The organism is Arthrobacter sp. ISL-5 (assembly GCF_018613835.1).
GTDB lineage: Bacteria > Actinomycetota > Actinomycetes > Actinomycetales > Micrococcaceae > Arthrobacter.
The window spans coordinates 1-55,609 of the sequence record NZ_JAGGPM010000027.1; the positions used below are offsets into that span (position 1 = coordinate 1).

The 55,609-nt window shown below is 67.1% G+C and carries 57 protein-coding genes; 46 read left to right on the forward strand and 11 right to left on the reverse strand.

Features of this window, described 5'->3' with window-relative positions; translation table 11 throughout:
* On the forward strand, positions 1-1,486 hold a 1,486-nt coding region (locus J7I89_RS25250; RefSeq protein ID WP_251045349.1), incomplete at its 5' end, for an HNH endonuclease signature motif containing protein.
* A 63-nt stretch (positions 1,487-1,549) separates the two neighbouring features.
* On the opposite strand, the gene J7I89_RS14460 is transcribed toward J7I89_RS25250, so the two are convergent.
* Positions 1,550-2,398, reverse strand: coding sequence for a DUF937 domain-containing protein (locus J7I89_RS14460; RefSeq protein WP_214971610.1), 849 nt, complete (start codon positions 2,396-2,398; stop codon positions 1,550-1,552).
* A 236-nt stretch (positions 2,399-2,634) separates the two neighbouring features.
* Between J7I89_RS14460 and J7I89_RS14465 the strand changes: the two genes are divergently transcribed.
* The 7 genes from J7I89_RS14465 to J7I89_RS14495 all read left to right on the forward strand — a co-directional run bounded on the left by J7I89_RS14465 (position 2,635) and on the right by J7I89_RS14495 (position 10,822).
* Positions 2,635-3,618 carry a bifunctional riboflavin kinase/FAD synthetase gene (locus J7I89_RS14465; protein ID WP_214971611.1) on the forward strand — a complete coding sequence of 328 codons (984 nt, stop codon included), beginning with the start codon at positions 2,635-2,637 and terminating at the stop codon, positions 3,616-3,618.
* A gap of 41 nt (positions 3,619-3,659) precedes the next feature.
* Positions 3,660-4,514, forward strand: a complete 855-nt coding sequence (gene kynA / locus J7I89_RS14470) for a tryptophan 2,3-dioxygenase (protein WP_214971612.1) — start codon at positions 3,660-3,662, stop codon at positions 4,512-4,514.
* The gene (locus tag J7I89_RS14475; RefSeq protein ID WP_214971613.1) at positions 4,511-5,782 is read left to right on the forward strand and encodes an aminotransferase class V-fold PLP-dependent enzyme; all 1,272 of its coding nucleotides are present in this window, start codon (positions 4,511-4,513) and stop codon (positions 5,780-5,782) included. The genes kynA and J7I89_RS14475 overlap by 4 nt, the downstream gene beginning before the upstream one ends.
* A gap of 199 nt (positions 5,783-5,981) precedes the next feature.
* Positions 5,982-6,251 (forward strand): 30S ribosomal protein S15, encoded by a 270-nt coding sequence (gene rpsO, locus J7I89_RS14480; protein WP_104137311.1) that lies wholly within the window; start codon positions 5,982-5,984, stop codon positions 6,249-6,251.
* Positions 6,252-6,497: 246 nt separating this feature from the next.
* Positions 6,498-8,762, forward strand: a complete 2,265-nt coding sequence (locus tag J7I89_RS14485; RefSeq protein ID WP_214971794.1) for a polyribonucleotide nucleotidyltransferase — start codon at positions 6,498-6,500, stop codon at positions 8,760-8,762.
* Positions 8,763-8,932: 170 nt separating this feature from the next.
* Positions 8,933-10,276, forward strand: coding sequence for a pitrilysin family protein (locus tag J7I89_RS14490; protein WP_214971614.1), 1,344 nt, complete (start codon positions 8,933-8,935; stop codon positions 10,274-10,276).
* A gap of 84 nt (positions 10,277-10,360) precedes the next feature.
* Entirely contained in the window at positions 10,361-10,822 is a 462-nt protein-coding gene (locus J7I89_RS14495; protein WP_214971617.1) for a DUF1579 family protein, read from the forward strand.
* A 38-nt stretch (positions 10,823-10,860) separates the two neighbouring features.
* Here J7I89_RS14495 and J7I89_RS14500 read toward each other — a convergent pair whose 3' ends face one another.
* Positions 10,861-11,142: a hypothetical protein gene (locus J7I89_RS14500; RefSeq protein ID WP_214971618.1), complete on the reverse strand. Its 282-nt coding sequence runs from the start codon at positions 11,140-11,142 to the stop codon at positions 10,861-10,863.
* Between the two features lie 121 nt (positions 11,143-11,263).
* Here J7I89_RS14500 and J7I89_RS14505 point away from each other — a divergent pair, with 121 nt between their 5' ends.
* Positions 11,264-12,394 (forward strand): helix-turn-helix transcriptional regulator, encoded by a 1,131-nt coding sequence (locus J7I89_RS14505; protein WP_214971621.1) that lies wholly within the window; start codon positions 11,264-11,266, stop codon positions 12,392-12,394.
* 38 nt (positions 12,395-12,432) lie between these two features.
* Here the strand turns inward: J7I89_RS14505 and J7I89_RS14510 are convergent, their stop codons facing one another.
* Positions 12,433-12,699: a MoaD/ThiS family protein gene (locus J7I89_RS14510; RefSeq protein WP_214971623.1), complete on the reverse strand. Its 267-nt coding sequence runs from the start codon at positions 12,697-12,699 to the stop codon at positions 12,433-12,435.
* A gap of 4 nt (positions 12,700-12,703) precedes the next feature.
* Positions 12,704-13,837 carry a GTP 3',8-cyclase MoaA gene (gene moaA, locus J7I89_RS14515; RefSeq protein WP_214971626.1) on the reverse strand — a complete coding sequence of 378 codons (1,134 nt, stop codon included), beginning with the start codon at positions 13,835-13,837 and terminating at the stop codon, positions 12,704-12,706.
* Between the two features lie 370 nt (positions 13,838-14,207).
* Here moaA and J7I89_RS14520 point away from each other — a divergent pair, with 370 nt between their 5' ends.
* The 7 genes from J7I89_RS14520 to J7I89_RS14550 all read left to right on the forward strand — a co-directional run bounded on the left by J7I89_RS14520 (position 14,208) and on the right by J7I89_RS14550 (position 19,787).
* A complete protein-coding gene (locus tag J7I89_RS14520) occupies positions 14,208-15,635 on the forward strand; it encodes a molybdopterin-dependent oxidoreductase (protein ID WP_251045356.1) in 1,428 nt (475 codons plus the stop codon).
* A 22-nt stretch (positions 15,636-15,657) separates the two neighbouring features.
* On the forward strand, positions 15,658-16,932 hold the full coding sequence (gene glp, locus J7I89_RS14525) for a gephyrin-like molybdotransferase Glp (protein WP_214971633.1): 1,275 nt from the start codon (positions 15,658-15,660) through the stop codon (positions 16,930-16,932).
* Positions 16,920-17,414 carry a cyclic pyranopterin monophosphate synthase MoaC gene (gene moaC, locus J7I89_RS14530; RefSeq protein ID WP_214971635.1) on the forward strand — a complete coding sequence of 165 codons (495 nt, stop codon included), beginning with the start codon at positions 16,920-16,922 and terminating at the stop codon, positions 17,412-17,414. The genes glp and moaC overlap by 13 nt, the downstream gene beginning before the upstream one ends.
* Positions 17,411-17,935 (forward strand): MogA/MoaB family molybdenum cofactor biosynthesis protein, encoded by a 525-nt coding sequence (locus tag J7I89_RS14535; RefSeq protein ID WP_214971637.1) that lies wholly within the window; start codon positions 17,411-17,413, stop codon positions 17,933-17,935. The genes moaC and J7I89_RS14535 overlap by 4 nt, the downstream gene beginning before the upstream one ends.
* Positions 17,925-18,413: a molybdenum cofactor biosynthesis protein MoaE gene (locus tag J7I89_RS14540; RefSeq protein ID WP_214971639.1), complete on the forward strand. Its 489-nt coding sequence runs from the start codon at positions 17,925-17,927 to the stop codon at positions 18,411-18,413. The genes J7I89_RS14535 and J7I89_RS14540 overlap by 11 nt, the downstream gene beginning before the upstream one ends.
* A gap of 121 nt (positions 18,414-18,534) precedes the next feature.
* Positions 18,535-19,293 carry a 4-hydroxy-tetrahydrodipicolinate reductase gene (gene dapB, locus J7I89_RS14545; RefSeq protein ID WP_214971641.1) on the forward strand — a complete coding sequence of 253 codons (759 nt, stop codon included), beginning with the start codon at positions 18,535-18,537 and terminating at the stop codon, positions 19,291-19,293.
* Positions 19,294-19,298: 5 nt separating this feature from the next.
* A complete protein-coding gene (locus tag J7I89_RS14550) occupies positions 19,299-19,787 on the forward strand; it encodes a hypothetical protein (protein WP_214971643.1) in 489 nt (162 codons plus the stop codon).
* 23 nt (positions 19,788-19,810) lie between these two features.
* Here J7I89_RS14550 and J7I89_RS14555 read toward each other — a convergent pair whose 3' ends face one another.
* Positions 19,811-21,046 (reverse strand): heparan-alpha-glucosaminide N-acetyltransferase domain-containing protein, encoded by a 1,236-nt coding sequence (locus tag J7I89_RS14555; protein WP_214971645.1) that lies wholly within the window; start codon positions 21,044-21,046, stop codon positions 19,811-19,813.
* 124 nt (positions 21,047-21,170) lie between these two features.
* Between J7I89_RS14555 and J7I89_RS14560 the strand changes: the two genes are divergently transcribed.
* From J7I89_RS14560 to J7I89_RS14595, 8 genes are all read left to right on the forward strand, one after another.
* The gene (locus J7I89_RS14560; protein WP_251045350.1) at positions 21,171-21,566 is read left to right on the forward strand and encodes a hypothetical protein; all 396 of its coding nucleotides are present in this window, start codon (positions 21,171-21,173) and stop codon (positions 21,564-21,566) included.
* A 9-nt stretch (positions 21,567-21,575) separates the two neighbouring features.
* A complete protein-coding gene (locus tag J7I89_RS14565) occupies positions 21,576-22,334 on the forward strand; it encodes a carbon-nitrogen hydrolase family protein (RefSeq protein WP_214971648.1) in 759 nt (252 codons plus the stop codon).
* Between the two features lie 95 nt (positions 22,335-22,429).
* Complete coding sequence (dapA, locus tag J7I89_RS14570; protein ID WP_214971651.1) at positions 22,430-23,338, forward strand: 4-hydroxy-tetrahydrodipicolinate synthase; 909 nt, start codon at positions 22,430-22,432, stop codon at positions 23,336-23,338.
* Between the two features lie 42 nt (positions 23,339-23,380).
* Positions 23,381-25,072: a ribonuclease J gene (locus J7I89_RS14575; RefSeq protein ID WP_214971654.1), complete on the forward strand. Its 1,692-nt coding sequence runs from the start codon at positions 23,381-23,383 to the stop codon at positions 25,070-25,072.
* 96 nt (positions 25,073-25,168) lie between these two features.
* A complete protein-coding gene (locus tag J7I89_RS14580) occupies positions 25,169-28,081 on the forward strand; it encodes a DNA translocase FtsK (protein ID WP_214971657.1) in 2,913 nt (970 codons plus the stop codon).
* Positions 28,082-28,120: 39 nt separating this feature from the next.
* Positions 28,121-28,804, forward strand: coding sequence for a CDP-diacylglycerol--glycerol-3-phosphate 3-phosphatidyltransferase (pgsA, locus tag J7I89_RS14585; RefSeq protein ID WP_308159919.1), 684 nt, complete (start codon positions 28,121-28,123; stop codon positions 28,802-28,804).
* Between the two features lie 2 nt (positions 28,805-28,806).
* Positions 28,807-29,301 carry a CinA family protein gene (locus J7I89_RS14590; RefSeq protein WP_214971659.1) on the forward strand — a complete coding sequence of 165 codons (495 nt, stop codon included), beginning with the start codon at positions 28,807-28,809 and terminating at the stop codon, positions 29,299-29,301.
* 137 nt (positions 29,302-29,438) lie between these two features.
* Positions 29,439-29,891 (forward strand): helix-turn-helix domain-containing protein, encoded by a 453-nt coding sequence (locus J7I89_RS14595; protein WP_055798349.1) that lies wholly within the window; start codon positions 29,439-29,441, stop codon positions 29,889-29,891.
* Positions 29,892-29,967: 76 nt separating this feature from the next.
* Here the strand turns inward: J7I89_RS14595 and J7I89_RS14600 are convergent, their stop codons facing one another.
* Positions 29,968-30,477 (reverse strand): MarR family winged helix-turn-helix transcriptional regulator, encoded by a 510-nt coding sequence (locus J7I89_RS14600; protein ID WP_214971661.1) that lies wholly within the window; start codon positions 30,475-30,477, stop codon positions 29,968-29,970.
* 42 nt (positions 30,478-30,519) lie between these two features.
* Here J7I89_RS14600 and J7I89_RS14605 point away from each other — a divergent pair, with 42 nt between their 5' ends.
* The 6 genes from J7I89_RS14605 to dapF all read left to right on the forward strand — a co-directional run bounded on the left by J7I89_RS14605 (position 30,520) and on the right by dapF (position 36,208).
* Positions 30,520-30,744 carry a DUF3046 domain-containing protein gene (locus tag J7I89_RS14605; protein ID WP_214971664.1) on the forward strand — a complete coding sequence of 75 codons (225 nt, stop codon included), beginning with the start codon at positions 30,520-30,522 and terminating at the stop codon, positions 30,742-30,744.
* A 209-nt stretch (positions 30,745-30,953) separates the two neighbouring features.
* A complete protein-coding gene (gene recA, locus J7I89_RS14610; RefSeq protein ID WP_214971667.1) occupies positions 30,954-32,009 on the forward strand; it encodes a recombinase RecA in 1,056 nt (351 codons plus the stop codon).
* A gap of 115 nt (positions 32,010-32,124) precedes the next feature.
* Positions 32,125-32,625 carry a regulatory protein RecX gene (locus J7I89_RS14615; RefSeq protein ID WP_214971796.1) on the forward strand — a complete coding sequence of 167 codons (501 nt, stop codon included), beginning with the start codon at positions 32,125-32,127 and terminating at the stop codon, positions 32,623-32,625.
* 101 nt (positions 32,626-32,726) lie between these two features.
* Complete coding sequence (gene miaB, locus J7I89_RS14620) at positions 32,727-34,274, forward strand: tRNA (N6-isopentenyl adenosine(37)-C2)-methylthiotransferase MiaB (RefSeq protein ID WP_214971670.1); 1,548 nt, start codon at positions 32,727-32,729, stop codon at positions 34,272-34,274.
* Positions 34,275-34,279: 5 nt separating this feature from the next.
* Positions 34,280-35,218, forward strand: coding sequence for a tRNA (adenosine(37)-N6)-dimethylallyltransferase MiaA (gene miaA / locus J7I89_RS14625; protein WP_308159920.1), 939 nt, complete (start codon positions 34,280-34,282; stop codon positions 35,216-35,218).
* Positions 35,219-35,263: 45 nt separating this feature from the next.
* Entirely contained in the window at positions 35,264-36,208 is a 945-nt protein-coding gene (gene dapF, locus J7I89_RS14630; RefSeq protein ID WP_214971673.1) for a diaminopimelate epimerase, read from the forward strand.
* Here dapF and J7I89_RS14635 read toward each other — a convergent pair.
* Positions 36,189-36,803 carry a class I SAM-dependent methyltransferase gene (locus tag J7I89_RS14635; protein WP_214971675.1) on the reverse strand — a complete coding sequence of 205 codons (615 nt, stop codon included), beginning with the start codon at positions 36,801-36,803 and terminating at the stop codon, positions 36,189-36,191. The two genes, dapF and J7I89_RS14635, sit on opposite strands and share 20 nt — an antisense overlap.
* A gap of 354 nt (positions 36,804-37,157) precedes the next feature.
* Between J7I89_RS14635 and hflX the strand changes: the two genes are divergently transcribed.
* Positions 37,158-38,729 (forward strand): GTPase HflX, encoded by a 1,572-nt coding sequence (gene hflX / locus J7I89_RS14640; protein ID WP_214971678.1) that lies wholly within the window; start codon positions 37,158-37,160, stop codon positions 38,727-38,729.
* Positions 38,722-40,779, forward strand: coding sequence for an ATP-dependent DNA helicase (locus J7I89_RS14645; protein WP_214971681.1), 2,058 nt, complete (start codon positions 38,722-38,724; stop codon positions 40,777-40,779). The genes hflX and J7I89_RS14645 overlap by 8 nt, the downstream gene beginning before the upstream one ends.
* Before the next feature lie 6 nt (positions 40,780-40,785).
* On the opposite strand, the gene lexA is transcribed toward J7I89_RS14645, so the two are convergent.
* The gene (gene lexA / locus J7I89_RS14650) at positions 40,786-41,535 is read right to left on the reverse strand and encodes a transcriptional repressor LexA (RefSeq protein ID WP_214971683.1); all 750 of its coding nucleotides are present in this window, start codon (positions 41,533-41,535) and stop codon (positions 40,786-40,788) included.
* A gap of 326 nt (positions 41,536-41,861) precedes the next feature.
* Between lexA and J7I89_RS14655 the strand changes: the two genes are divergently transcribed.
* The 8 genes from J7I89_RS14655 to J7I89_RS14690 all read left to right on the forward strand — a co-directional run bounded on the left by J7I89_RS14655 (position 41,862) and on the right by J7I89_RS14690 (position 48,293).
* Entirely contained in the window at positions 41,862-42,311 is a 450-nt protein-coding gene (locus J7I89_RS14655) for a LysM peptidoglycan-binding domain-containing protein (RefSeq protein ID WP_214971687.1), read from the forward strand.
* Positions 42,312-42,390: 79 nt separating this feature from the next.
* The gene (locus tag J7I89_RS14660; protein ID WP_214971690.1) at positions 42,391-43,509 is read left to right on the forward strand and encodes a histidinol-phosphate transaminase; all 1,119 of its coding nucleotides are present in this window, start codon (positions 42,391-42,393) and stop codon (positions 43,507-43,509) included.
* Positions 43,510-43,568: 59 nt separating this feature from the next.
* Positions 43,569-44,195 (forward strand): imidazoleglycerol-phosphate dehydratase HisB, encoded by a 627-nt coding sequence (hisB, locus tag J7I89_RS14665; RefSeq protein ID WP_214971693.1) that lies wholly within the window; start codon positions 43,569-43,571, stop codon positions 44,193-44,195.
* Complete coding sequence (gene hisH, locus J7I89_RS14670; protein ID WP_251045351.1) at positions 44,192-44,989, forward strand: imidazole glycerol phosphate synthase subunit HisH; 798 nt, start codon at positions 44,192-44,194, stop codon at positions 44,987-44,989. Before hisB ends, hisH begins: the two co-directional genes overlap by 4 nt.
* The gene (locus J7I89_RS14675; RefSeq protein ID WP_214971807.1) at positions 44,990-45,250 is read left to right on the forward strand and encodes a hypothetical protein; all 261 of its coding nucleotides are present in this window, start codon (positions 44,990-44,992) and stop codon (positions 45,248-45,250) included. It begins immediately after the preceding gene.
* A gap of 9 nt (positions 45,251-45,259) precedes the next feature.
* Positions 45,260-46,006: a bifunctional 1-(5-phosphoribosyl)-5-((5-phosphoribosylamino)methylideneamino)imidazole-4-carboxamide isomerase/phosphoribosylanthranilate isomerase PriA gene (gene priA, locus J7I89_RS14680; RefSeq protein WP_214971695.1), complete on the forward strand. Its 747-nt coding sequence runs from the start codon at positions 45,260-45,262 to the stop codon at positions 46,004-46,006.
* 13 nt (positions 46,007-46,019) lie between these two features.
* Positions 46,020-46,931 carry an SseB family protein gene (locus tag J7I89_RS14685; RefSeq protein ID WP_214971697.1) on the forward strand — a complete coding sequence of 304 codons (912 nt, stop codon included), beginning with the start codon at positions 46,020-46,022 and terminating at the stop codon, positions 46,929-46,931.
* 60 nt (positions 46,932-46,991) lie between these two features.
* A complete protein-coding gene (locus J7I89_RS14690; RefSeq protein WP_214971700.1) occupies positions 46,992-48,293 on the forward strand; it encodes an MFS transporter in 1,302 nt (433 codons plus the stop codon).
* Between the two features lie 67 nt (positions 48,294-48,360).
* Here J7I89_RS14690 and J7I89_RS14695 read toward each other — a convergent pair whose 3' ends face one another.
* A complete protein-coding gene (locus tag J7I89_RS14695; protein WP_214971703.1) occupies positions 48,361-48,747 on the reverse strand; it encodes a DUF1844 domain-containing protein in 387 nt (128 codons plus the stop codon).
* Between the two features lie 380 nt (positions 48,748-49,127).
* Here J7I89_RS14695 and infC point away from each other — a divergent pair, with 380 nt between their 5' ends.
* The 4 genes from infC to J7I89_RS14715 all read left to right on the forward strand — a co-directional run bounded on the left by infC (position 49,128) and on the right by J7I89_RS14715 (position 52,094).
* The gene (gene infC, locus J7I89_RS14700; protein WP_308159921.1) at positions 49,128-50,219 is read left to right on the forward strand and encodes a translation initiation factor IF-3; all 1,092 of its coding nucleotides are present in this window, start codon (positions 49,128-49,130) and stop codon (positions 50,217-50,219) included.
* Between the two features lie 118 nt (positions 50,220-50,337).
* Entirely contained in the window at positions 50,338-50,532 is a 195-nt protein-coding gene (rpmI, locus tag J7I89_RS14705) for a 50S ribosomal protein L35 (protein ID WP_009358635.1), read from the forward strand.
* Positions 50,533-50,650: 118 nt separating this feature from the next.
* Positions 50,651-51,127, forward strand: a complete 477-nt coding sequence (gene rplT / locus J7I89_RS14710; RefSeq protein WP_214971706.1) for a 50S ribosomal protein L20 — start codon at positions 50,651-50,653, stop codon at positions 51,125-51,127.
* Positions 51,128-51,179: 52 nt separating this feature from the next.
* Positions 51,180-52,094 (forward strand): RNA methyltransferase, encoded by a 915-nt coding sequence (locus J7I89_RS14715; RefSeq protein ID WP_214971709.1) that lies wholly within the window; start codon positions 51,180-51,182, stop codon positions 52,092-52,094.
* A 124-nt stretch (positions 52,095-52,218) separates the two neighbouring features.
* On the opposite strand, the gene J7I89_RS14720 is transcribed toward J7I89_RS14715, so the two are convergent.
* On the reverse strand, positions 52,219-52,485 hold the full coding sequence (locus J7I89_RS14720) for a GlsB/YeaQ/YmgE family stress response membrane protein (RefSeq protein WP_214971712.1): 267 nt from the start codon (positions 52,483-52,485) through the stop codon (positions 52,219-52,221).
* Positions 52,486-52,716: 231 nt separating this feature from the next.
* Between J7I89_RS14720 and J7I89_RS14725 the strand changes: the two genes are divergently transcribed.
* Complete coding sequence (locus J7I89_RS14725) at positions 52,717-53,670, forward strand: cation diffusion facilitator family transporter (protein ID WP_214971715.1); 954 nt, start codon at positions 52,717-52,719, stop codon at positions 53,668-53,670.
* Between the two features lie 51 nt (positions 53,671-53,721).
* On the opposite strand, the gene J7I89_RS14730 is transcribed toward J7I89_RS14725, so the two are convergent.
* The gene (locus tag J7I89_RS14730; RefSeq protein ID WP_214971717.1) at positions 53,722-54,930 is read right to left on the reverse strand and encodes an MFS transporter; all 1,209 of its coding nucleotides are present in this window, start codon (positions 54,928-54,930) and stop codon (positions 53,722-53,724) included.
* A gap of 189 nt (positions 54,931-55,119) precedes the next feature.
* Here J7I89_RS14730 and J7I89_RS14735 point away from each other — a divergent pair, with 189 nt between their 5' ends.
* Positions 55,120-55,578 (forward strand): (deoxy)nucleoside triphosphate pyrophosphohydrolase, encoded by a 459-nt coding sequence (locus J7I89_RS14735; protein ID WP_214971719.1) that lies wholly within the window; start codon positions 55,120-55,122, stop codon positions 55,576-55,578.
* Positions 55,579-55,609 lie beyond the last annotated feature (31 nt).

Sequence of the window (55,609 nt, forward strand, 5' to 3'; positions counted from 1 at the left end):
CGCGCCCGCCGTCAGTGCTGTCGCCGGCACAGCCGCGGCTGGTGCCTCCAGCTCCGCTGCCACTTCCACGTCCGCCGCGGTCCCGGCGGTGTCGCCGGCCGATGACGGGTCCCGCAACACCGCCGAGTTCCTCAGGACCCGGCTAAGGATCGGCGCCGGAGAAGCCCGCCGCCGCCTCGCCCTCGCCTCCGCCATACTCCCCCGCACCGGCATCACCGGCCAGCCCATGCCCCCGGCCTACGAAGAAACCGCCGCCGCACTCGCTACCGGGACCATCGCCTCCCGCGCCGGAACCATCATCACCACCGCCCTGGACCGCGTCCGCCACCTCGCCGCCCCCGCCGACCTCGCCCGGATGGAACACACCCTCACCCGCACCGCGATCGAGAACGACCACGACTTCCTCACCCGCATCGCCCACCGCTGGGCCGACGCCATCGACCAGGACGGCACCGAACCCACCGAAGAAGACCTCCGCCACCGCCAAGGCGCCTTCCTCCGCCGCCCCCGCCGCGGACTCCACCACCTCGAAATCTTCGCCACCCCCGACCAATACGAACACCTCCTCACCGTCATGAACACCGCCACCAACCCCCGCACCCAACCCACACCCAGCCCCGATGCAGGCACAGGCGGAGACAGCGGAGACGGCGGAGACAGCGGAACCGACAACGCGGACGGCGCACTACCGGGGCCCGGGTTCGGCGCCGCCGCCGAAACCGCCGCCGCAGACGCGCCGCTGGAACGCCGCACCCGGCCCCAGCAACTCCTCGACGGCCTCATCGGCGCCTGCAAGGCTGCCCTCGCCACCGGAACCCTGCCCGCCACCGGCGGACTCCGACCCCAAGTCATGGTCACCATCAGCTACCAGGACCTGCTCAACCGCCTCGAGACCACCGCCGCCAACGGACCCCGCTACACGGCCGGAAACCCCAGCCCCACCCGCGGCAGCCACCCGTCCCTGGCAGGCAGCGTTCCAGAGTCCCCGGCCGGCCACCTCCCCGCGTCCCCGGCAGGCCACCTCCCCGCGTCCACCGCGGACGGGCCTCCCGGCACCGCGACCGGCACCGGAACGTTCACCTTCACCGGACCCGTCGCCCCCGCCACCATCCGCAAAATCGCCTGCGACGCCGACATCATCCCCGTCCTGCTCGGCAGCGAAGGCCGCATCCTCGACATCGGCCGCACCACCAGAATCTTCCCGCCCCACATCCGCAAAGCCATCACCGCCCGCGACCAAGGCTGCACCTTCCCCAACTGCACCATCCCCGCCCCCTGGTGCGAAGCCCACCACACCACCTACTGGTCACACGGCGGACCCACCAACACCGACAACGGCACCCTCCTCTGCTCCCATCACCACCACCTCATCCATAAAGAACAGTGGACCATCCACATGCAAAGCGGCGTCCCGTGGTTCATCCCGCCACCGCACATCGACCCGCGCCAGGTCCCGCGGAGAAACAACTACTTCAGGCTCGAATGACGGCCAGCGAATGCTGCGTTCGTGGAGAAGCGAATGCGGTGAGCCCGGCGGTGCGGCATATGGTTATTTCTTCCCGAAGAGCCCGCCCAGCAGCCCGCCAAGGCCAGCATCGCCGCCGTCGTCGTTCTTCCTGCCCTCCGGCTTCTCGTCAGGGCCGTCGGGAAGGTCGACCTCGATTAGCTCGCCCGGGACGGGCGCGCCGGACTGCCGTGTGGGTTGCCCGAGAGGTTCTGCCGGCTGCTGTGATGTGGAGTCGTTCATAGGCTCGGGAGCCAGCGCATCCAGCGGCTGCCCATCCAGCGGCTGCCCACCCTGCGGCTGGCCGCCGCCCAGGATGCCGCCAAGAATGTCCCCCAAGCCTCCCTGGCCCTGCCCTCCGGCACCGGCAGCGCCGCCGAGGATGCCGCCCAGGATGCTGCCAATATCGATGCCGCCTGCCCTGCCGGCGGCCCCACCGGCGCCGATTCCGCCTGGCAGCGGCGAGGCCTGTCCGCCACCCTGCGGCCCGCCGAGGATCTTTTTGGCCAGGTAGGACATGATGATCGGGGCGAGAATCGGAAGCAGCTTGCGGACCAGGTCCCCGCCAGCGCCGCCCAGGTTGGCCGTGCCCGCCAACTGGCTTGCCACCTGGTCCTGCTGGCCGCCGAAGACGTGGCTCACGATCTTCTCGCCGTCGGCGGTGTCAACCTGCGTGGCGTCCACGCCGCCGTCAGTCAGGCCGTCCTGATGCTGGGCCAGCGCGGATTCGAGGGACGCTGCGCCGTCCGGGGCCTGGGCGTTGTTCTGCATGCCGGCCAAGAGTGTGGGCACCGCGGTTTCCACCGCTGCCCGTGCGGACGCCGTGTCGGTGCCGAGCAGGGCTGCGATCTGGTCAACCGGGATCTGGTCCAGGAGGTCATGGATGTCGGTCAAGGTGTACTCCTTCTGGTCCGCAGGGGGCGCGGATTTTCGGGGGAGCGGCGCAGGCTCGCGTCGCCGGACAGCTGCCCCTGCATCGTAGTCCGGGACTCCAGCAGGGGGTAGATCACCACAGGCGCAGGCTCCGCCGCGGTCCGTGGCGCCGGCCGAATGCGGGTAATCTTAGAGAGTTCCGGAGCCTGGATGGGCACCCGGACGTGTTTCCTGTCAGGCAGTAAAAGGCGAGGTTGATGGTCCACATCTGGAACGATCCGACCGAGGTCCCCGACGACTTTGGTCCTTCCGTTGTCACTATCGGCAATTTCGACGGCGTCCACCGCGGCCACCAGCAGGTGCTGTCCCAGCTCATCCGGACCGCACGGATGAACCGCGCCCGGTCGGTCGCCGTGACATTCGACCCCCACCCGGCGCAGGTCCACCGGCCGGAGAGCGCGCCCGAGCTGATCATGGGGCTCGAGGACAAACTCCAGGCCCTCGGCGAGCTTGGCCTGGACGCGGTTCTTGTCATGAAGTATTCGCTCGAGCTTGCGAGCCTCACCCCCGAGGAGTTCGTGGGTTCGGTCCTGGTCGACAGCCTGCACGCCAGCCACGTGGTCATCGGCCATGACGCCCGTTTCGGCCGGGGCAACTCCGGTGACCTGAATACCATGAAGCGGCTCGGCGAGCAGTTCGGCTTTGAGGTGCTGGTCATCAGCGAATTCGGTTCCGAGGGTTTCCCGCTGCACGACGACGGCGGGACGGACCGCCGCTGTTCGTCCACGTGGGTGCGTGAAGCGCTGAACGACGGCGACGTCGCCACGGCCGCAGCCGTCCTCGGCCGTCCGCACCGGATGCGGGGGGAAGTGGTCCACGGGGCCGCCCGGGGCCGTGCCTTGGGATTCCCCACCGCCAACCTCGCCCATGAAGCGAGCGGCTTCATCCCGGCAGACGGCATCTATGCGGGCTGGCTCGTGGACCAGGATGGCACGCGGTGGCCGGCCGCCATCTCCGTCGGATCAAATCCGACGTTCGATGGCGTCAGCCGCCAGGTGGAGGCCCATGTCATTGACCGTCCGGAAGAGACCATTGAGGACTTCAATCTGTACGGCCAGACAGTAGTAGTGGAATTTGTCGCCAGGCTCCGTGGCATGGTGGCATACCGTGGGCCTGAAGCCCTCGTGGAGCAGATGCGCGAGGATGTGGTGCAAACGCACGGCATCCTCCTCAAGCGCTGAACCGCCCGCCCCACACAGTTATTGGCAAGGAAGGCAACGCTGTGACCGTGGAGAAAAACACCAGAAAACTGGACAAGGGGATCGTCCGCGATTTCAGTTCCCGGATGAGCTACGCGTCCTACCTCCAGCTGCCCACGCTGCTCAGCGCCCAGCAGCCGGTCAGCGAGCCGGAACATCACGACGAACTGCTGTTCATCATCCAGCACCAGACCACGGAGCTGTGGCTCAAGCTGGTGCTCCATGAGCTCCGGAGCGCCGCGGAACGGCTGCGGGCGGACGACCTCGGAACCGCGCTCAAAGGCATCGCCCGGGTCAAGCACATCCAGAAGACCCTGACCGAACAGTGGTCGGTGCTCGCCACGCTGACGCCCACAGAGTACTCGGAATTCCGCGGCTTCCTGGGCAACTCGTCGGGATTCCAGTCCAGCCAGTACCGGGCCGTGGAATTCGTGCTCGGCAACAAGAACAAGAAGATGCTGCCCGTGTTCGAGTCCGATCCGGAGGCCCACGCACTGCTGCAGGAAGTCCTCGAGGCCCCGAGCATCTACGACGAATTCCTGGCGTACCTCAAGCGGCAGGGCTTCGACGTTCCCGATTCCGTGCTCAACCGGGATGTGACGAAGGCCCATGAGTTCGCGCCCGAGCTGGTGCCGCTGTTCAAGCACATCTACGAAAACGCCTCCGCTAACTGGGGCGCCTATGAGGCGTGCGAGGAACTCGTGGACCTGGAGGACAACTTCCAGCTGTGGAGGTTCCGGCACCTGCGCACCGTCCAGCGGACCATCGGCATGAAGTCCGGCACCGGCGGCTCCAGCGGTGCGGCGTTCCTGCAGAAGGCCCTCGAACTGACGTTCTTCCCGGAACTGTTCGCCGTCCGGACGGAGATCGGCCAGTGAGCGCCACTAACCCCCAGGCGGCCAACCCGCAGGAGACGGACACCACAGACGCTCTCCGGCAGCGCGCCGTTGAACTGGACGCCGCAGGCCCGCTGGCAGGCTACCGCGACCACTTCGTCGGCACGGAAACCGACCTGTCCTACCTGGACGGCAACTCCCTGGGCCGCCCGCTCAAGCGCACCGCCGGCGACATCAGCACATTTATCCAGGAGGGCTGGGGCGGCCGCCTGATCCGCGGCTGGGACGAGGAATGGCTGGACCTGCCCCAGGCCATCGGCGACCAGCTGGGCCGTGCGGTCATCGGTGCGGCCCCGGGGCAGACCATTATCGCCGACTCCACCACGGTGGTCCTGTACAAGCTGATTCGCGCGGCGCTGGCCGCCGTCACCGACCCCGCCCGAACCGAAATCGTGCTGGACACGGACAATTTCCCCACCGACCGCTACCTCGTCGAGGGCATCGCCCGCGAAGAGGGCCTTACGCTGCGCTGGATCGACGCCGATCCCGCCTCCGGGGTGACCCTTGACCAGGTGAGGGAGGCAGTGGGACCGGCCACCGCCGTCGTGCTTCTCAGCCATGTGGCGTACCGCTCGGGGTTCCTGGCCGACATGCCCGGAATAACGGCGGCGGTGCACGACGCCGGCGGGCTGGTGGTGTGGGATCTGTGCCATTCCGCGGGGTCGGTGGAGGTGGAGCTGGACGCCTGCGGCGTCGATTTTGCCGCCGGCTGCACCTACAAGTACCTGAACGGCGGCCCCGGCTCGCCGGCCTTCGCCTACGTCAACGCCCGGCACCTTGGCAGCCTGTCGCAGCCCATCTGGGGATGGATGGGCAGGAAAGACGCCTTCGAAATGGGGCCCGGCTACGAGGCGGCTCCGGGAATCCGCGGCTTCCTCAGCGGCACGCCCGCCATCTTCGGGATGATCGCGATGCGCGGCACCCTGGACCTGATCGAGGAAGCTGGCATGCCTGCCATCCGGGAGAAATCGCGCCGGCTCACCGCGTATGCGCTGGATCTGCATGACGCGTGGCTGGCACCGGCCGGGGTGAAGCTTGCAACGCCTCGGGATCCGGAACTGCGGGGCAGCCACATCACCATCGACCATCCTGCCTTCCGCGAGGTGACGGCGGCGCTGTGGGAGAAGGACGTCATCCCGGATTTCCGCGCACCGCAGGGCATCAGGATCGGCCTCTCCCCGCTGAGCACGGGCTTCGCGGAGCTGCAGCGCGGCATGGACGCCATCCGGGCGCTGCTTCCGGCGGACTGACGGGATCCTGCCGGCTCCCTGCCGCGTTTCGACAAGATTGCAACAAGGCCGGTAAACTAAGCGGTGGATCCGGCTGCAGTCCGTGGTGGCTGGTTCCTGCTGTGTGCGGAACTCTCCCTCGTTGAGGGGGAAGATCCGCCGGGCACACCCGGCAGTGAAGTACTGACTCGGGCCTCACGGCACATCTCTAGGAGTTATTGTGGCACTTGACGCCGCTGTAAAGCAGTCCATCATCAAGGAATACGCAACGTCCGAGGGCGACACCGGTTCGCCGGAGGTCCAGGTTGCGGTCCTGACTCAGCGGATCAAGGATCTCACTGAGCACATGAAGGAGCACAAGCACGACTTCCACACCCAGCGCGGTCTGCTGGCCATGGTTGGTCGTCGCAAGCGCATGCTCACCTACCTCAAGAACACGGACATCGCCCGCTACCGTGCGCTCATCGAGCGTCTCGGCCTGCGCCGCTAGTCTGAACCAGGGGGCGGCCCTTTCCTCTGATGGAACGGGCCGCCTTCTTCAGTAGAAAACTAAACAGGAGGATCAACCGCATCACGCATTCGCGGTCCTCGGTAGTGATCCCCGGGAAGCTTCGTTGACTGAAGCCCGGCCCGTGGGTCTCGATCGATGACCGGGTGCAGTGCAGGCCAGTAGACAGATGCTGGACTGGGTTGATGCGGCTGGACTTCCGTCAAACAAGAAACGGAGGTGACTCTCTTGGAGGGTCCCGAAATCCAGTTCTCAGAAGCAGTCATTGACAATGGCCGCTTTGGCAAGCGTGTAATCCGCTTCGAAACCGGCCGTCTTGCCAAGCAGGCAGCCGGCGCAGCCATGGTGTACATCGACGAAGACACCGCGCTTCTGTCCGCCACCACGGCCGGCAAGCACCCGCGCGAAGGCTTCGACTTCTTCCCGCTGACGGTCGACGTCGAAGAGCGCATGTACGCCGCGGGCCGCATCCCGGGCTCGTTCTTCCGCCGTGAAGGCCGCCCGTCCACCGAGGCCATCCTGGCTTGCCGCCTGATGGACCGTCCGCTGCGTCCGGCCTTCGTCAAGGGCCTTCGCAACGAGGTCCAGATCGTCGTCACCGTCCTGGCCATCAACCCGGATGAGCTCTACGACGTCGTGGCCATCAACGCCTCCTCGATGTCCACCCAGCTGTCCGGACTTCCGTTCTCCGGCCCGATCGGCGGCGTCCGCGTTGCCCTCGTGGCGGACGAGCAGGGTTCGCAGTGGGTTGCCTTCCCGAAGCACTCGCAGCTGGAGAACTCCGTCTTCAACATGGTGGTTGCCGGCCGCGTAGCCGGTGACGACGTCGCGATCATGATGGTCGAGGCCGAAGCCACGGACAACTCCTGGAACCTCATCAAGGAACAGGGCGCCACTGCCCCCACCGAAGAGGTTGTATCCGAAGGCCTCGAGGCCGCCAAGCCGTTCATCAAGGCCCTCTGCGACGCCCAGCAGGACCTGGCAGCCCGCGCCGCCAAGCCCACCGTTGAGTTCCCGGTCTTCCTGGACTACCAGGACGACGTGTACGCCGCTGTCGAGGCCGCTGCAGCCGAGAAGCTGACCGCCGTGTTCCAGATCGCCGACAAGCAGGAACGCGACAACGCCGCAGACGAGCTGAAGGAAGAAGTCGTTGCTTCGCTGTCCGGCCAGTTCGAAGGCCGCGAGAAGGAACTGTCCGCAGCCTTCCGCTCCGTCACCAAGCACGTGGTGCGCCAGCGCATCCTGAAGGACCAGGTCCGCATCGACGGCCGCGGCCTGACGGACATCCGCCAGCTGACCGCCGAGGTCGAGGTTCTTCCCCGCGTCCACGGCTCGGCAATCTTCGAGCGCGGCGAAACCCAGATCATGGGTGTCACCACGCTGAACATGCTGAAGATGGAACAGCAGATCGACTCGCTGTCGCCGGTGACGCGCAAGCGCTACATGCACAACTACAACTTCCCGCCGTACTCCACCGGTGAGACCGGCCGCGTCGGTTCGCCGAAGCGCCGCGAAATCGGCCACGGCGCCCTGGCCGAGCGCGCGCTCGTGCCGGTGCTCCCGTCCCGCGAGGAGTTCCCGTACGCCATCCGCCAGGTGTCTGAGGCCCTCAGCTCCAACGGTTCGACGTCGATGGGCTCGGTCTGCGCCTCCACGCTGTCCATGCTCAACGCCGGTGTGCCGCTGAAGGCCGCCGTCGCCGGCATCGCCATGGGCCTGGTCTCCGACCAGGTTGACGGCCAGACCCGCTATGCGGCCCTGACCGACATCCTTGGCGCCGAAGACGCCTTCGGCGACATGGACTTCAAGGTCGCCGGTACGTCCGAGTTCGTCACGGCCATCCAGCTGGACACCAAGCTCGACGGTATCCCCGCCTCCGTGCTGGCAGCAGCCCTGAAGCAGGCCCGCGAAGCACGCCTGCACATCCTCGAGGTCATCAACGCCGCGATCGACACCCCGGACGAGCTCTCCGAGTTCGCACCGCGCGTCATCGCCGTCAAGATCCCCGTGGACAAGATCGGCGAGGTCATTGGCCCCAAGGGCAAGATGATCAACCAGATCCAGGAAGACACCGGCGCGGACATCTCCATCGAGGATGACGGCACGGTCTACATCGGCGCCACCAACGGTCCGTCTGCCGACGCAGCACGGTCCGCGATCAACGCCATCGCCAACCCGCAGGTTCCGGAAATCGGCGAGCGCTACCTGGGCACGGTCGTCAAGACCACCACGTTCGGCGCCTTCATTTCCCTGACCCCGGGCAAGGATGGCCTGCTGCACATCTCCGAGCTGCGCAAGATCGCCGGCGGCAAGCGCGTGGACAACGTCGAAGACGTGGTCTCCGTGGGCCAGAAGATCCAGGTCGAGATCACCAAGATCGACGACCGCGGAAAGCTGTCCCTGTCTCCCGTGGTAGCCGAAGAAGAAGGCGCCGGCGAAGCCGAGCGCGTTCACGCCTCGGCAAACACGGAGGGCTCCGACTCCGCCGAGTAGTTCCATGGCTCGGGCAGCGACACGCAGTCGTTGCTGAGCCGAAGACGGCGGGGCCGGTGGTTGATCCACCGGCCCCGCCGCCGTTAACCCGGGCTCCCGGGGAGACGCCGACCGCGGGGCCCGCTGGTACGATTGCAGGCAGATTTGGCTCCGCTTCCTGAAAGGCCTTGATGACTGTCGTACCCCTGCCCCTGGCGCAGAACCACCCCGGCGACACCCTGATCCACGGAGCCGACGGCGGCTCCGAAGTGCGCCGTTCCGTTCTCCCCGGCGGCGTGCGGGTGCTGACCGAGGCGATGCCGGGCCAGCGGTCCGCGACCATCGGTTTCTGGGTCGGCGTGGGCTCCCGCGATGAGGCCCCGGGCCAGCACGGATCCACGCATTTCCTGGAGCACCTGCTGTTCAAGGGCACCAAGCGGCGCACCGCGCTCGAAATCGCGTCGGCGTTCGACGAAGTTGGCGGGGAATCGAATGCCGCCACCGCCAAGGAGAGCACCTGCTACTTCGCCCGCGTGCTGGACACCGACCTGCCCATGGCCATTGACGTGATCGCTGACATGATCACCGGCGCCGTGCTGGATCCTGCAGAGATGGAGCAGGAAAGGGACGTCATCCTGGAGGAAATCGCCATGGACAGCGATGACCCCACGGACGTTGCGCATGAGCATTTCGTCGCCGCGGTGCTCGGAACGCACCCGCTCGGACGGCCCATCGGCGGCACGCCGGAGGCCATCCGCGCCGTGGCCCGTGATTCAGTATGGGACCACTACCGGCGGTACTACCGACCCGACGAGCTCGTGATCACCGCCGCCGGCGGGCTGGAGCACGACGTCGTCTGCCGCCTCGTGGTGGATGCCCTCCATGCTGCCGGCTGGCCGCTTGAGCCCGGCGCGGCGCCGGTGGACCGCCGGTCCACGGAACGCGCGGACATCACCGGGACGGCGGGCCTCCACGTGGTCAAGCGCCCGGTGGAGCAGGCCAACATCATCATGGGCTGCCCCACGATCGTGGCCACGGATGACCGCCGGTATGTCATGAGCGTGCTGAACGCCGTGCTGGGCGGCGGAATGTCCTCCCGGCTGTTCCAGGAGATCCGCGAGAAGCGCGGATTGGTCTACTCCACCTATTCCTTCGCCTCCTCCTACGCCGACGCCGGCTATTTCGGGATGTACGCCGGCTGCACGCCCACCAAGGTCCGCCAGGTGGTGGAACTCCTCGGGGCGGAACTCGACAAGCTCGCAGGCGGCGGCATTTCCGACGACGAACTCCGCAAAGCGGTCGGCCAGCTGTGCGGCGGAATCGTGCTGGCGCTGGAAGACACAGGGTCGCGCATGTCGCGGCTGGGCCGCGCAGAACTGGTGTCCGGCGAGTACCAGGACATCGACGAGACGCTCCGGCTCATCAAGGCCGTAACGGCCGGGCAGGTCCAGGAACTGGCCCGCGAACTTGCCGCCGCGCCCCGCACGGTGACGGTGGTCGGACCCTTCGAGGAGAGCGAAACCTTCGGCCTCTGACTTCATGCCCCTGCCGGCGGGCGCGTCTCTGGACACGTCCCGTGGTCGGGGCGATGATGGAGCCAACCCCACTCGGGAGGAAGAATGGACCGTCCGCAACCGGGGTCAGCACACGAGGCGCTCGAGATTTTCGTCGGGCGCTGGCTAGGAACCACCGAGCTGGCCGCCTCCCACTGGGTGCCCGCCCGGACCGCCAACGCAGAGGTGACGTTTACCCGGGCCGCGGGCGGCTTTGCCGTCGTCCAGACCTACCGCCACACCGAGGCCGACGGCACCCACTTCGAGGGCCACGGTGTCTTCACCGTGGATCCTGACCACGATGAAACCCTCTGGTACTACGTGGACAGCATGGGCCGGCCCCCGGCGGCGCCTTCGCGCGGCGTCTGGCATGATTCGACGCTGACCGTGGAGCGGCGCAGCGACCGCGGAACGGCCCGGCACACGTTCAGGGTGGACAAGGGTGTCCTGATCCACACCGCGGAACTCCGGCTGGGCGACGCCCAGGACTTCAGCCCGTTCATGACGTCAATCTGCCACCGCGCCTGACGGCGCGAACGGACACCTAAGGCCCGGCAGACAGCCATTCAGCCGGCAGATTCCACAATCCGCGTCCGCGGTGCCCCGTGCAGGGCTGGGGCGGCGGTTGGGGAATTCCACACCTTCTGCTGAAGGTTGGCCAGCAGCGCCTCGGCCTGTTCCCGGCTCGCGAGGTCAAGTTCAACCACCACGTAGTGCGGATCGTCCACCGGGCGGCTGATGCGGTGGGCGAGTACTCCCGAGGCCTTCCGGTTCACTGGGTCCCGATCGAATGCGGCTTTCCACATCCGGAAGTCCTTGATTCCGTGTTCGATCTGAAGCGTGTACATTTCAATCCTTTCCGTCCATGGCCAAACGGTAGGCCTCCCCGGTGACGGCGCGGTATCCCAGAAATCTGGGCCGGAGCAGGCGAAAAGCTTGTTCGGCAGGGGGCCGGGCCATACTGTTTCCATGACCACGAGTTGGGCGGTAAGCCGGAGCCTTGAACGGATCGGTCAACTGTGCGGTGCACCCATGGACGACCATGAAATGCGCGCGGCGGTGCTGGCCGAGGTGGGCAGCATCGTTCCGTTCAGTTGGTTCGCGTGGCCCTTGGCGGACCCGGGGACCTGCACCGGCATGTCGCCTATGGCCCGCATTCCCTGCCCTCAGGAACTGCCCGCCCTGATCAGGTTGAAGTACCTGACTGCAGCCTGCCGCTGGACATCGCTCCTGGGCAGCGGCCCGCAGGCCGTCACCCTGCTGGCGGCAACCGGCGGCAACCCTGCCCTCAGCCCGTTGTGGGACGGCATCCTCCGCCGGTATGGGGTGACCGACGTCCTTTCCACCGTGTTCGGCGACAAGTACGGCTGCTGGGGCTGGCTTGACCTGTGGCGGTCCGGTGACGGGGGACCCTTCACTGACGCTGAATCCAGGTATTTGGCGACGGCGGCACCCGTCATTGCTGCCGGCTTGAGGAGGAGCCGGGCAGCACAGATGAGGCGGGATGCCCGGCTCCGGCGCGGGGCGCGCGCAACGGAACCTGAGGAAGGACGTCCGGGACCCGGCTTGCCCGGACAGGCGGTCCTAACGCTGGACGCCGGGCTCGAAATAACCGGCCGGAGTGCCTCCGCCGCTGACTGGATCAGCCTGCTGCAGCCGGGGCCCCGCCCCTACGAGGCCGTTCCGGCCGAGGTTTTCAACGTCGCCGCGCAGCTGCTGGCCCGCGAGGCCGGGGTGGATTCCCATGCGGCGTCGGCCCGGGTGCCCATCGGTTTTGGCCAGTGGGCAGTGCTCAGGTCATTCCGGATGGAGGTGGGGAAAGACGGCGAAGCGCCGCTGGCGGTGACTATCCAGGAATGCCCCGCGGCCGAGAGGCTGGAGGTGTTTGCCCGGTGCTTTGGCCTGACGCCACGGCAGCGGAGCCTGCTGGACCTGGCCGCTAGTGGACTGGACACGGCTGCAATGGCGGCTTCCCTCGGCATCAGCCACTACACGGTGCAGGACCAGTTCAAGGCGGTCTTTGCCGCGTGCGGGGTCCGGAGCAGGAACTCCCTGCTGGCTCTGGCCCTCGGGACGGAGGCCGGCGCGCCGTCGGCATGACGAACTGGCTGGCGGGATCCCTGCCTCGGGCAAACTGCCTAGCCGCCGGCAAACGGCGGCAGCACGTCCACTACGTCGTCCGGGCCCAGGACAACCGTCCGGTCCCGGACGGCGACTTCGTTGAGCAGGAAGCTGCTTCTGGCCAGGATCCGCTCCAGCGGGGGAGTTCCGGCCGGCGGCATGGGACGTTCGACGTCGAGCACTGCGGCGAGCAGCGCTTCCACCGTCGTGCCGGGAGGAAGTTCGAAGCGCTCCTCGTCGACGCCTGCCGCGGCGCGCGCGGCGGCGAAGTACCTTACATTCAACGGTTCATCCTCCGATGGCGCTCATGCTGCGGTCCGGCTGGACGAAGTCCGGGGCATCGAGTCCCACGTGGTCCATCCCGTGGGCTTTCGGCTTGATCCACATCGCGTCCTGCCAGCGCTCGGCCAGCTGCTGGTCGCCGGCGCCCTCCCGGAGCAGCCCGAGCAGGTCGATCTCCTCGCGGGAGAACAGGCAGCTCATGATCTTGCCCTCCGCCGTGATCCGGGTCCGGCGGCAGTCCGAACAGAACGGTTCGGTGACCGAGGCGATGATGCCCACGGTTCCCAGCACGGGCCCTGCGGCTTCAACCGAACCGGCCACCCGGCGTCGTACTTCAAAACGTTCGGCGGGCGCACCGTCGCGTTCCCGCGGATCCGGGCTGAGGACGTACTCGGCCGAGAGCAGCTCCCGGATTTCCGACGCCGTGATCATGTCCCGGCGCGTCCAGCCGTGGTCGGCGTCGAGCGGCATCTGCTCGATGAACCGCAGTTCATAGCCGCGCTCCAGTGCCCAGGCCAGCAGCGACGGCGACTCGGCGTCATTGATGCCCCGCATCAGCACCGCATTGATCTTGACCGGGCCCAGGCCAGCCGCCCAGGCGGCGTCCACACCCGCCAGGACGCGGTCCAGGAAGGGGCGCCGGGTCAGCTTGGTAAAGGTTTCCTCGTGCAGGGAGTCGAGGGAGACATTGATGCGCGTCAGCCCGGCAGCCTTCAGCGCGGCCGCCTTCTTGTCCAAGCCCACACCGTTGGTGGTCATGGAGATCGGAAGCTCGGGGTGGGCCTGCCGGAGGGCGGCAATGATGTCGATGAGGTCGGCCCTGACCAGCGGTTCCCCTCCGGTGAGGCGAAGCTCGCGCACGCCCAGCAGATCTACGCCGATCCCGACGATCCGGATGATTTCCGCGGCAGACATGACGGCCTGCTTGGCCAGCCATTCAAGCCCCTCCGCCGGCATGCAGTAGGTGCACCGCAGGTTGCACTTGTCCGTGAGGGAAAGCCTCATGTCCGTGGCACGGCGCCCGTAGCGGTCCGCAAGCCCCTCGGGAGCATCAGCCGGGCGGGCAGCAGGAAGGGGCTGCGCTCCCGGAACCGGGGTGCCTCCTTCGCGGGGCTGCGGGATGCCAAGCTGAACACTCATGAATTCAGGCTACGCCACGCGGGGGCCATCGTTCACGCCCGTGACTCCGCGCCCGGCAGCGGCATGCGGGACGGACCGGGTCCTCGCGGACTGACGCGGTGCCAACCGCATGCATCGAAACTATGCTGGAAGTGTGAACGAGTCCCAGCCAGCCGGACCCGGGGCGGCAGCCGGACAACAGGACCACCCCGACGCGAAACCACGGCCAACCGACGCCGTACACGGGGGACCGGACGAAGCAGGGGCAGCCTCCGAAACACGCCGGCGGGTGACGCGCCGATGGGCCGCGGCCTGCGGTGCCGTGGCGGCGGGCACGGGACTCGTGGCCAGCGAACTCATCGCCGGATTCGTCAGCCCCTCCCTCTCAACCATGACCGCTCTGGGCGGTGCCGTCATCGATGCCGTTCCGCCGGGCGTCAAGGACTGGGCAGTTGCGCTGTTCGGCACAGCGGACAAGCTCGCACTGCTGGCGGGCATGGCCCTGGTGATCGCAGCCGTCGCCGCGGTGTCGGGCGTGGTTGAGCTGCGCCGGCGCTTCGCGGGCGCCGCGATATTCGCCGTCTTCGGCATCGTGGGCCTGGCAGCGGTCCTGACACGCGCCCAGGTGACCGTCAGCGCCGTCGTGCTTCCTGTGCTTGCCGCCGGCATCGCCGTGCTGGTGCTCCGGAGACTGATCGGACGGCTGACCGCATGGGAGGCCAGCCAGCAGGGCGCGGCGGCTGACCTGCCCGCCCGGCGCGGCTTCTTCCAGCTGCTGGGCGGCACCGCCGCGGCTGTCATCGTGGGAGGCGCCCTTGCCACCGCCTGGCGGGGAGGCGCCGCCGGCGTCAACGAGCTCCGCCGGACCTTGGGGCTGCCGACGCCAAGGCTCCCGGCGGCCGCCATTCCGGCCGGCGCCGAAATCGGCCTGGACGGGATGGAACCGCTCGTCACGCCGAACCCCGAGTTTTACCGCATCGACACCGCGCTGTCCGTCCCGGTCATCGATCCGCGCGAGTGGCGGCTCAGGGTCACCGGGCTGGTGGACCGTGAAGTCGAAATCGATTTCGCAACCCTGCTGGCCAAGCCGATGACCGAGCGCCATGTGACCATCGCCTGCGTGTCCAACGAGGTGGGCGGCGATCTGATCGGCAATGCGCGGTGGCTCGGCTGGCCCGTCCGGGAGCTGCTGGCGATGGCAGGCCCGAAGCCGGGCGCGGACATGGTGCTGTCCAGGAGCTCGGACGGCTGGACCGCCGGCACTCCGCTGGACGTCCTCACGGACGGCCGGGACGCCCTGCTCGCCGTGGGCATGAACGGCGAGCCGCTCCCGCTGGAACACGGGTTTCCGGTCCGCATGATCGTCCCCGGCCTCTACGGGTACGTGTCAGCCACGAAATGGCTCACTGAACTCAAGGTCACCAGGTTCGCCGACGACGTCGCCTACTGGACGCCGCGCGGCTGGTCCGCGCGCGGACCCATCAAGATCTCCTCGCGCATCGACGTCCCCCGGAACGGCAGGTCCGCGGCCCCGGGCCGCGTGGCGTTCGGCGGCGTGGCGTGGGCGCAGCACACCGGAATCGGGAAGGTGGAGCTGAGGGTTGACCGCGGGAGCTGGCAGCAGGCAGACCTTGCTCCCGGCATCTCCGTGGACACCTGGTACCAGTGGCAGCTCGGCATCGACCTGCAGCCGGGACAGCACGAAGTCCAGGTGCGGGCCACCGACCTTCGCGGTGCCGTGCAAATCGAGGAGCACCGCTCCGTTGCCCCGGACGGCGCCACCGGCTTCCACACCATTAGAGTTGACGTAAACCCGTAGCCGCCGCACCGAAGGCAGGATCATGCACAGCCACCCGCAGCCGCACGCCACTGCCACCAGCGCCGACCCTCATGCCAACCACACGCACACGCATTCGCACCGGAGCGTGGCGGAACACCGGCAGGCCGTCCGGGAACTCCTGGAACCGCTCGCGGCCGGACGCAGCCAACGGCTTCCCCTCGTCCAGGCATTGGGCCGCGGGCTGGCCGAGACCGTCACGGCGCCGCGGAGCCTGCCTCCCTTCGCAAACTCCCAGATGGACGGCTTTGCCATCCGCTCCGGTGACGTGCCCGACGGCGGCGCGGAACTGCGCGTGGTTGCTCCCGTTCCGGCCGGCGCCAGCCCTGCAGCCCTGCAACCGGGCACGGCAGCCCCGATCATGACGGGGGCCATGGTCCCCGCCGGAGCCGACGCCGTCGTACCTGTCGAACGGGCCGTTCCGGCCGCGTTCCCCGCCCCCGGCGAAGAGGCCGCGGTGTGGTTGCCCCCGGCGGCTGCGGGGACGTTCATCCGCGACGCAGGCAGCGACATCGAGGCGGGCGAACGCGCCCTCGCCGCGGGCACATTCCTGGGGCCCGGGCAGCTGGGTCTGCTGGCCGCCCTGGGGCTGGCGGACGTCCTGGTCCACCGTCCGCCGGCGGTTCTCCTCGTCACCACCGGCGACGAGGTGGTGGAACCCGGCGAACCGCTGGAGGCTGGCAAGATCTACGACGCCAACGGCACGCTGCTGGAGACCGCGCTGCGGCAGGCCGGGCTGGCCGTGGTCCGGGCAGGCATCTCCACCGACAACCCGGCGGAGCTCCGGAGCCTCCTGCGCAGCCACACGGCTGCCGTGGACCTCATCGTCACCACCGGCGGAGTCAGCAAGGGCGCCTACGAGGTGGTGCGGCAGGCCATGGACGGCCAGGACGTGGCATTTCAGCACGTGGCCATGCAGCCCGGCGGTCCGCAGGGACTCGGAACGTTCGACGGCGTCCCCCTCCTGGGGTTCCCGGGGAACCCGGTCAGTTGCCTCGTCTCCTTCGAGATGTTCCTTCGTCCCGTCCTCAGCGAACTGTTCGGGTCGCCGCATCCGAGGACCGTGATCCGCGCCCGGCTCGCGCAGCCGCTGACGTCCCCGGCGGGCAAGCACCAGATACGGCGCGGGACCCTGCTGCCGGACGGAACAGTGCGGCTGGAGGGCGGCGAAAGCTCCCACCTGGTCCGGGCGCTCGCACAGTCAAACGCACTGGTCCACGTACCTGTTGGAGTCTCTGCGCTCGCCGAGGGCGCCGAAGTGGAAGTATGGATGTTGTGACTGCACAAAATGACAACGCCGGGCTGACGCACCTCCGCCGTGACGGCACCGCCCAGATGGTGGACGTCTCGGGAAAACCGGAGACCACCCGCGAGGCCACGGCCACCGCAACGGTCCGAAGCACCCCGGAGGTCCTGGCACTGCTCGGTTCCGGCGGCCTGCCCAAGGGCGATGCCCTGGCCGTCGCCAGGGTCGCCGGAATCATGGCGGCCAAGAAAACCCCGGAACTCATTCCGCTGTGCCATCCGCTGCCGATTTCGAAGGTCACGGTCGACTTCGAACTGGGTGCGGAGGCCGTGGAAATCCTGGCCACCGTGAAGACCAGGGGAGTCACCGGCGTCGAAATGGAGGCCCTGACCGCCGCCTCCGTCGCAGCGCTGAGCGTCTACGACATGATCAAGGCCGTGGACAAGCATGCAGTCCTGACGGACATCAAAGTGCTCGCCAAAAGCGGCGGCAAGAGCGGGGACTGGACACTGTGAGCAACGCTTCGGCTAATTCAAAGCCCCACGTCCACGGGGAGGTGCAGGGCCGGAAGGCCGGCGTCGTCATTGCCTCGACGCGGGCCGCCGCCGGCATTTACCGCGACGAAACCGGACCGGTCATCATCGACTGGCTCACCGAACACGGTTTCGAGCCGTTTCCGGCCATGGTGGTGCCCGACGGCGAACCGGTGGGAGCCGCGATCCGCGCGCTCCTGACCCAGCAACCCGCCGTCGTCATCACCAGCGGCGGCACCGGGCTGAGCCCCGATGACCGCACGCCGGAAATGACGCTGCCGCTGCTGGACCGGGAAATCCCGGGCATCATGGAGGGAATCCGGCAGGCCGGGATCGCCAAGACGCCGCATGCCATGCTCAGCCGGGGGCATGCCGGCGCGGCCGGACGGACATTCATCGTTAATCTGCCGGGATCACCAAAGGGCGTCATGGACGGACTGTCCGTGCTGGATCCGGTGATCGGGCACCTGTGCGACCAGTTGGAGGGCGGACATGGCCATTGAACCATCACTGACGGGACCATCATTCTCGGGACCGACAATCGAAGTAGTGCACGCGGCGCTGAGCGCGGAGCCCATCTCCGTGGACCAGGCCATCGCCGCCGTGGAGTCGGACACCGCCGGCGCCGTGGTCAGCTTCAGCGGCGTGGTGCGGAACCACGACGGCGGCAAGCCGGTTGACCGGCTCAGCTACAGCGCGCACCCCACGGCACACCAGGTGATGGCCGACGTCGTGGCGCAGCTGGTGGCTGAGCACGAGGCTGCCGCCGGCGCCGCCACGCCGCCCGTCCGGATCTGGGCCGCGCACCGGGTGGGCTCCCTGGAAATCGGCGAACCGGCCCTGGTCTGCGCTGTGTCAGCTGCACACCGCGGGCAGGCCTTCGCCGTGTGCTCCGAACTCGTGGACCGCATCAAGGCGCAGGTCCCCATCTGGAAGGAACAGTTCTTCAGCGACGGCACCGTGGAGTGGGTCGGGGCCTAGGTAGTCGGGGCCTAGGTACAGGGCCGGAGGCCAGGCGGCGTTCCTTGTCCGCGGCCGCACGTGAGGTAACGCATGGCGTCCGGTTCCTTTGGCCGGGCGGGCGAAAGGTAGTGTTGAATCCATGACCGAACAACTCGCCGTCGCCGTCCTGGGCGCGAACGGGCGCATGGGCGCCGAGGCCGTCAAAGCTGTAGAAGCTGCCCCCGACCTGAAGCTCGTCGCTGCACTGGGACGGGGCGACTCCCTGGACTCATTGCTCAGCGCCGGTGCCAGGTACGTGGTGGATCTCACCGTTCCGGAGAGCACCGAGGAAAACGTCCGTTTCGCCGTCGAGAACGGCATGCACGCGGTAGTGGGCACCACCGGTTGGGACGCCGGCAAGCTGCAGGAGCTCGACGCGCTGCTGGCAGGCCGTCCGGACATCGGCGTCCTGATTGCACCCAACTTTGCCCTCGGCTCCGTGCTGGCGTCGGCGTTCGCCGCCAAGGCCTCCAAGTACTTTGAATCCGTGGAAATCATCGAACTCCACCACCCTGACAAGGTCGATGCTCCCTCCGGCACGGCCGTCCGGACCGCCCAGCTGATCGCCGCCGAACGGGCAGGGGCCGGCGTGGAGCCGAGCCCGGATGCAACCACCAGCGAACTTGCCGGCGCCCGCGGGTGCGAGGTGGACGGTGTCCGGGTGCACAGCGTGCGGCTCCGCGGCCTCGTTGCGCATCAGGAGGTTCTCCTCGGCGGCCCGGGGGAGCAGCTGACGCTGCGTCATGATTCGTTTGACCGGGCCTCGTTCATGCCCGGGGTTCTCCTGGGCATCCGGAACGTCGCGGACCACCCCGGACTTACGGTGGGGCTCGACGGCTACCTGGACCTGGGGCTGTAAATACCGTGAAACCACTCCTTGGCCCGCTGAAGAAGAACCGCACCAAGATCTGGGTGGGCGCCGTGACGCTCCTCCTGGTCTTCTACCTGGTGGTGTCCTTCCAGCGCTCGGTGCTCCTGCTGACCGATGCGGAGCCCGTGGCCAAGGCCATCGGGGCGGCGTACCTGGTTCTGCCGGTCATCGGCGCGTGGGCGCTGATCCGTGAACTGCTGTTCGGCGCCCGCACGGAACAGATGGCCCGCGTGCTCGAAGCCGAAGGCGGCCTGCCCGAGGACAACCTTCCCCGCACACCCGCCGGGCGGATTGTCCGTGCCGCGGCGGACCAGGAATTCGAGAAGTACCGTGCGGAAGCAGAGGCTGCCCCGGACGACTGGCGGTCATGGTTCAGGCTCAGCTGCGCCTACGACGCCGCCGGTGACCGCAAGCGCGCCCGTTCCTCCATGCGGGACGCGGTGCGGATGTTCCAGGCCTCCAAAGGCGCTCTCACGCGGTAGCCCCTGACGCGGCAGCGCAGGCGTTACCGGATCCCCGCCGGCTGGTGCCGTCCCACCTGATTGGCGGCGTGCCCCAGCCATTCCAGCGGGCCGCGCCATTTCAGGATCGCGAAGACCATGCCGATCAGCACCGCCATTGCAGCATGGGCGAAGTACATCCCGTCCACGGTCCATCCGACCGGCAGGGGCTGGAGGTGGAACGACGCCACCACGCACACATGGACCGTGTACAGGGTCAGCGTCATCGCCCCGGCGCCGCGCAGCGGAAGCAGCAGGTCCAGGTCCAGCCATTCCCCCAGCCGGCCCACCAGCAGGCAGAGCCCGACGGCGGCTGCGGCAACTCCGCCCGTGTGCAGCAGGTCCAGGGTGGTCCCGGAGTGGGGTGCGCTGCCGGCCAGCCACCACCATGAACCCTCCTGCCGGACGCCGGCGAGATTTACCTGCAGGAGGCTGTCCAGCGGGTAGTTCGGGTCCGTGAGGAGGGCCTGCAGTGCGGCCCGGCCGCCCCATTCCTCCATGGCTGCCGTACCCAGAACTTTCGCGAAGGCTGCCACCGCGGTGCCGCCGGCAAGCAGCAGCACCGGGACCGCCGCCGTCGACAACGCCAACCTGCCAATGATGAGGCCCACCAGCAGATACGAAATCCACTGGAACACAGGGTAGTAGCCCGTCAGGAACAGGTCGCCCAGCAATTGGCCGGGGGTGGACAGGTCCTCCCAGCCGGGGTTGTGGTTTAGCCGCAGGGCCGGGTCGGCGGCCATGAGCCAGGGCCGCAGCAGGAAAGCGATCACGGGGGAGCCTAGGATCCAGCCGGCGGCCCAGGCGCAGAGCGCCTTCAGCTGCAGCCCGATAAACGGCAGGATGCACAGGAAGAGGACGGCGTAGTGGACCAGGATTACCGCCACGTTGACCTCCAGCCCGCCGAGGGCGAGGCCGACGACGACAATCACCAGGGCGCGCAGGGCGATGCCCCGCCGTGCCGCCCCAAGGGCGCTTCCCTCGAGGGGCCGCTGCTTGCCAGTGGAAAGGGCCAGCCCGATTCCCGCCAGGACGGCGAAGAGGGCAGCTGCCCGGCCGGAGAAGGTCAGGCCGATCCAGGTCGGGGTCATGGCGGCGTCGGATTCGAACGTCGGCATCAGGTGGGTGGCCATCATTCCCAGGAGGGCCAGGCCGCGCGCGGCGTCTATTCCCGCAAGCCGGGTGCTGGCTGCGGCGCCTTTCTTGGTTCCGGACGATGCAGCCGTGCTCCGCGAGGTCATGATGCGATCGTCTCACATCTGTATATGGCGCTGTTTCCTCCCGCGGGTGTTCTGCCGGGCTCGGATGCGCGGTGGACGGAAACGGGTCTTGTATTCGAATATATGTTCGAATACTATCGGCTGCATGAACAACTCATCCAGGCACACGTTAGGGCGCGGCTCTGACAAACGCGCAGACAAGCCCGCCGCGCAGCCCGCCCGGCGGGCGCAGGGCACTGCAGCTCATGGCACTGCGGGGCCGCTAAAGGCGATGAGCCCCGGCGTGGTGGACTACCTGTTCAGGCAACTCGTCGCCGGCGAGCCCGCCGAGGACCTGCAGTGGAGCAGCGAGGGTATTCCGCTCTCGGCCCAGGTTCCCGGGGCGGAGCTGGCGCGCCGGCTGTCCGAGACGGACCTTGATGCGCTGACGCCCACCGAGCTGTTCCACTACGTTCGCGCCGCCCAACGCCTCGCCTCCTGGGCGGAGTCGCTGCGGGAAGCGGCTGTGGGACGCTACTGTGCGGGGACGGACCCTGCCTAGGATGGAGGCGTGACCTCAGCGCTGACCGTAACCGCAGTCCAGTACCAGGCCCTGGAGGGCGGAATTGCCGGCAACGTGCCGGAGCACGTCCGCCTCATCGAGGATGCCGATTCACACGGTGCCAGGCTGGTGATTTTCCCCGAACTTTCCCTGACCGGATACAACCTGCCTCTTCTTCGGAACGGGGACCAATGGCTGGTGCCCGGCGATTTCCGCCTGGATGCCATCCGGGAGATCTGCCGGCGGACAGGCATCACCGCGGTGGTCGGCGCCGCCTTTCGCGAAGCGGACGGCACGCCGCGGCTGGCGTCCCTGGCCCTCCACCCGAACGGCACGGCCGATGTCGGCTTCAAGTCACATCTCCACGGGGACGAGGAGGCACTGTTTGCCGCCGGGCCGGGGCCGGCACTCCTGGAGGTCGACGGCTGGAAGATCGCCCTGGCCATTTGCTTCGACGCCGCCCACCCCGTCCACTCGGGCACGGCCGCGGACACAGGCGCCGACGTTTACGCCGTGTCTGCGCTCTATACGGAGGGGGAGGGGCACCGTCTGGGGCTGCACCTGGGGGCGCGGGCCATGGACAACCGGATGTACGCGGTGCTGGCCAACCTGGGCGGCCGGACACCGTTGGGGCCGTCCTGCGGCCTGAGTGGTTTCTGGGGCCCGGACGGCATGCCGATGCAGCATGCCTCCGGGACTGGAACGGAAGTGGTTACGGCCGTCCTGCGGCGGGGTCCACTTGAACGGTACGGGCACGCCGCAGGGTGACGGCGTGGCGGCAGGCCTGGTGTTTTCGGGAATTTGACGATCATCACGTGCCGGCCATTGTCCTAACGTGCAGGTGACAGGGTAACGTTTTTCCCATGGCTGACACTTCCGCGCACATTCCTGCTCTTGGTACCCTCTTGACCGCTATGGTCACGCCCTTCACCAAGGACGGCAAAGTGGACTACCAGCAGGCGGCGGAGCTGGCCAGCAAGCTCGTTGACGACGGCTGCGACGGCCTCGTGGTCACGGGAACCACGGGGGAAACCTCCACCCTCACCGACGAGGAAAACCTCGGTATGTTCCGCGCCGTGAAGGACGCTGTCGGGGGACGGGCCGCCATCATCGCCGGCACCGGGACCAACGACACTGCCCACTCCGTGCACCTTTCCCAGCAGGCGGCAGCGCTCGGTGTCGATGGCCTCCTGCTCGTCACGCCGTACTACAACAAGCCCAGCCAGGCCGGCGTCCGCGCGCACTTCGAGGCCATCGCGTCGTCGACGGACGTGCCCGTCATGCTCTACGACATCCCGGGACGCTCCTCCATCGCGATCGCGCCCGACACCATGATCCGTCTCGCGCAGCACCCGAATATCGTCGCCGTCAAGGATGCCAAGGCCGATTTCGCTGCCGCCACACGCGTCATGGCGGAGACCGACCTCCTCTTTTACTCCGGGGACGACGGACTGACCCTTCCGTGGATGGCCCTGGGCGCCGTGGGACTCGTGGGTGTCACAACCCATGTCGCTACCCGCCGCTTCCGGGAACTCATCGACGCCGTCAATGCGAACGACTTCGGAACGGCCCGGAAGATCAACTTCGAACTCGAGCCCGTGGTGCGCGCAACGATGACCCGCGTCCAGGGTGCCGTTGCGGCCAAACAAATTCTTAAATGGCAGGGAGTCCTGCCCAACTCGGTTGTCCGTTTGCCCCTCGTGGAGCCGGACGAAGCTGAGATCGAAATCATCCGCGAGGATTTGGCGGAAGGAGGGCTGGTCTTTTCCTGACGGACTGAGACCGGCACTCTTCCGCCTGGAAAGAAGTGCATTATGACCCAAGTAGCCCTGCCCGGCCTCGTCACGCCTCCCCGCCTTCCCCAAGGCACCCTGCGGATCGTTCCGCTCGGCGGGCTCGGCGAGATCGGCCGCAACATGGCTGTGTTCGAAATCGACGGCAAGTTGCTCATCGTCGACTGCGGCGTCCTCTTCCCTGAGGAAACGCAGCCCGGCGTCGACCTGATCCTGCCCGATTTCTCCTACATCGAGAACCGGCTGGATGACATTGTCGCCGTCGTCCTGACGCACGGCCACGAAGACCACATCGGTGCTGTGCCGTACCTGCTCCGGCTCCGCAACGACATCCCGCTGGTGGGATCGCAGCTGACGCTCGCCCTCATCGAGGCGAAGCTGCAGGAACACCGGATCAAGCCGTACACCCTCACCGTGGTCGAAGGGCAGGTGGAGAAGTTCGGCCCCTTCGAATGCGAGTTCGTGGCCGTCAACCACTCGATTCCCGACGCCCTCGCCGTCTTCCTCCGCACTGCGGGCGGAACCGTCCTGCACACCGGCGACTTCAAGATGGATCAGCTGCCCCTGGATGGCCGGATCACCGACCTCCGCCACTTTGCCCGCCTCGGGGAAGAGGGTGTGGACCTGTTCATGTCGGACTCCACGAACGCGGACGTCCCCGGTTTCACCACCGCGGAAAAGGAAATCGGCCCCACGCTGGACCGGCTCTTCGGACAGGCCAGCAAGCGCATCATCGTGGCTTCCTTCTCGTCGCACGTGCACCGTGTCCAGCAGGTCCTGGACGCCGCGGGGAAGCACAACCGCAAAGTTGCCTTCGTGGGCCGCTCCATGGTCCGCAACATGGCCATCGCCGCGAAACTTGGCTACCTGGACGTGCCGGACGGCATCCTGGTGGACGTCAAGAACATCGGGAACCTTCCCGACAACCGCGTGGTGCTGATGTCCACCGGCTCCCAGGGGGAGCCGATGGCCGCGCTGTCCCGCATGGCCAATGGCGACCACCCGGTGGTGGTGGGCGACGGCGACACCGTTATTCTGGCGTCAAGCCTCATCCCGGGCAACGAGAACGCCGTTTTCCGCATCATCAACGGCCTGTTGAAGCTCGGCGCGGACGTCATCCACAAGGGCAACGCCAAGGTCCACGTGTCCGGCCATGCCGCGGCCGGCGAGCTGCTGTACTGCTACAACATCCTTGAACCGCTCAACGCCATGCCCGTGCACGGCGAGACCCGCCACCTGATCGCCAACGGAAAAATCGCCGAGGAGTCGGGCGTGCCGGAGGCGAGCATCCTGCTGGCCGACAACGGCACCGTGATTGACCTCAGGGACCACCAGGCCGACGTGGTGGGCCAGATCGAGGTCGGCTTCGTCTACGTGGACGGCTCCAGCGTGGGCGAAATCACCGACGCCGACCTCAAGGACCGCCGCGTCCTGGGCGATGAAGGCTTCATCTCCATCATCACGGTCATCAACCGCGCCACCGGAAAGGTGGTCTCGGGGCCGGAAATCCACGCCCGCGGCGTCGCCGAAGATGACTCGGTTTTCGACGACATCATCCCCAAGATCAATGCTGCGCTGGAGGAAGCCGTCCTCAACCGCACGGACCACACGACGCACCAGCTGCAGCAGGTTGTCCGCCGAGTGGTCGGAACCTGGGTCAACCGCAAGCTCCGCCGCAAGCCCATGATCATTCCGGTGGTCCTGGAAGCCTAGGCGCACGCCCGCGGGGGCCGGCCCCCGCGGGCGAACACAGCCCCGAAAGCCCGTAAATCCGCGGAGCCGGGGCCCGGGTGGAGTACCGTGGCACATATGGCCACACGTACTTCCCCCGCGCCAAAACGTACTTCCGGCGGCAAAGCAGGCACGTCCGGAAGCCGCACCGGTTCCGCGACGGCCAAATCCGGCCGGGCGGGAGCGTCGGCCGGCACCGCCCGCACGCGGCAGCTGCCCGCCGTCGAAGCCCGGCAGCCCTGGCTGCTGAGGGTGGTCGGCGGCGCGTGGCTCGGCATCGGCCACCTGGTGGGCGGGGGAGTGCGGCGGATCGGCCACGACGTGAGCGACCTCGCACCGGAGGACCGCCGTGACGGTGCCGCCCTGTTCAACCTGGCGCTGGCGGTCTTCATTGCCACCTTTGCCTGGTGGGGACTCCGGGGCTGGTTCCCGGACGCCGTCTACGCGGTGGTCAACGGCACGTTCGGCTGGATGTCCCTGGTCCTGCCGCTGATGCTGTCGGTCTGCGCCTTCAGGCTGTTCCGCCAGCCTGCTGACGGCCGGGGCAACAACCGCGTGGGCATCGGCTTCCTCGTCATGACGTTCGCGGGTTGCGGCCTCGCCCACATCGTCGGCGGCCAGCCGACCGTGAGCGAGGGCTTTGACGGACTGCGCCAGGCCGGGGGCATGCTGGGCTTCCTCGCGGCCACACCGCTCGCGGCCATTCACGCCGCGGTGCCGGTGGCCCTGTACGCCCTGTTGGCATTCGTCTCGCTCCTCATCGTCACGGCCACCCCGTTTGGGGCCATTCCGCGGCGCCTGCGCGGCGCCTACGAGCACCTGATGGGCATCGACCTTCAAGACAACGGCGACGGCGGCGGACACGACCGCAGCTACCTCTACGACAGTGCGCCGGCAGAGCCGAAAAAGAAGCGGAAACGGCTTTTCGGCAAGAACGAGGACGCCGACGCCCGCCTCGAGGGATACGTCGGAGACGAAGCCTTCGAACATGCCGTCATCGACGACGACGCCGCACCCGACACCACCAAGGGCGCCAAGGGCGCTAACTCCGTGGCGCCCGGCGTGCGCCGGCCCACCCAGGCCGAGATCGCCGTCGAGAAGATCAAGGCCGCCCAGGGGCTGGGCAGTGCTGCGGGAGCGGCGGGCGAGAACGCCACCGAAGCCATCCCGCTCGTCACCCCGGGCATGGTCGCCGCCGGTTCGTTGAACCCGGTAGCCGGGGCCGCCGGTGCCGCGGCCGCCCAGGTGCCGTCGCGGCCAGTCGCCCCCGCGCCGCCGCCCACGCCCATTCCGCAGCGCACCGAGCAGCTGTCGCTGGCGGGAGACGTCACCTACACCCTGCCGTCGTCGGACGTCCTGACCCCGGGGTCCATCCCGAAGGAGCGCACGGAGGCCAACGACGCCATCGTTGCCTCCCTGACGGAGACACTGACGCAGTTCAACGTGGACGCCCAGGTGACCGGCTTCAGCCGCGGCCCCACCGTGACGCGGTACGAGATCGAGCTGTCACCGGGCACCAAGGTGGAGCGCGTCACGGCCCTGTCCAAGAACATCTCCTATGCCGTTGCCTCGAGCGACGTCCGTATCCTGAGCCCGATTCCGGGCAAATCGGCCATCGGCATCGAGATCCCCAACACGGACCGCGAAACCGTCTCGCTCGGCGACGTCCTCCGCAGCCAGAACGCCCGCCGCACGGACCACCCCATGGTGATGGGCGTCGGCAAGGACGTCGAGGGTGGTTACGTCGTGGCGAACCTGGCCAAGATGCCCCACCTTCTCGTGGCCGGCGCCACCGGCGCGGGCAAGTCCTCCTTCGTGAACTCGATGATCACGTCCATCCTCATGCGCGCGACGCCGGACGAGGTCCGCATGGTCATGGTGGACCCCAAGCGCGTGGAGCTGACCGCCTACGAAGGCGTCCCGCACCTCATCACCCCCATCATCACCAACCCCAAGAAGGCGGCCGAAGCGCTGCAGTGGGTGGTCCGGGAAATGGATGCCCGCTACGACGACCTCGCCAACTACGGCTTCAAGCACATCGACGATTTCAACAAGGCAGTCCGCGCCGGCAAGGTCCATCCGCCCGTGGATTCCAAGCGCGTCATCCGCCCGTACCCCTACCTGCTGGTGATCGTGGACGAACTCGCCGACCTCATGATGGTGGCGCCCCGCGACGTCGAAGATTCGATCGTCCGCATCACCCAGCTTGCCCGCGCCGCCGGCATCCACCTGGTCCTGGCCACGCAGCGGCCCTCGGTCGACGTCGTCACCGGTCTGATCAAGGCCAACGTCCCGTCCCGCATGGCGTTCGCCACCTCCTCCGTCACCGACTCCCGCGTGGTCCTGGACCAGCCGGGAGCGGAAAAGCTGATCGGCCAGGGCGACGCCCTCTTCCTGCCGATGGGCGCCTCCAAGGCCATGCGTGTCCAGGGCGCCTGGGTCACCGAGTCCGAAATCCACAAGGTGGTCGAACACGTCAAGGGCCAGCTCAAGGCCGTCTACCGTGACGACGTCGCCCCGGAGGCGCAGAAAAAGCAGATCGACGACGACATCGGAGACGACCTCGAGGTGCTGCTGCAGGCCACCGAGCTGGTGGTCACCACGCAGTTCGGCTCGACGTCGATGCTGCAGCGCAAGCTGCGCGTCGGGTTCGCCAAGGCCGGCCGCCTCATGGACCTGCTCGAGTCCAGGGGAGTGGTGGGCCCGTCCGAAGGCTCCAAGGCCCGGGACGTGCTGGTCAAGCCGGACGACCTCGCCACCGTCCTGGCTGCCATGAAGGGCCAGGAAGCCCCGGCAGCGCCAGATTCGCAAACCGCCGCGCTCAGTGACAACGCCCACGCCAACATCGCCCAAGGCGGCTACGCCGAGGACCTCGTTGCCGCCGACCTGGACAACCGCACGCAGAACGTGGAGTACTACGACGGCGCGGACGGCAGCTCCAGCGACGACGAGGACGGTTCCGAAGACGCCTGGTCCCTGACCGGCCGGTAGCTTAGAAGACGCCCGGCTGGAAGACGGTAGCCTAGAAGGGTGACTAGCACCGAAGCGACCGCGGCCGGCTCCAACAGCTCCGGGATCTGGAATCTTCCCAACATCCTCACCATGCTCCGCATCGTGCTGGTGCCGTTCTTTGTGTGGTTCCTTGTCGCCGACGCTCCGGGCCTGCGCAGCGAGTCGGGAGCCTGGCGCTGGGCTGCCGTGGCGGCGTTCGCCGTCGCGATCTACACGGACAAGCTCGACGGCGACATCGCCCGGAGCAGGGGACTGGTCACTGACTTCGGCAAGATCGCCGATCCGATAGCGGACAAGCTCCTGATCGGCTCCGCCCTGGTCATGCTGTCCGTCCTGAACGAGCTGCCCTGGTGGATCACGGTCGTGATCCTGGTCCGTGAATGGGGCATCACCGCGCTGAGGTTCTTCGTGATCCGCTACGGCGTGATCCCGGCGTCCCGCGGCGGCAAGCTGAAGACGGTGGTCCAGACTGCGGCCATTTTCCTCTACCTTCTCCCGCTGTCCGCCCTCGCACCCTGGCTGGTCTGGGTGGCCTTGGCCGTCATGCTCGTCGCCTTGCTGATCACCGTGTGGACCGGCGTCGAATATGTCGTTGAAGCGATGAAGGTCCGGACCCAGGGGCTGCGCCGGCGGTCCGAGGAACATCACGCCGAGGAACACCACGACCAGGAACACCGGAAACCGGAAACCCAGGAGGGATGACCATGACCAACCTGCACCGGATCGCCGGCGAGGCCGTCGCCGCAGCCGTGGACCGGGGACTCACCGTCGCCACCGCCGAATCGCTGACGGCCGGCATGGTCACGGCGATGCTCGCAGACACGCCAGGCGCATCGGCCATGCTGCAGGGCGGCGTCGTTTCCTACCGGAACTCCGTCAAGCGGGACGTCCTTGGCGTTCCGCAGGCGCTGCTGGACTCCGTCGGCTCCGTTGACGGCGCAGTGGCAGCAGCGATGGCCGACGGCGCGCGACGCACCTGCGGCGCGGACCTCGGGGTGTCCACCACAGGGGTCGCCGGGCCGGACGACCACGATGGCAAGCCAGTAGGGACAGTGTTCATCGGCGTCGCCACGGCCCAGGGCTCGACGTCGTTTCCATACAGCTTCGAGGGCACCCGGGCAGAGATCAGGGCACTGGCCTGCGCGGCCGCGCTGGAGCGGCTTCAGGAGGCTCTGGCGTCGCTAAGCTACCGGGAGTAAGGTTGCCGGGAACAAAAAGCGAATCCGAATAGTTGTTATTTTGTGTCGCCTCCGCATTAGGGAGGCGCCTAGGATGAAGAGACCAATAGCGGTTCGCTTCACGCGCACCGGACTAAAGAGGGAGCAAGGCGATACAGATGGTAAAGCAGCCCGTATCCGTAAACGGCGTTGTCCGCTGGAAGGATGTGGGCCTCGCCGATCAGGCAAAGAGCGAACAGAAGGAGCGCAAGATGGTAGTACTTCGTCACGAAATCGGTGATGTTCTGCGCGACGTTCGCCAGCGTCAGGGCCGGACCCTCCGCGAAGTTTCACACAGTGCCCGGGTTTCCCTGGGGTATCTCAGTGAAGTGGAGCGCGGCCAGAAGGAAGCCTCTTCGGAGCTGCTGTCTTCGATCTGCTCGGCCCTTGACGTTCCGCTGTCCAGCATGCTCCGGGAGGTCAGCGACCGCGTGGCAGTGGCCGAGGGCGTTGCCGTTCCGGACACCGTTCCGCAGGAATTCTCGCAGCGTTACGGCCGCGACCTTGACCGCGAACTCAATACTGACCTGTCCGACGAACTGGCCAAGGGACTGCTCTCGGGCGCCCGGTAACCAGCCCCACGGAATATAGCCGCGAGGCCCCCGGCGCAAGCCGGGGGCCTTAGTCGCGCCTTCCTCGTCAGGCGTCTTAGGTGGTGCCGTCCTTCGGGAAGCCGTCACGTTCGTACGTGGCGTTGAGCTTGGCCATGTAGGTGGCCAGGGCCTGAAGATCCTCCACGGGCCATTCGCCCAGCCTCTCCCGGAAAACCTGCCGCCTGGCGTCCTGCACCTGGTGCATTTTCTCTTCGCCGTGCGGCGTGAGCCTGATGGTCTGCGCGCGGCCGTCCAGCGGGTCCGCTTCCTTGACTACGAGTCCGATGCTTTCGAGGAAGGCAATCTGGCGGCTGACGGACGGCTTGCCGACTCCGATGCAGGAAGCCAGCTCGGTCAGCCGGATGGGGCCCTCTTTGCGGATCACTGTCAGCAGGCCGTATGCCGCTGGCTCCATGTCCGGGTGCACCTGGCGCGACAGCTGCTGAGAGACGGACCGGGCCCGCCGCCAGAAGATGCTGATCTGATGCTCCACGGTCTTCAGCGCGGCATCGAGGGTGTCCTCGGAGGGGACGTAGTCTCCGGGGGCCTCAGCTGGGTTGCTCATGGCAACCATTCTAGGGTCCCGGCCCGTGAGAGACTCTATGTCGTGAGGATTAGTGATTTTTGGCGGCTCATGGACGACGAATTCGGCGCAGGCTACTCGCGCGTGCTCGGCGGCTCACTGGTGCTCGCCGGCGTAGGCAGCCGGACGGCGGAGCAGGCCCTCGCCGCCGGCGTCAATCCCCGCGATGTCTGGCTCGCCGTCTGTGATGTCCAGGACGTCCCCGCGGAGCGCCGCCTGGGCCGCGACATCAAGCCGATCCGGAACTGACCGGCGTCCCTGGTCCTGCCGAAGGCTCCTGACACGCCGACAGATTGTTCGAATATCTGTTCGGGTGGGACTATGCTTTTTTTGAGCAGGTTATCCACATACGCACTGCCGCCCGGCAACAATGTCAGAGGGCGGCGTTAGCGTCAGTGATGACAGAAAACAGGCCGCACAGGCCACTCCCCAGCGAGAAAGCATTAGAGGTGTGAACCATGGCGGCAGCCCCGGATCGTGAAAAAGCGCTTGAAGCAGCGCTTGCCCAGATTGACAAGCAGTTCGGCAAAGGCTCCGTCATGCGGCTGGGCGATGAAGTCCGGGCCCCCATTGAGGTCATCCCGACAGGATCCATCGCGCTGGACGTTGCGCTGGGAATTGGCGGACTGCCGCGCGGCCGGATCGTCGAGATCTATGGACCGGAATCGTCCGGTAAGACCACCGTTGCACTGCATGCTGTGGCGAACGCCCAGCGGCAGGGCGGCATTGCCGCCTTCATCGACGCCGAGCACGCCCTCGATCCCGAGTACGCGGCCAAGCTTGGCGTTGACACTGACGCCCTGCTGGTCTCCCAGCCGGACACCGGTGAGCAGGCGCTGGAAATCATGGACATGCTTATCGGCTCCGGCTCCCTTGACGTCATCGTCATCGACTCCGTCGCCGCGCTTGTGCCGCGTGCGGAAATCGAAGGCGACATGGGAGACAGCCACGTTGGCCTGCAGGCGCGCCTCATGAGCCAGGCCCTGCGAAAGATCACGGGCCGGCTGAGCCAGACCAAGACCACCGCCATCTTCATCAACCAGCTCCGGGAAAAGATCGGTGTCTTCTTCGGCTCGCCGGAGACCACCACCGGCGGTAAGGCGCTGAAGTTCTACGCCTCCATCCGAATCGACGTCCGCCGGATCCAGACGCTGAAGGAAGGCGCTGACTCCGTTGGCAACCGGACCAAGGCGAAGATCGTCAAGAACAAGATGGCCCCGCCCTTCAAGATCGCCGAGTTCGACATCATCTACGGCCAGGGCATCTCCCGCGAGGGCGGCATCATCGACATGGGCGTGGAGCACGGCATCATCAAGAAATCGGGCTCCTGGTTCACCTACGACGGTGACCAGCTCGGCCAGGGCATGGAGAACTCCCGCCGCTTCCTGCGCGACAACCCCGAACTGGCTGCGGAACTCGAGCGGCTCATCAAGGAAAAGCTGGGTGTCGGAGTGAGCCCCGCGGCCGCTGACGCCGAAGCCTCCCCGAAGCTGAAGGCCGTTGACAAGTTCTAACAGCAAGCGTTCTAACAGCAAACGCCGCGCCGCGTCCGCCGTTCAGGAGTCGGCCCCGCCGTCCGCATTCGCGGAGGGCTGGGCCGCGGAGGACCGGTTCGTTGAGGACAGGCTCATGGAGGACAGGGAGCCTGATCCTGCGGCGGTGGCGCGCGCCATTGTGCTGCGGCAGCTGACCAGTTCGCCCAAGAGCAGGCTCCAGCTCGAGCGCAAGCTGGCGGAACGCAACGTGCCAGAGGACGTCGCCGCGGCAGTCCTGGACCGCTTTGAAGAGGTCAGGCTGGTCGATGACGCGGAGTTTGCCGACATGTGGGTGCGGAGTCGCTCGCAGACGCGCAAGCTGGCCAAGGGTGCCCTCCGCCGGGAGCTGGCGGAAAAAGGCATCGAAGGGGACATTGCGGCGTCGGCCTTGGACCAGCTCAGCGACGAAGACGAGGAAGCGGCCGCCCGCCAGTTGGTGGAACGCCGCCTCCGGCCGGGAACTGACCTGTCGGACCGCTCCGAGCGGGACAAGGCCGCCCGCCGACTGGCGTCCATGCTTGCCCGCAAGGGGTACCAGCCGTCGCAGGCTTTCCGCATCGTGGGCGAAGTGCTCGACGCCGCATCAGGTGGCTAAGGCATCGGGCGCCCCGGCGTCGGGCAGCCCCGGCGTCAGGCAGCTCGGAAGTCTGGCAACCCAGGCATGAGGGAGTTGGGCGCAGCCGGTACGCTTAACGGGTGAGTCTGACCTATCCTTCCCCCGCATCCGGCACCGTTCCAGCAACCGACGCTTCTGCCGCGCCCCGCACATACCAGGTGCGAACGTTCGGCTGCCAGATGAACGTCCACGATTCGGAGCGGATGGCAGGGATGCTCGAGGCTGCCGGCTACGTTCCGGCGGAAGGCGCCCAGGCCGACGTCGTGGTGTTCAACACCTGCGCCGTACGGGAAAACGCGGACAACAAGCTGTACGGCAACCTGGGCATGCTGGCGCCCATCAAGGAAGCCAACCCGGGCATGCAGATTGCCGTGGGCGGCTGCCTGGCCCAGAAGGACCGCGAAACCATCCTGAAAAAGGCCCCGTGGGTGGATGCCGTGTTCGGGACGCACAACGTCGGTGCCCTGCCGGCACTCCTGGACCGGGCACGCCACAACAACGAAGCCCAGCTCGAAATCCTCGAGTCGCTGGACGTCTTTCCGTCGACCCTGCCCACCAAGCGCGACTCCGTGTACTCGGGCTGGGTGTCCATCTCCGTGGGCTGCAACAACACATGCACGTTCTGCATCGTCCCGGCCCTGCGGGGCAAGGAGAAGGACCGCCGGCCCGGAGACATCCTCGCCGAGGTGCAGGCCCTGGTGGATGACGGCGCCATCGAAGTGACGCTCCTCGGCCAGAACGTCAACTCGTACGGCGTGGAATTCGGTGACCGCCAGGCCTTCTCCAAGCTGCTTCGCGCCTGCGGCGAGATCCCCGGCCTGGAAAGGGTCCGCTTTACGAGCCCGCACCCGGCAGCGTTCACCGACGACGTCATTGACGCCATGGCCGAAACCGGCAACGTCATGCCCCAGCTGCACATGCCGCTCCAGTCGGGCTCGGACAAGGTCCTCCGCGACATGAAGCGGTCCTACCGCTCCGCGAAGTTCCTTGGAATCCTGGACAAGGTGCGGGAGAAGATTCCGCACGCAGCGATCTCGACCGACATCATCGTCGGCTTCCCGGGGGAGACGGAAGAGGATTTCCAGGCCACGCTGGACGTCGTCGAAAAATCACGTTTCGCCACAGCCTTCACCTTCCAGTACTCCAAGCGGCCCGGCACACCGGCCGCCGACCTCCCTGACCAGCTGCCCAAGGCTGTGGTCCAGGAACGCTTTGAACGCCTCACTGCCCTGCAGGACCGCATCGCGGCGGAGGAGAATGCGAAGCAGCTCGGACGCCGCGTCGAGGTCATGGTCACTGCCCAGTCAGGCCGCAAGGCGGAGGAGACCCACCGGTTGTCGGGCCGCTCGCAAGACCAGCGGCTCGTCCACTTCTCAGTACCTGCCGGAGCCCAGGCGCCCCGCCCGGGCGACCTCGTGACGGTCACCGTGACGGAGGCAGCCGCATTCCACCTGGTCGCTGACCCGGCAACACCCGCGGACTACTCGCTGCGGCGGTCACGCGCGGGCGATGCCTGGGACAGGGCGCAGGCTGACTCCTGCGGTGCCCCCGCTCCGGGCGCCACCGGCACTGCGGGCAAGACCGGAGTGTCGCTGGGCATGCCCTCCCTTCCGGTCCGGAGCCGCTAATTAGCGTGGACGAAAGTTCCGGAGCCGTGGGCGCCCCGGCGGCCAGTCCGGACGGGCCACCCGTCATTGCCGTCGTCGGGCCCACCGGCTCGGGAAAGTCCGACCTCGCCGTCGAACTCGCCGTGGCCCTGGACGGCGAAGTCATCAACGCCGATGCCATGCAGTTCTACCGGGGCATGGACATCGGGACGGCCAAGATTACGGATGCCGAGCGCAGGGGAGTCCCGCACCACCTTCTGGACATCCTGGACGTCACCCAGGAAGCGTCGGTGTCCGACTTCCAGCGGCTGGCAAGGGCCGCCGTCGCCGAAATCCACAGCCGCGGAAAGCGGGCCATCCTGGCCGGCGGGTCCGGCCTGTACGTGCGGGCCGCCCTCGACGTCCTGGAGTTTCCCGGAACCGACCCGGAGATCCGCGGCCGGCTCGAGCAGGAACACGCGTCCGTCGGGACGGCCCCCCTGCTGGAGCGCCTGCGGGCTGTCGACCCGGTGTCCGCCGGGCGGCTCGGCGACGGCCGCCGCATCATTCGCGCGCTGGAGGTCTTCGAGCTGACAGGGCGGCCGTTCAGTTCCTTCATGCCCACCCGCGAGTACGTCCAGCCTGCCGTGCAGATCGGCCTTGAGGTTGACCGGGAGGTGTTGCGCGGGCGGCTGGCCGAACGCGTTCACCGGATGGTGGAGCGCGGATTGCTGGCGGAGGTTGAGCGGCTCGACGCGGCCGGGCTGCGCCGGGGCAGGACCGCACCCCGCGCCCTTGGCTACGCCCAGTTCCTCAAAGTGCTCGACGGCGAGGCGGACGTCGCCCAGGCCACCGAGGAGACCATCGTGGCCACGAGGCAGTTCGCCCGCCGCCAGCTCACCTGGTTCCGTGCGGATCCCCGCATCAGCTGGCTCGACTGGCAGGATCCCGCCCTCGCGGCCAAGGCCGCGGCGCTCTGCTCCTGAAGACCCGTTTTCCGGACCCCGACGGCGTGCAGGTAACCTTGAAGCATGGATGAAACCCTTGCAGAAACAGCCGAGTCCGCCACCTCGCAGCTGAGCGGCCTCCGCTTCTCCAAGGGCCACGGCACAGGCAACGACTTCGTCCTGATCGCCGACCCCGAGGGCCTGCACTCCATCTCCCCTGAGCAGGTTGCCGTACTGTGCGACCGCCACCGCGGCATCGGCGGCGACGGACTCATCCGCGCCGTCCCCTCCCGGCTCCTCGACGAAGGCCGGCAGCTCCTTGCCTCGCACCCCGATGCCGAATGGTTCATGGACTACCGCAACGGCGACGGCTCACTGTCGGAGATGTGCGGCAACGGCGTCCGCGTGTTCGTCCACTTCCTCATCGCCGAAGGCTTGGCGGAGCTCCCGGCCGGCGGTTCGCTCACCATCGGCACGCGCGGAGGCGCCAAGACCATTGTCCGCACGCAGGACGGATACGCCGTCGACATGGGCCCGTGGGAGTTCATCTTCCCGGCCGAGGCAGCGGCGCGCGCCATGGATTCCCTCGTCGGCGCCGACGGCCTCGAAGTGCCGCGCCCGGCACTGTCAGTCAGCATGGGCAACCCGCATACGGTCGTCGCGCTGGCCGAACTCTCCGAGTTGGAGGGCATGCGGCTTTTCACGGCGCCGCACGTTGACCCCACCCCGCCGCACGGCACCAACGTCGAGTTCGTCGTCCCGGCGGAGCCGCTGGTCCATGACGGCGTCGGCACGGTGACCATGCGGGTCCATGAGCGCGGCGTCGGCGAGACACAGTCGTGCGGAACCGGAGCGTGTGCCGCGGCCGTGGCAATCCGTCACTGGGCCGGGCAGGGCGCACCGGACGCCTGGCACGTGAAGGTCCCGGGCGGCGTCGTCGGGGTTAAGTTCTTCACCGTGGCCGACGGCCGCGAGCATATGGAGCTCAGCGGCCCGGCAACCATCGTTGCTACCGGGACGCTTTCCTGACGCGCAGGATCCGGAACGACTTCGACGTGCTCTCCCGGCTTACCGTGAGCGAGTCATCGAGGACTTCGGCCAGCCAGCGCTGCAGGGAGTCCGAGCCGAGGTTCTTCTGCACCACGAGATAGGCGGAGCCGCCCGGGGCCAGCCGCGGCAGCCAGAGCAGCAGCAGCGAATGCAGTTCATCCTTGCCGATCCGGATCGGCGGATTGGACCAGATGGTGTCGAAGCGCAGCTCCGGATCAACATTTTCCGGGGTGCTGGCCGTGACGTTCTCCAGGCCAAGCAGGGCAGCGTTCCCGTTCGTGAGCGCGATGCAGCGCTCGTTGACGTCCACGGCGTAAACCCGTGCATGCGGAGCGCGCAGCGCCATCGTCAATGCAATCGGCCCCCAGCCGCAGCCGATGTCCAGCAGGTTCCCCTGCGGAGCCGGCGCGGGAACTTCCGCCAGCAGAACAGCCGTGCCTTTGTCGATGCCGTCCGGGCTGAAGATGCCGGAGGAGGTCTGCAGGTTCCGCGTTTCACCCGCCAGTTCCACCGTGAGGGGCTTGCGGGTGAAGGGCCCCGCGGGCGAGGCGCTGAAATAGTGGGCAGACTCCATAACTCGCCAGATTAGTGGGCCACCCGCCCACAAGGGAAACCGGGCCAGGACGTCTGCTAGTCTGTAAGGCATGTTCTTGATCTTTGAGTAGCCGGCCCCGTCAGGCTCGCCGAGCAGCCGCCGTCCCGGCGGTCGGCACTGGCACTGACGTACCCTCCCGGAGCGATGCAGGTATTAGCCTTCCGCCCGGCGCGCCGCAGCACCCCCACTCAGATCAATTGACCGGCCCAGGCCTATGCGCCGAGGCCTCACAGGAGACTCTCCATGACCCCTCGCCGTCAGCCCAGCGCGAATACCGCGCCCAAGGGCAGCAATCAGCACTATTCTGAAGATGCAGAACCTTTTAAGGAGACCATGACCAGTCAGCAAAACCCCGGATCCGAGCCGGCAGCCCAGGACATGAGTCCTGAGGAAATCCAAGCTGTCATCGACCGGATCCTCGCCAAGGACGTCCCGGCCAGGAACGCCGCGCCGGTAAACGGCGACGGCAGCAGGGCGGTCTTTGGCAAGGCCCAGGCGATTTCCCGGCTTGATGAGGAACACAGCCTGTTCGACGGCGATCAGCAGGATCTCGAGGAACGCCGGGCACTGCGCCGCACGGCGGGGCTCTCCACCGAACTCGAAGACGTCACCGAAGTCGAGTACCGGCAGCTGCGCCTGGAGCGTGTGGTCCTGGCCGGGCTCTGGACGGAAGGCACCCTGGCCGACGCCGAGAACTCGCTGCGCGAACTTGCCGCGCTGGCGGAAACCGCAGGCTCTGAGGTGCTCGACGGCCTGGTCCAGCGCCGCGCCAAGCCGGACCCCGGCACATTCCTCGGCTCCGGCAAGGCCTTGGAACTCAAGGACATCGTGATGTCCACCGGTGCGGACACCGTGGTGGTGGACGCCGAGCTGGCACCGTCCCAGCGCCGTGGACTCGAGGACATCGTCAAGGTCAAGGTGATCGACCGCACGGCGCTCATTCTCGATATCTTCGCCCAGCACGCCAAGAGCCGCGAAGGCAAGGCCCAGGTGGAGCTGGCGCAGCTGGAATACCTCCTCCCGCGCCTCCGCGGCTGGGGCGAGTCCATGTCCCGCCAGGCAGGTGGCCAGGTGGGCGGCGCCGGCGCCGGCATGGGGTCGCGTGGTCCGGGTGAAACCAAGATCGAACTGGACCGGCGGCGGATCCGGACGCGGATGGCCAAGCTGCGGCGCGAGATCGCCGCGATGAAGCCGGCCCGGGAGACCAAGCGGGCCAACCGCCGTCGCAATGCCGTGCCTTCGGTCGCGATCGCCGGGTACACCAACGCCGGAAAATCCTCCCTGCTCAACCGGCTCACGGACGCCGGCGTCCTGGTGGAGAACGCCCTGTTCGCCACCCTGGACCCCACCGTCCGCAAGACCGAAACCGCTGACGGGCTGGGGTACACGCTGGCGGACACCGTGGGGTTCGTGCGTTCGCTTCCGACACAACTGGTGGAGGCGTTCCGTTCCACCCTTGAGGAAGTCGCGGATTCGGACCTGATCCTCCACGTCGTGGACGTCTCCCACCCCGATCCCGAGGGGCAGATCGCCGCCGTGCGCTCCGTCTTCGCCGAGGTGGACGCCCGCAAGGTGCCCGAAATCATCGTGCTCAACAAGGCGGACGCAGCGGACCCCTTCGTCGTGGAGCGGCTTAAGCAGCGCGAACCGCGCCACGTGGTGGTGTCCGCCCGCACGGGCCAGGGCATCCCGGAGCTGTTGAAGGCCATCAGCGAGTCCATTCCGCGGCCCAGCGTCAAGATGGAACTGCTCGTCCCGTACCACCGCGGCGACCTGATCAGCAAGCTCCACGACTCCGATGCGGAGATCCTCAGCCTGGATCACGAAGAGGGCGGCACGCGCGCCGTGGTCATGGTCCGGGAAGGCCTCGCGGCTGAACTGGAATCCTTTATCAGCAATGACTGAGCGGGCGGCGGACCACGCCGATGCCACAGCCGGCGAGCAGTTCGTCATCGAACTGCTCGACCGCGCCGTGGCCGGCATGGGCGGTCAAAGCCGCAGCGGCCAGCACGAGATGGCCCGGCAGGTGGCGCGGGCCATCGAAACCGGGGATCACCTGCTGGTCCAGGCAGGCACGGGAACCGGTAAGTCGCTCGCGTACTTGATCCCCCTGATTGCCCACTCGCTGGAAAGCGACAAGCCAACCCTGGTGTCCACCGCCACCCTGGCGCTGCAGACCCAGATCGTGGGCCGGGACCTTCCCCGGCTGCTCAAGACCATCACGCCGGCCCTGGACCGGCCCGTCAAGATCGCGCTCGTCAAGGGCCGGTCCAACTACGTGTGCCGGCACAAGCTGGAGGGCGGCTTCCCCTCGGAGGAGCCTTCCGAAGGCCAGCTCTTCTCCCTGGGCGAGGACACCAGCGTGCCGCATTTCGCCGCCGCCATGGGCGGGCCGTCGTCGCAGCTCGGCAAGGAAGTGGTCCGGCTCCGCGAGTGGGCGGAAAAGACTGCCACGGGTGACCGCGACGAACTCCTCCCGGGCGTGACGGACCGGGCCTGGCGCCAGGTCTCCGTCACGTCCATGGAATGCCTCGGGGCGCAGAAATGCCCCCTGGCGGCGGAGTGTTTCAGTGAACTCGCGCGGCACAACGCCGCCGAGGCCGACGTCGTGGTCACCAACCACGCGATGCTCGCGGTCAGCGCCTTTGAGGGCCTGGCCGTCCTGCCCGAATACGACGTCGTGGTGGTGGACGAAGCCCACGAACTCCAGGACAGGGTCACCGGAGCAGTCTCCGGCCAGCTGTCGGCGGCCATGGTCCACGCGGCCGCTTCGGGTGCCCGCAAGCACACCGGCATTACCGTGGATGCGCTCAACACCGCCGCCGCGAACCTCGAACTCGCCATCGCCGGGGTGCCCAGCGGCCTGCTCCCGAACGGGCTCAACGACGAACAGCTGGACTGTGTGGACCAGCTCCGCGAGGCGTGCCGGGCCGCGTTGTCCGATTCCAAGGGGGACAGCAACAACACGGCCGACGGCGGGCGGCAGCTCGCGCGTTCGCGCCTCCTCGTGATCCTGGAGCTGTGCGAACGGCTCCTGGCGGCGCGTGAAAACCGTGAGGTGGTGTGGTTCTCGCGGAACAGCACGTTCGACCCGCAGCAGGGCTATTCCGCGCCGGACGAATCGTCGCCCGCCCTCATCAACATCGCCCCGCTCAGCGTCGCGGGCCGGCTGCGGGAAGGCCTGTTCGCCGGCCACACCGTGGTGCTGACATCAGCCACCCTTGCCATTGGCTCCGCCTTCGAACCCGCCGCCGGCGGGCTCGGCCTCGTGGGCGAGGGCGCGCCGAGCTGGACGGGCGTGGATGTTGGGTCGCCCTTCGACTATCCGAAGCAGGGCATCCTGTATGTGGCCGGCCATCTGCCCAAGCCGGGCAGGGGAACCTCGCCTGAAGCCCTCGACGAACTTGAGTCGCTGATCCGCGCCTCCGGCGGGGGAGCCCTGTGCCTCTTCTCGTCGAGGCGTGCCGCCGAGGACGCGGCCGAGGCGCTGCGCCCCCGGCTGGACGTCAGCATCCTATGCCAGGGTGATTCCACCATGACGGCCCTGGTCAAGCAGTTCGCCGACGAGCCGGACACATGCCTGTTCGGGACCATGTCCCTGTGGCAGGGTGTGGATGTCCCCGGCGGATCGTGCCGGCTTGTGGTGATTGACAGGATCCCGTTCCCCCGGCCCGATGATCCGCTGATGACCGCACGCTCCCGGGCCGTTGCCCAGGCCGGCGGCAACGGGTTCATGTCGGTGTCGGCCACCCACGCGGCAATCAGGCTGGCCCAGGGTGCGGGGCGGCTGATCCGGTCCACTGATGACAAGGGCGTGGTGGCGGTGCTGGATTCGAGGCTGTCCACCGAGCGCTATGGAGCCTTCCTCCGGGCCGCGCTCCCGCCGTTCTGGCCGACGACCGACCGGAAGATCGCCGTGGCCGCTCTTGAGAGGCTGGCCGGCGCGCGGTCCTAGGCAGGCTTAGAGCGAACGCAGTACCGAGACGACTTTGCCCATGACGACGGCGTGGTCGCCCAAGATGGGTTCGTACTGGGTGTTTTGCGGAAGCAGCCAGGTGTGCCCGTCCCGCTGGCGGAACGTCTTGACGGTCGCTTCGTCGTCGAGCAGGGCAGCGACGATGTCGCCGTTGGCGGCGTCGCTTTGCCGCCTGACCACCACCCAGTCGCCGTCGCAGATGGCGGCATCCACCATGGAATCGCCGGCCACCCTCAGCATGAACAGTTCGCCGTGGCCCACGAGCTGGCGCGGTAGCGGCATGAGATCCTCCACCATCTGGTCCGCAAGGATGGGTCCGCCCGCTGCGATCCGGCCGACCAGCGGCACCATGGCCGTGTCCATGGCGCTGGGCAGTTGCGTGACTGTTCCGCTTCCTCTGCTGTGGAGGGCGGCGTCCTTCTCGGCCGCCGGGGCCTTCGCTCCGCCCGCGTCCAGGGTGAGCGGCATGAGGACTTCCATGGCCCGTGGGCGCTTGGGGTCGCGCCGCAGGTAACCGAGTTTTTCGAGCTGCGAGAGCTGGTGCGTGACGCTGGACAGGCTGGCGAGGCCAACGGTGTCGCCGATTTCCCGCATGGACGGCGGGTACCCGTTCTCATTCACCGATCGCTGGATGGTTTCCAGGATCCTCTTCTGCCGGACAGTGAGTCCCTTGGGTGTCCGCTGAGACCGCTGGCTGTGCTGGGGAGCCGTGCCGCCGGAGGCTTGTGCTGCCATGTTCGCCAACGCCTTTCCATTCCACCCGGCATCCGTGGCTGCAGTTGCCGGGAACTTCCGGACTGAAATTGTCAGACCCTGCTGATCAACTGCAGATGTGGTTGTTCTTTGATTCCAAACGTAGGCCAGCCCTACGGCTTTTTCAAACATTTGTTCTAGCGAGTCTCGACTTAATTCGTTGATAAGTGCTAAAACTGAGAAAAGCAAAGTTCGAACATGTGTTCTAGTCCAGCTTCGGGGCCGTCGGGTTATTCGAATATCCCAGCGATCGGTCGGCGGGCGGGCACAAACCGGGCAGCACAGATTGGTCCAGGAGGGCTCAGGTCATGTCAGCTTCAACAGTCACGTCAGTGCCAGCAGCAGTTCAGTGCTCACATCCGCAGGGTAGGGTAACAGCGGCGCGGCAGAGTTCGCTGCAGGGTCCCCGGCGCAGCACGACGGTGATCGGCCAGGCGGCCAAGCCGCCGCGGCTGCGTCTCACGCGCCGCGGCCGGATCGTCCTGATTGGCATGCCGCTGGTCCTGCTGGCCGCAATTCTGCTCTCCCTGGCCGGCCTGCTGAACTCGCCGGCCAAGGCGGCCGACACCGCCAGCGGACTGGCTGTTACGCCGGCGGTGTCCGTCACGGTACAGCCAGGTGAATCCCTGTGGGCCATCGCCGGGGCGGTGGACCCCGGCCGGGACCCGCGCGATGTCATCGCGGACATTGTCCAGCTGAATGATCTGGAAGGCGGCCGGGTCATGCCGGGTCAGCAGCTGTTTGTTCCGTCCAAGTAGTCGGCGATTCTGCAGGGTTCGGACCCCGCCAAATCGTCACAGTTTCAGGCGCGCCGTCCGTGGCACTTAAACTGTTCAGGTGAGTGACCAGCTTGAGCGACTGAACCGATTGCCCCTCCGGACCAACCTGCGGGGGCTGACACCCTACGGTGCGCCGCAGCTGGACGTCCCCATTCTGCTCAACGTCAACGAGAACACGCACGGCGTGCCCGCCGATGTCAGGGCCGCCATCTCCGAAGCCGTGACCGAGGCCGCCGCAGGCCTCAACCGCTATCCGGACCGCGAATTCACCGAACTCCGGGAAGCCCTCGCCGAATACCTTGGCCACGGGCTTGGGGCCGAGAACATCTGGGCCGCCAACGGCTCCAACGAAGTCCTCCAGCAGATTCTCCAGGCCTTCGGCGGGCCTGGGCGTACGGCGCTCGGATTCCCGCCCACGTACTCCATGTACCCCTTGCTCGCCAGCGGAACCGACACTGCCTACATTGTCGGCAAGCGCGCCGGAGACTACGGCCTGAGCGCTGAGGCCGCTGCCCGCCAGGTCCGGGAGCTTCAGCCGAACATTGTGTTCCTCTGCTCACCCAACAACCCCACCGGCACCGGCCTCGGCCTGGATGTGGTGGAGGCGGTCTACGAGGCCGGCGCGGCCAGCCAGACCATTGTGATCGTGGATGAGGCCTACCACGAGTTTGCCCACGACGGCACCCCCAGCGCCCTCACGCTGCTGCCGGGCCGGGAGCGGCTCATCGTGTCCCGGACCATGAGCAAGGCGTTTGCCCTCGCCGGCGCACGGCTCGGCTACATGGCGGCGGCACCGGAAGTGGCCGACGCCCTGCGCCTCGTGCGCCTGCCGTACCACCTGTCGGCCATTACCCAGGCAACGGCACTCGCGGCGCTGCGCCACCGGGAGGCACTCATGGCGGACGTCCAGGACATCAAGCGGCAGCGCGACCGCATCGTCACCGAACTGACGCGGATGGGGCTGCGGCCGGCGGCCTCGGATTCCAACTACGTGTTTTTCGGCGGCCTGGAAAACCCCCACGAGGTCTGGCAGGCGCTGCTGGACGCAGGAGTGCTGATCAGGGACGTCGGCATCCCGGGACACTTGCGGGTCACGGCCGGAACTGAGACGGAAACCACAGCATTCCTGGAAGCGCTGGAAAGCATCCTGGCCAGGCAGGCCGCTCTTCCGGCCTAAACTTGAGCGTAGACCAAGCAACGCCTGCACTCTCCTTCGTCAAAAGGACACCTATCACCATGAGCGACACCGGAATCAAGGCTGCCGAGGCCCGGACTGCGCGCCTGGAGCGCACCACCAGCGAATCTTCCGTCCTGGTGGAGATCAACCTCGACGGCACCGGAGTGTCGGATATCAGCACCTCGGTCCCGTTCTACGACCACATGCTGACCGCGCTGTGCAAGCACTCACTCATTGACATGACCGTCAAGGCGACCGGCGACATCCACATCGACGTGCACCATACGGTCGAAGACGTCGCCATTACCTTCGGCGAGGTGCTGCGCACCGCCCTCGGAAACAAAGCAGGCATCCGCCGCTTCGGCGAGGCCACGGTGCCGCTGGACGAAGCCCTTGCGCATGCCGTGGTGGACGTTTCCGGCCGGCCGTACCTGGTGCACGGCGGTGAACCGGCGGGGCAGGAGTACCACCTGATCGGCGGCCACTTCACGGGATCGCTCACCAGGCACGTCTTCGAGGCCATCACGCTGCACGCGGGCATCTGCCTGCACATGAACGTCATCGCCGGCCGCGACCCGCACCACATCGTCGAGGCCCAGTTCAAGGCCTTCGCCAGGGCACTGCGCGCGGCCGTGGAACCGGACCCCCGCGTCGAGGGCATTCCGTCCACCAAGGGTGCACTATGACCGGCAAGGTGTTGCGCGAGGGCGCCATCATCGATCCCTCAGCCACGGTCAAGCCGGCGTCCCCGGAGGGCAAGCCGACTGTCACGGTCCTGGACTACGGCTCCGGCAATGTCCGTTCAGCCGTCCGTGCCCTTGAGCGCGCCGGCGCCGAGGTCATTCTGAGTTCCAAGCCCGAAGACGTCCTCAACGCGGACGGGCTTCTGGTTCCCGGCGTCGGCGCCTTCGAGACCGTGATGCGCGAACTCAAGGCAGTGGACGCCATCCGGATGATCGGTCGCCGGGTAGCCGGCGGCCGTCCCGTCCTGGGCATCTGCGTAGGCCTCCAGGTGCTGTTCGAGGCAGGCGTCGAGCACGGAACCGAAGCCGAGGGCATGGGGGAGTGGCCCGGCAAGGTCGAACTCCTGCCCGCAGACGTTGTTCCGCACATGGGCTGGAACACCGTTAAGGTCCCGGAAGGCTCCAGGCTTTTCGAGGGAGTGGAGTCCGAGCGCTTTTACTTCGTGCACTCCTACGGTGTCCAGAACTGGGACTTCGACGTCGTGCAGCCCCGCATGGCCCCGCCGCTCGTGACATGGTCCGAGCACGGCGCCCCCTTCATCGCCGCCGTCGAGAACGGACCGCTGTGCGCCACCCAGTTCCACCCGGAAAAGTCGGGGGACGCCGGCGCAAGGCTTTTGAAGAACTGGGTGGACGGGCTCCGTGGCCACCACCGGCACGCAACGCCCGCAGCGCACGCAACGCCTGCGGCGGACGCCACGCCGGCTACCCCAGCAGCGACCGCGGCGGACGCCTAGATGTGGTCCATCGTGCTGATGGGCCTGGCCGGCCTGCTGGTCGGCGGCGCACTGTCGTTTCGGCAGCAAAAGAAGCCGCTCTGGACACAGATCGCGTTCTACGTGCTGGCAGGCATGTCGCTTCTGGCCGCGTACCTGCTGACTTTGCCCGGCCATAGCCCGCAGCGGCCGGAATCTCCGGCGGCCCGGTGCCTCACGGAAACAACGGCGCTTCACGGAAACAACAGCGCTTCATGGAAATCAGCGCTACACGAGAACTGAGGACACGAGATGATCAGCCAAACCGAGCTTCCTGTACTGGAACTGCTCCCCGCAGTCGACGTCGTGAACGGCCAGGCTGTCCGCCTGGTGCAAGGTGAAGCCGGCAGCGAGACGAGCTACGGCACTCCGCTGGAGGCTGCCCTCAACTGGCAGGAGCAGGGCGCGGAATGGGTCCACCTGGTGGATCTGGACGCTGCGTTCGGCCGCGGCTCCAATGCCGAGCTCCTGCGTGAAGTCGTGGGCCGGCTGGACATCAAAGTGGAGCTGTCCGGTGGGCTGCGCGACGACGAGTCGCTGGAAAAGGCGCTGGACCTGGGCGTGGCCCGTGTGAATCTCGGCACTGCCGCCCTGGAGAATCCGGACTGGACGGCGCGGGCCATCGAGCGCTTCGGCGACAGGATCGCCGTCGGACTTGATGTCCGCGGCACCACGCTCGCTGGCCGGGGCTGGACCAAGGAAGGCGGCGACCTCTGGGACGTCCTGGGCCGCCTCGAGGAGGCCGGCTGCGCCCGTTACGTGGTCACCGATGTCACCAAGGACGGCACCCTCCAGGGCCCCAACGTAGAACTGCTGCGGAAGATGGTCGAGAAAACCGGCAAGCCCGTGGTGGCTTCCGGCGGCATCTCTAGCCTTGACGACCTCAAGGTCCTCCGCTCGCTGGTTCCGCTCGGCGTCGAGGGTGCGATCGTCGGCAAGGCCCTGTACGCCGGGGCATTCACCCTGCCGGAGGCCCTCGACGTCGCCGGCCGCCGCTAGGCAGCGCCCCCTCATGGCCGAGCACGGACGGACGCCCGACGGCGCGGAGAGCGCGGCGGAGGAACAGCCTCCGGTGCGCCGCCTGCCCGGGCACATCCAGGCTGCCCTTGCGGGTGCCGGCGGCGCAACCGATTCTGCCGGCCAGCCCTGGGCCGGCCGCAGCCTCGACGGTGAGAACGCCAGCATCCACAACTTCGAGGACGACGACGGCACGGCGGACGCAGGTTATCTCGCCGCCGTTTCGGGCCTCCTCACGGCCGACGGCGACGAAGCCGCCGTCGTAGCTTCGCTTGCCACGGCGCGCGTTTTCGTTCCGATTGTGGCCCAGCTGGCTGAGGAAGCCGAAGGCGTGGACGGGCTGCATGCCGACAAGCAGGCGGACATGGCACTCGTGACGCTGAAGGCGCCGGACGGCCGGCTGGCCATGCCGGTGTTCAGCTCGGCCGAAGCCCTGGCCGCGTGGCACCCCGAAGCGAGGCCTGTTGCGGTTTACGCGGCGCGGGCGGCGCTGTCCGCTGTGGCCGAAGGTGCTGAGCTGCTGGTCGTGGATCCGGGATCCGAGGTCACCTTCGTCGTGCGGCGCCCGGCAGTCTGGGCACTGGCTCAGCAGAAGCCGTGGCTTCCTGCCTACCGCGATGCCGAGCTGGCGGGACTCCTGCGGTCCGCCGCGGAAACACGGCCGGCGGTCCGCGGCCTTGAAGTCCTTCCCGGCGGAGGAGTGGCGGCAGCGACCGCTTCAGGGGTCCGGATTGACGGTGGCGGGCCGGGGCCCGAACTGCGCGTCGTGCTCTACCTTGAGGACGGGCTGGATGCCGCCGCGGTCCAGTCCCTCGTTGCCGGCCTCCAGAACGACTGGAGCCGGAATGTATTGTTTGGTGAGCGTGTTGACTCGATCGAAGTCAAGCTAAGGCGCGCCGCGGAGTAACCGGGGGTCCCCAAGTGGTCCGTCCGGCTGCTGCCCGGCGGCGGAACTAAGGACCTACCTGTGAATTTCACCCTGTACCGGGAGCTGCTGGCCATCAGGCCCATCCGGCGGCTCCTGGTCGTCGGCATGATCGCGCGGATACCGCATTCGGCGGCCGGCGTGCTCCTGACCCTGCACATCGTCCTGACCCTGGGAGAGGGCTACGCCGCTGCCGGCGCAGCAGCGGCCGTCATGACCATCGGCATCGCGCTGGGCGCCCCATGGCGGGGGCGGCGCGTGGACACGGCGGGACTCCGGACGGCCCTCATACCGTCTGTCGTGTCCGAGACCGTCATCTGGGCCATCGTGCCGCACGTCTCCTACCAGTGGCTGCTGCCGCTCGTCTTCGTCGGGGGACTGCTCACACTTCCCATTTTCAGCGTCGTCCGCCAATCGCTGGGCGTGCTGGCGGACGGGGACCAGCGCAGGACCGCCTTCGCCCTGGATGCCATCAGCACCGAGGTGGTATTCATGATCGGGCCGGCCGCCGGAGCGATCGTCGCCACGAGCGGTCATTCGGTCCTCGGACTGACGATCGTCGGCGTCTCTACGTCCCTGGCCGGCCTGTTCCTGATGTGGTTCAACCCGCCCACCCGCAGCGCGGACCGCGACGAGGCGTGCGAGGCGGACGAGCAGGAGGCGGCCGAAGTTGCGGTCGTGGCGGCCGCTCCCGCCCACCTCCAGGAAGCCGCTGCCGAGCTCGGTCCCGCAGCCGCCGGCAGCCGCCGCCGGGCGGGCCTTCGACGCAAAGCTGCGCACAACCTCACGTGGTTTACCGCGGCCGTTGCCGCGGTCTTTGCCGTCGCCGCCGGGGCGGGCATGGTGCTGAGCGGCACGGATGTGGGCATCGTGGCAGCACTGGAGACCGGAGGGCAGCAAAGCGAAATCGGGATCGTGTTCCTCTTCTGGTGTGCGGCGTCGGTCCTCGGCGGCCTCGTCTACGGTGCCATGCACCGCCCGGTGTCGCCGATCCTCCTGCTCCTGGGCATGGCGGCCCTGACCATCCCGATGGGGTTCGCCACAGACACGTTGACGCTGAGCCTGCTGTCCCTGCTGCCGGGTCTCCTCTGCGCGCCGGTGCTCTCGGCGGCCTCGGAAAAGGTCGCCGACCTCGTGGACGAGGCGCGCCGGGGCGAGGCGATGGGCTGGTACGGATCGGCGCTCACCGCCGGCGTGGCCCTGGGTGCGCCGCTGGCCGGGGTGTTCATCGACGGCGTCGGGCCGTCGGGCGGGTTCGTCTCGGTGGGCGTCGCCGGCGTTCTGCTGTGCGCCGTCGGACTCACGCTGCAGCGCCGCCGCCGGCAGCGCGCCGCAAGGGCCTAACAGAACTACGGCGGGCCGACCTCCAAAGGTCAGCCCGCCGTCGTCGTGATCTATTCGTGTGCGGGACTTAGTTCACTGCCCCCGTGTACTTTTCACCCGGGCCCTTGCCCGGAGGATCGGGGATGATCGACTCTTCCCGGAAGGCGAGCTGCAGGGAACGGAGACCGTCACGCAACGGTCCCGCGTGCTGGGAACCGATCTCCGGAGCGGCTGCGGTCACGAGGCCGGCGAGGGCCGTGATGAGCTTCCGGGCCTCGTCCAGGTCCTTGAGGTCTTCCGCATTCTCTTCGGCAGCCAGGCCGAGCTTCACGGCTGCGGCGCTCATGAGGTGCACGGCGGCAGTGGTGATGACCTCGATGGCAGGAACCTCGGCGATGTCGCGGACCTGCTGTGAAACATCGGCCTGGTCACCGGGGGCCTGGTAAACGTGTGAATTACTGTCTGGAGTGCTCATACGGTAAGCTTGTCACAGACCGACTGGATGTCGTTATTTTGCCGTGGATGAGACCCACTGCCGCAATGTGCGGTAAGCGGGTATCTTTCTGTAGAATTGATAATCAGTTTGCAAGCGGAGTTCTCTCCCACCCGCGTCAGCCGTTTTCCCGAGTAGTTACGGGAAGCAAGGTTGCCGGGTAAAGGTCGGGCGTTTTCACCGGGCAGGAGCCTGGGAAGCCGCGTGCAGTCCCTGCGGGGCCTGCACATCCGATCCTCGAGGCCTTCGATTGCTCCGGCAATTGGGGGCCTTCTCTATTTTGCCGGTGGAATACCCATCACAAACACAGGAGCTTTAACATTAGCGAGCCAAGAATCAATGAGCGTATCCGCGTCCCAGAGGTGCGGCTGGTCGGCCCTGCCGGCGAACAGGTAGGAATCGTCCGTATTGAGGATGCCCTGCGTCTGGCTGCCGAGTCCGATCTTGATCTCGTTGAAGTTGCACCGCAGGCCAAGCCTCCGGTGTGCAAGCTGATGGACTTCGGCAAGTACAAGTACGAGGCCGCAGTCAAGGCCCGTGAGGCCCGCAAGAACCAGACCAACACGGTTCTGAAGGAAATCCGGTTCCGCCTGAAGATCGACACCCACGACTACGAGACCAAGCGCGGCCACGCCCTGCGCTTCCTCGGAGCCGGGGACAAGGTCAAGGCCATGATCCAGTTCCGTGGCCGCGAACAGCAGCGCCCGGAAATGGGCCTGCGCCTGCTTCAGCGTTTCGCGGAAGATGTCAATGAAGTCGGCGTGGTGGAGTCAAGCCCCCGCATCGACGGCCGCAACATGGTCATGGTGATCGGCCCGCTGAAGAACAAGGCGGAAGCCAAGGCTGAAGCCCGCCGTGCAACGCAGCGCGCTGAAGCCAAGGCCCAGAACGAAGCCAAGGCAGCCGGCCGCATCGACACTTCAGGTGACGATCAGGCACCCCTGACGCAGTCGCTTGCCGACCTTCTGCCGGAAGGCTTCCAGGTTTCCACGGAGGCAACCGTGCAGGACGCCCCGGCAGCAGCCGAAGCGCCCGCTCCGGAAGCCGCCGTCGAAGCGCCCGCTCCGGAAGCCGCCGTCGAAGCGCCTTCGGCTCCCATCGAAGCGGCTCCGGTCGAAGCAGCTCCGGCTGCTGAAGCTCCCGCCGCGGAAGCACCCCAGGCTGCCAAGGAGGCCGAGCCGAAGCGCGAGGCACCCCAGGCGGCTGCACCCAAGGCGGCACCCGCTCCGAAGGCAGCTCCTGTTGCTCCGAAGGCGGCAGCTCCAGTTGCTCCGAAGGCCGCAGCGCCTGCTGCTCCAAAGGCGGCAGAAGCTGAGAAGGCTGCTCCGGCAGCACCCAAGCCTGCAGCTGTTCCTGCTCCGCCGAAGCCGGTGGCCAGGCCGGCCGCGCCGAAGCCCGCTGCGCGCCCCGCGCCGCGGGCCACGCCGAAGCCGTCAGGTAAGAAGACCACTTAGTTCACAACTGCGGAAGGTATCGCCTTCAGGCAGTCAGCAACCAGCATGCCGCCCGCAGGGGCGGCTGCACGAAAGAACTGCGGACATTGTCCGCGGATACGTTAGGAGATCGGTTCCCATGCCGAAGATGAAGACCCACAGTGGTGCTAAGAAGCGCTTCAAGCTGACCGGCAGCGGCAAGCTGCGCCGCCAGCAGGCCAACCGCCGCCACTACCTCGAGCACAAGTCCTCCAGGCTGACCCGCCGCCTCGCCGGCGACAAGATCGTCTTCAAGGGCGACGCCAAGGTCATCCGGAAGATGCTCGGCATCTAGTTTCCAAGCACTCTGACTGACTGCCACCTGGCACCAGTCAACTACCAATAAGCCTTCTCAGGCCGGCCGGGTTACCGGCAGTAGACGCTTGGGATCAGATTTTTGAAGGAGTACGCACGTGGCACGTGTGAAGCGGGCGGTAAACGCCCACAAGAAGCGCCGGGTTATCCTCGAACGCGCCAAAGGTTACCGTGGACAGCGCTCACGCCTGTACCGCAAGGCCAAAGAGCAGCTGCTGCACTCGTTTGTGTACAGCTACGGCGACCGCAAGAAGAAGAAGGGCGACTTCCGTCGCCTGTGGATCCAGCGCATCAACGCTGCATCCCGCGCCAACGGCCTGACTTACAACCGTCTGATCCAGGGCCTGAAGGCCGCTGAGGTCGAGGTTGACCGCCGCATGCTGGCCGAGCTGGCCGTCTCCGACGCCAACGCCTTCGCCGCGCTGGTCAAGGTCGCAAAGGACTCCCTGCCTGCCGACACGTCCGCTCCCGCCGTCAAGGCTGAAGCGGCTGCGGCCCCCAAGGCACAGGCTGCTAAGAAGCCTGCCGCCAAGAAGCCTGCTGCGAAGAAGCCGGCCGCTGACGCTGCCGAGTAGTACAGCAACTGGTGGTTCAAGGACCGGTGGCAACTGCCACTAAGGTTCTTATATGAACGAAACCGGGCGCCCGCAAGACTTTCCACTCTCCAACCCCCGAGCCGATCGGGTGAGGAAGGTGGCACAGCTTGCCGGGCGCCCGGCCCGTTTAAAGCGCCGCGAGTTCCTGGCAGAGGGGCCGCAGGCCGTGCGCGAGGCACTGACGCTGCATCAGAAGCGGGTGGCCGCGGGGGAGCCCGGCATCGTCTATGAGGTCTACGCGAGCGAGTCCTGCCTGGACCGGCATCCGGACCTGGAGACACTCGCGGAGGGCACCACGGCATACCTTGCCACCGACGAAGTGCTCGCCGCGATGGCGGACACCGTCACGCCGCAGGGCATTCTCGCGGTCTGCGCTTTCCTGGACGTGAGCCTTGAGCAAGTAATCGACGCCGGACCGCAGCTGATTGCCGTACTCTGCCAGGTTCGGGACCCCGGAAATGCCGGCACTGTCCTCCGGGCCGCAGACGCCGCCGGTGCTGATGCGGTGGTCCTGACGGACTCAAGCGTGGACATCTACAACCCCAAGGCTGTGCGCTCGACGGCCGGCTCCCTGTTTCACCTGCCTGTGGTGCTGGCCGCCGACGTGGAGGACTTGGTGGCGCAGTGCAGATCCCGCGGCATCGGCGTCCTGGCCGCGGACGGCTACGGCAAGCTCAACCTGGACCGCCTCCAGGACGAGAGCGCTGCGCGGCGGCTCGGAGCCTCAACGGCCGGTTCCGAGTACGCGCTCGAGAGCCCCACTGCCTGGCTCTTCGGCAACGAAGCCCAGGGCCTGTCCGAGGCCGAGCTGGCACTGGCGGACCACCGGGTGGCCGTTCCCGTCTACGGCGCCGCCGAAAGCCTGAACCTGGGAACGGCGGCCACCGTGTGCCTGTACGCCAGTGCCCGTTCCCAACGGCCGATCCAGTCCCAGGAGCCTGCCTAGGCGCCGGTCACCGGATAATCGGCGCCCGGACCTGCAGACAAAAAAGCGGGGATCCACCAACTGGTGGATCCCCGCTTTTCAGGTGCAGCTGGGTCGCCTTCCGGCCGTCCAGCGCCTAGTAGTCTCAGATGGTCTTGTTGCGTCCGGTGATTGCCCCGTAGACACCGGCGACAACCAGGCCGCCGATAATGGCGAGGATCCAGGTGCCGAGGTCGAAGAACGCCAGGTCACCCCTGCCGAAGAGAAGGCTGCCGATCCAGCCACCAACGATGGCGCCCACGACGCCCAATACCAAGCTGGTGACCCAGCCGCCGCCAACCCTGCCGGGCATAACGGCCTTGACAATTGCGCCTACGATCAGGCCGAGAATAATCCAAGCAAGAAAACCCATTGTCTCCTCCTTCATATTCGTCGGGATCGATTAGTGTCAGTCCCGATATGGCTTCAAGCTAACACAGCGCGCGATTATTTGTCAGCACGCTTAGTTTCAACCTTTTCGTAGCGGCGGCACGCCATGTCTGGTGCACCGCCGCGGACCGTACGGGTACGGTATTTACTAGACGGCCCCGGTAGACGGCCGTATCCACTCCCTTGTAATTTCCCCGTGAAGAGGTGAAGCCCCTTGGCTGCAACTGGCGGTACCAAGGCGATTGTCGCGGCTCTGGCTGCAAACCTGACCATCGCTGTCCTGAAGTTCGTCGCATTCATCCTGACCTTGTCGTCCTCCATGCTGGCCGAAGCCATCCACTCGGTGGCCGACTCCGGAAACCAGATCCTCCTGCTGGTTGGTGGAAAACGTGCCCAGAAGGCCGCAAGTGAGGAACACCCCTTTGGCTACGGCCGCGAACGCTACATCTACGCGTTCATCGTCTCGATCGTGCTGTTTAGCGTCGGCGGCCTGTTTGCCCTGTATGAGGCGTGGGAGAAGATCCAGCACCCGCACGCCATTGAAGGCGACTTCTGGTGGGTTCCGCTCGCAGTGCTCGTCGGCGCGATCATTGCCGAGTCTTTCTCTTTCCGGACTGCCATCATCGAATCCAACCACGTCCGCGGTACGCAGACGTGGGTCAAGTTCGTGCGGAACGCCAAGCAGCCTGAGCTGCCGGTGATCCTGCTTGAAGACCTCGGCGCCCTGCTCGGCCTTGTGTTTGCACTGTTCGGCGTAGGCCTGACGCTGATCACGGGAGACGGCATCTGGGATGCCCTCGGCACGGCCATGATCGGCCTGCTGCTCGTAGCCATCGCCGTGGTCCTGGCCCTGGAGACGAAGTCACTGCTGCTCGGCGAATCCGCGACGCGGGACGATGTTGCCAAGATCAGGACAGCAATCGAGTCCGACGGCACGGGCATCATCCACCTCAAGACGCTCCACCTGGGGCCGGAGGAACTGCTCGTGGCCGCCAAGATCACGGTGGGCGCCGCGGAGTCCGGACTGGACATCGCCAGGCTCATTGACGCTGCCGAGGAGCGTATCCGCACGGCCGTGCCGATTGCGAGGGTCATCTATCTTGAGCCTGACGTGCACCGTGCTGAACTGCGCAGCGGACAGGCGTTCGCGGGGGACGCCGGGGCCTGACACCCCGGGGCGAGTGTCCGTCTTTCCGGCCGCTGGCCGCGTAGCCGTTGGTTACGCGGCCAGCGGCTTTTTGCGCTCCAGCATGCCGCTGAGAACTGCGACGCCGAGTCCCAAGACCGCCAGCAATGCCCCCACGAGGGCGGGCGCGACGTAGCCCCAGCCCCAGGCGATCACCAGGCCGCCGAGGAAGGCGCCCAGGGCGTTTGCCACGTTCAAGGCAGCGTGGTTGAGCGAGGACGCCAGCGACGGCGCATCCGGCGAAGCGTCCAGCAAACGGGTCTGCAGCGCCGGGACCAGCATGGAACCGGCGGCTCCCACAACGAAGACCATCACGAATGCCGACCAGGGCCAGTGCACCGCGACGGCGTAAACGACCAAGGCAACCGCGATGGCAGGCAGGACCCGGTAGATGGTTCCCATGACGGATTTATCCGCGATCCGGCCACCCACAATGTTGCCTGCCACCATCCCCAGGCCATAAAGGGCCACAACGAAGGGCAGCAGGGCCGACGGGATGCCGGCCACCGACGTCATCGTGTGGGCGATGTACGTGTAGGTTGCGAAGAACCCGCCGAAACCCACGATGCCGATCATGAGCGCGAGCCAGACCTGCGGGCGCTTGAGCGCCCCCAGTTCCCGGCGGATGCTGGCGTCGGCGTGCACCTTCTGGAAGGGAACGAATCGCCAGATCAGCGCCAGGGTCACCAGCCCGAGAGCTCCCACCAGGACGAAAAGCAGCCGCCAGCCGAAGGTCTGGCCGAGCCACGTGGCGAAGGGTACGCCGATGACGTTGGAAACGGTCAGTCCTGCCATGACCATGGAGATGGCCCAGCCCCGCTTCGTGGGTGCCACGAGTGAGGCCGCTATCACGGCTGCCACACCAAAGAACGCTCCGTGCGGCAGGCCGGCGGCGAACCGCGACACCAGCATGCTGCCGTAATCGGGGGCGATGAAGGACGTCAGGTTGGCGATGCTGAAGAACAGCATGAGGCCCAGGGCCAGATGCTTGCGCGGAAGCTTCGCACCGACGGCGGCCAGCACCGGAGCGCCGATGACAACGCCCAGGGCGTAGGCGGAGATCAGGTGACCGGCCTCCGGCGTGCTGATGCCGAGTCCCAGCTCCACCTCTTTGAGCAGCCCCATCATGGCGAACTCGGTGACTCCGATGCCGAAGCCTCCCATGGCCAGTGCGAGGATGGCCAGTCCGAGGTGGGTGGTGCCGGACTTGGGCTTGCGGGGCGCTTGAACAGTTGTAGTCATGTGCCTTCATTTCGGGAGCGGAAGGTGGCGAACCGCCGCAGCGGACCGGACGGGACCGGCAAAAGCCGGACGGGACCGGCAAAAGGGCGCAACAAATCGTATTTTTTGATCTGAGTTTTCAACGGCGAAGGCGCGGCCGGTATTCCCGCTCTTTCCATTCTGCCCCATGGCGCCCCATAGACTGGGGCCGTGACTGAACTTATCAAGGTGGTGGGCGGCGCCGTCCTCGATTCGCTGGCGGATCCCGGCCGGCTCCTCGTCGCCCGGAGGACAGCACCCCCGCAGTTTGCCGGCATGTGGGAATTTCCCGGCGGCAAGGTGGAGCCGGGCGAGGCCCCTGAAGTCGCGCTGCACCGGGAGCTCCAGGAGGAGCTGGGCATCACTGTCCGGCTAGGCGCCGAGCTGCAGGCTCCGAACGGCGCCGGCTGGCCGCTCAATGAGCGCGCTTCCATGCGCGTGTGGTTCGCGGAGATCGCCGAGGGCGAGCCCCGGCCGCTCGAGGACCATGACGAACTCCGATGGATCAGCCTCCGCGCGTGTGACGAGGCTCTCACGCTGCCGTGGATCCCGGCGGACCTCCCCATTGTCCGGGCGCTGCTGGCAACGCTGGCCGCCCCGGTGCGCGCCGACTCACTTCCTGGAAATTAAGTGGCTCCCTAGCCCGATATTCGTGCGTATT

What these genes read in the sequence shown, in the direction of transcription:
- J7I89_RS14540 (WP_214971639.1), top strand. Translation starts at nt 17,925, where the DNA reads ATGGCCATTGAACCATCACTGACGGGACCATCATTCTCGGGACCGACA.
- dapA (WP_214971651.1), top strand. Translation starts at nt 22,430, where the DNA reads ATGGCTGACACTTCCGCGCACATTCCTGCTCTTGGTACCCTCTTGACC.
- J7I89_RS14500 (WP_214971618.1), bottom strand. Translation starts at nt 11,142, where the DNA reads ATGTACACGCTTCAGATCGAACACGGAATCAAGGACTTCCGGATGTGG.
- J7I89_RS14590 (WP_214971659.1), top strand. Translation starts at nt 28,807, where the DNA reads ATGACCAACCTGCACCGGATCGCCGGCGAGGCCGTCGCCGCAGCCGTG.
- J7I89_RS14560 (WP_251045350.1), top strand. Translation starts at nt 21,171, where the DNA reads ATGAACAACTCATCCAGGCACACGTTAGGGCGCGGCTCTGACAAACGC.
- J7I89_RS14730 (WP_214971717.1), bottom strand. Translation starts at nt 54,930, where the DNA reads ATGACTACAACTGTTCAAGCGCCCCGCAAGCCCAAGTCCGGCACCACC.
- J7I89_RS14495 (WP_214971617.1), top strand. Translation starts at nt 10,361, where the DNA reads ATGGACCGTCCGCAACCGGGGTCAGCACACGAGGCGCTCGAGATTTTC.
- J7I89_RS14520 (WP_251045356.1), top strand. Translation starts at nt 14,208, where the DNA reads ATGACCGCTCTGGGCGGTGCCGTCATCGATGCCGTTCCGCCGGGCGTC.
- J7I89_RS14555 (WP_214971645.1), bottom strand. Translation starts at nt 21,046, where the DNA reads ATGACCTCGCGGAGCACGGCTGCATCGTCCGGAACCAAGAAAGGCGCC.
- lexA (WP_214971683.1), bottom strand. Translation starts at nt 41,535, where the DNA reads ATGGCAGCACAAGCCTCCGGCGGCACGGCTCCCCAGCACAGCCAGCGG.
- priA (WP_214971695.1), top strand. Translation starts at nt 45,260, where the DNA reads ATGATCAGCCAAACCGAGCTTCCTGTACTGGAACTGCTCCCCGCAGTC.
- J7I89_RS14505 (WP_214971621.1), top strand. Translation starts at nt 11,264, where the DNA reads ATGACCACGAGTTGGGCGGTAAGCCGGAGCCTTGAACGGATCGGTCAA.
- J7I89_RS14580 (WP_214971657.1), top strand. Translation starts at nt 25,169, where the DNA reads ATGGCCACACGTACTTCCCCCGCGCCAAAACGTACTTCCGGCGGCAAA.
- J7I89_RS14595 (WP_055798349.1), top strand. Translation starts at nt 29,439, where the DNA reads ATGGTAAAGCAGCCCGTATCCGTAAACGGCGTTGTCCGCTGGAAGGAT.
- J7I89_RS14600 (WP_214971661.1), bottom strand. Translation starts at nt 30,477, where the DNA reads ATGAGCAACCCAGCTGAGGCCCCCGGAGACTACGTCCCCTCCGAGGAC.
- glp (WP_214971633.1), top strand. Translation starts at nt 15,658, where the DNA reads ATGCACAGCCACCCGCAGCCGCACGCCACTGCCACCAGCGCCGACCCT.
- moaC (WP_214971635.1), top strand. Translation starts at nt 16,920, where the DNA reads ATGGATGTTGTGACTGCACAAAATGACAACGCCGGGCTGACGCACCTC.
- hisB (WP_214971693.1), top strand. Translation starts at nt 43,569, where the DNA reads ATGAGCGACACCGGAATCAAGGCTGCCGAGGCCCGGACTGCGCGCCTG.
- J7I89_RS14575 (WP_214971654.1), top strand. Translation starts at nt 23,381, where the DNA reads ATGACCCAAGTAGCCCTGCCCGGCCTCGTCACGCCTCCCCGCCTTCCC.
- hisH (WP_251045351.1), top strand. Translation starts at nt 44,192, where the DNA reads ATGACCGGCAAGGTGTTGCGCGAGGGCGCCATCATCGATCCCTCAGCC.
- hflX (WP_214971678.1), top strand. Translation starts at nt 37,158, where the DNA reads ATGACCAGTCAGCAAAACCCCGGATCCGAGCCGGCAGCCCAGGACATG.
- J7I89_RS14685 (WP_214971697.1), top strand. Translation starts at nt 46,020, where the DNA reads ATGGCCGAGCACGGACGGACGCCCGACGGCGCGGAGAGCGCGGCGGAG.
- recA (WP_214971667.1), top strand. Translation starts at nt 30,954, where the DNA reads ATGGCGGCAGCCCCGGATCGTGAAAAAGCGCTTGAAGCAGCGCTTGCC.
- dapB (WP_214971641.1), top strand. Translation starts at nt 18,535, where the DNA reads ATGACCGAACAACTCGCCGTCGCCGTCCTGGGCGCGAACGGGCGCATG.
- J7I89_RS14635 (WP_214971675.1), bottom strand. Translation starts at nt 36,803, where the DNA reads ATGGAGTCTGCCCACTATTTCAGCGCCTCGCCCGCGGGGCCCTTCACC.
- J7I89_RS14715 (WP_214971709.1), top strand. Translation starts at nt 51,180, where the DNA reads ATGAACGAAACCGGGCGCCCGCAAGACTTTCCACTCTCCAACCCCCGA.
- rpmI (WP_009358635.1), top strand. Translation starts at nt 50,338, where the DNA reads ATGCCGAAGATGAAGACCCACAGTGGTGCTAAGAAGCGCTTCAAGCTG.
- J7I89_RS14675 (WP_214971807.1), top strand. Translation starts at nt 44,990, where the DNA reads ATGTGGTCCATCGTGCTGATGGGCCTGGCCGGCCTGCTGGTCGGCGGC.
- dapF (WP_214971673.1), top strand. Translation starts at nt 35,264, where the DNA reads ATGGATGAAACCCTTGCAGAAACAGCCGAGTCCGCCACCTCGCAGCTG.
- moaA (WP_214971626.1), bottom strand. Translation starts at nt 13,837, where the DNA reads ATGAGTGTTCAGCTTGGCATCCCGCAGCCCCGCGAAGGAGGCACCCCG.
- J7I89_RS14645 (WP_214971681.1), top strand. Translation starts at nt 38,722, where the DNA reads ATGACTGAGCGGGCGGCGGACCACGCCGATGCCACAGCCGGCGAGCAG.
- J7I89_RS14465 (WP_214971611.1), top strand. Translation starts at nt 2,635, where the DNA reads ATGGTCCACATCTGGAACGATCCGACCGAGGTCCCCGACGACTTTGGT.
- J7I89_RS14655 (WP_214971687.1), top strand. Translation starts at nt 41,862, where the DNA reads ATGTCAGCTTCAACAGTCACGTCAGTGCCAGCAGCAGTTCAGTGCTCA.
- J7I89_RS14615 (WP_214971796.1), top strand. Translation starts at nt 32,125, where the DNA reads ATGGAGGACAGGGAGCCTGATCCTGCGGCGGTGGCGCGCGCCATTGTG.
- J7I89_RS14490 (WP_214971614.1), top strand. Translation starts at nt 8,933, where the DNA reads ATGACTGTCGTACCCCTGCCCCTGGCGCAGAACCACCCCGGCGACACC.
- J7I89_RS14695 (WP_214971703.1), bottom strand. Translation starts at nt 48,747, where the DNA reads ATGAGCACTCCAGACAGTAATTCACACGTTTACCAGGCCCCCGGTGAC.
- J7I89_RS14720 (WP_214971712.1), bottom strand. Translation starts at nt 52,485, where the DNA reads ATGGGTTTTCTTGCTTGGATTATTCTCGGCCTGATCGTAGGCGCAATT.